Genomic DNA, 57671 nt, shown 5'->3' on the forward strand with positions numbered 1-57671 from the left:
GGGTTGATAGGCCAGAAGTGGAAGCACGGCAACGTGTGTAGCTGACTGGTACTAATAGGCCGAGGGCTTGTCACACACCACCACAGGTGGACAACGAATCCAAGCTGCGCTTACGAAGTAACTCGCGTTCACTGTACGGTTCCCGAAATACGGTCAACCCCAGCAACCAACACCCGAGGGTGTTGTGACACCGCAAGAGTGGTTGGTTGATATTTTCATAGAGTTTCGGTGGCCATAGCGTCGGGGAAACACCCAGTCTCCATTCCGAACCTGGAAGTTAAGCCCGACAGCGCCGATGGTACTGCGACCGGGAGGTCGTGGGAGAGTAGGACGCCGCCGGACATTCACACTGTTAAGGGCCACCCCAATGGGGTGGCCCTTAACAATTCCCCCCAAACCCCCGACACGGTGCTGGCACCGTAACCCCGCAGCGCTGACGGGGACCGCCACTGCGCCGCGCGGGGACCTGCCAGGACAGCCGCGGCTGTTCCCGCCGCCGGCCGTCGTCCACGCTCCCTGTGCACGGTCTGTTGAGGCGCCTGAGGCCCCGCTCGCAGCCCGACGGGCATTGCCCGGGTCGTGTCTACGGCCGGGACGCCCGGCCCGCTGGCGACGGCGGGGTCGCCCGGTCGTCGCCGCTTGCGCTGGCTGTTGTCCGATGCCGCTTGCACAGTCCAGCCGATGTCCGTCGGCCACGGTCGCCGTGCACGCTCTGGCGCCCCACTCCCAATCCCCTGGCATGTCCAGGGCGTGTCTACGGTGCGGCGCCCGCCCGCTGGCCGCGACGGGGTCGCCCGGGCGCTGTGTACCGTCGCTGCCGCCGGCGCCGGCCAAGCCATCGTCCACGGATGCTCGCCGGTACCGCCGCCGCGCTGGCGCTGGCAACCACCACGACAGCCGCGGCTGTTCCCGCCGCTGGCCGTCGTCCACAGTCGCTGTGCACGGCCTGTTGGGGCGCCTGGGCCCCCGCACGCAGCCAGACGGGCATTCTCCGGGCCATGTTTACGCCCGGGACGCACGCTCGCTGGCCACGAAGGGATCGCCCGATCGCTGGTGTGCGGTCGCTGCCGCTTACGCAGTCCAAGCCATCGTCCACGGTCGCCGTGCACGCTCTGGCTGGGGCGCCTGAGGCCCCGCACCCAGCCCGACGGGCATTTGTCCGGGTCCGTGTCTACGCCCGGGGCGCAAGCTCGCTCGCCACGACGGGGTCGCCCGGTCGTTTACGGTCGCTGCGTCTTGCCTTAGCTGTTGTCCGCTGACACTGCCCCTGTCCAGGGGTGCTGCCGCTTGCGCAGTCCGGCCGATGGCCACGCGTCGCCGTGCGCGGTGTGTGTAGGGCGCCTAGGCCCCGCACGCAGCCCGACGGGCGTTGTCCGAGTCGTGTCTCTGGCCGGGGCGGCCGTCCGCCCGCTGCGCACGGCGGCTGTGCACGGCTGGGTCGCTCCCTGGTGAGCAGTGGCGCTGCGTGCTTCGCCACCGACTGTTTGGCCCTCATGACCGACTGTGTTGCGGTGACCCGTGTCCACAAACGGTCTGCACCGCTCGACTGCGGGCCGGGTGAGCTCCTGCGGGCCTACGCGCAGGAGCGGATGTCTGGGTCGGGGGCTGGCGGCGGTACCTTTGTTCTTTGTCCGTGTGCTGCAGACGACTGCGGCGCAGCCGCTCGATCGAGCTACAGCATCTTAGGAGTCAACGTGGCTACGCCACCTCGCAATCCTCGCTCCGGTTCCGGGGACCGTCGCGGTTCCTCCGGAGGTAGCGGCCGTTCCGGTCGTGACGGTGGGGGGCGCTCGGGCTCCGGGCGTTCAGGCTTCGGGGGAGAGCGGTCCGGTTCCGGCGGGCGTCCGGGTTTCAGCGGCGGACGGTCCGGCTCGAGTGCTGGTGGCTCGGGTGGTGGCCGCGCTGGTGGCTCGGGCGGCGGGCGTTCCGGAGGCCCTGGCAGCCGGGCGGGTTCGAGCGGCGGTCAGGCTTCCGGTGGGTATCGAGGGGCTTCCAGCCGGGGTGACAGTCCGCGGACAGGTGCGCCGCGTGGTGGCTCGCGTACGGGTGGGTCGTACGGCGACCGGGACCGCGACGACAACCGCACGGAAAACAGGCGTGGGTTTGCCGGTTCTCGACGCGATGACAAGACCGAGCGGGACCCGTTCGGCGGTCAACTGCCCGGGCGTGGAGAGCGTGACGACCGCGGTGGACGTGGAGCCGGCCGTGACGACCGCTCTGGCGGCTACCGACGTACCGACAGCCGCGACGATCGCGCAGGTGGCGGCTTCCGTCGCGACGACCGCGCCGAGCGCGGCGGACGTGAGGGCGCTCGCCGGGACGACCGCGCCGGCGCCGGCGGTTACCGACGCGACGACCGCGGCAGCCGCGATGACCGAGGTGGCCGTGACGAGCGGGGCGGCCGTGACGGCTTCGGGCGGGACGACCGCGCTGGTGCAGGCGGTGGCTACCGGCGCGATGATCGCGGCGGGGCAGGCGGCGGCTACCGGCGTGATGATCGCGGCGGGGCAGGCGGCGGATACCGGCGTGATGACCGTGGCCAGCAGGGCGGCCGTGATGAGCGCGGTGGGCGCGAAGGCTTTGGGCGGGACGAGCGCGCCGGTGCAGGTGGCGGGTACCGACGGGATGACCGCGGCGCGGGCGGCGGTTACCGAGGGGACGACCGCGGCGGCGCAGGTGGCGGTTACCGGCGTGATGACCGCGGCCAGCAGAGTGGCCGTGACGAGCGGGGCGGGCGTGACGGTGCTCGGCGCGATGAGCGGCGGGATGGGGTTCGGACGGACCGGGGTGCGGCGCCGGGCCGGGGAGAGCGCGGGCCGGGTCGGCGTGATGAGCGGGGTGGTGACTCGCGGGGTGGCGGTCGTTCCGGGTTCCGGCGGGATGAGCGGGGCGGACGGGACGAGCGTGGTGGGCGCGGTGGGTTCCGCCGCGACGAGGGCGGTCGCCGGGTAGAGCGGAACGTCGAGGAGAAGGCTGGGCCGCGGAAGGATGATCCTTCGATTCCCGAGGGGATCACCGGCGCTGAGCTGGACCGTTCGGTGAAGGCCGAGCTGCGATCGCTGCCGCGCGGTCTCGCCGACCTGGTCGCACAGCACCTGGTCGCCTCGGGGCGCTTCCTCGACGACGATCCGGAGCGCGCGTATCTGCATGCCCGGACGGCGCGACGGCTGGCTGCCCGGCTTGGCGGCGTACGGGAGGCTGTGGCGATCACGGCGTACCTGGCTGAGCATTACGACGAGGCGCTGACGGAGTTCCGGGCGGTACGGCGGATGACCGGGAACCACGAGGTGCTCGCGATGATGGCGGACTGCGAGCGGGCACTCGGGCGGCCGGAGAAGGCGCTGACGCTGACGCGGGACAAGCACGCGCGGGACCTGTCGGAGGCGACGCAGATCGAGCTGCTGATCGTCGCGGCCGGCGCGCGGCGCGATCTGGGCCAGACGGCGGCGGCGATCCAGACGCTCGAGGTGCCGGAGCTGACCAAGCGCACCCGGGCCGAATGGCTGCCGCGGCTGCGTTACGCGTACGCCGACGCGCTCGAGGAAGCCGGCCGTACCGACGACGCGCTGATCTGGTTCCACCGCGCCGCCGGCGTCGACGCGGAAGGCACCACCGGAGCCGCCGAACGCGCCGCCCAACTGGAAGGCCTCGAATTCACCGACCTCGACGAAGCCGACGACTACGAGGACGAGACGTACGACGAGCAGGCCAACGTCTCCGACGAGAAGGCCGAGGCCCTAGCGGACGTCTCCGACGAGCCGGATGACGAGCAGGCCGACGTCTCCGACCAGGTGGATGACGAGCAGGCCGACGTCTCCGACGAGCTGGACGACGTCTCCGACCAGGCGGACGACCAGCACCAGGACGCCTCCGGCGAGCAGGCCGGCGCCTCCGACGAGGTGGACAACCAGCAGGACGATGAGTCCGACGACGTCGAGCTCGAAGGCGTTGTCGACGACGCCCTCGACGGTGAGGTCGAGCCTCCCACCGAGAAGCCCGAGGACTGACCGCGATCGTGCCCCGCGCTGCGCGCGGGGCACGATGCGTGAGGTGGGGCGAGGATTCCCGCTGCCGGGTTGCTGGTCGGGGCGGTCCGTGGCGTGGTGAGGTTCGAGTCTCCTGCCGGGAAGCCCGCGGACTGACCGCGCCTCCGCGCTGCGCGCTGGTCGCGGGTCGCGGGTCGGGTGCGGGCGGGGACGCCGGCTGGCGGTACCTGTTCGCCCAGGACACCAAGGCGGTCGACATAGCCGTCCGCAGCGATCCGGCACCACGCGGTCTGGTCGTGGGTGGAGCCGGTGGTGACTCCGATTCTCAGCCGGCCGTGATCCGCGGCCCCGGCAAGGTGCTGGTCGGGAGCTGGAGGCTTGCCGACGACGTGTGGCGCGTATCCGCGGCTGACTGCGGTTGGGGACGCGGCGCGCGGGTGGGGTGCTGGGGTTCGGGGTGGCGGGGAGAATGGCGCGATGGTGGAGAGCTTGGATGGTTGGGGTGGGGCCTTGTCGGCGGAAGCTCCGGTGGGGGTGTTGGTGGTCAGCGCGCTCACGAAGGGGACGAGTCGGCTGCAGCGGGCTGTGCTGATGGTGGAGAAGGCGGAGGATGACGCGATCCACCAGGTGCGCGTGGCTTGCCGGCGGTTGCGGAGTGATCTGAAGCTGTTCCGGAAGTTGCTGGCCGGGGAGTGGGCTCCGGCGCTTCGCGGCGAGCTGGCCGCGCTGGCGAACGCGTGTGGTGAGGCGCGGGATCTCGAGGTGATCGCGGCCCTCGTACGCGAGACCGCGACCAGCGAGGACGACCAGGAGCACGTCGACACGATCCTGACCACGCTCACCGTCGGACTGGACCGGGCGGCTGCGCGGTCGACGGAGGTCGTGACAGGCGAGAGTACGGCGCTCCTGCTGCAGACCCTGGACGCGGTCGCCGCATCCCCGCTGCTCAAGCCAAGCGCCAACAAGCCGTGCAGCGAAGTCCTGCCGCAGCTGCTGAACGCCGCCAACCGCACCTTCACGCAGGAGGCCGACAAGCTGAAGCCATGGACTGCGGACCACGACTGGCACGAGGTACGGCTGCTGGCCAAGCGAGTCCGGTACGCCGCCGACACCAGTGCCGCCGTACTCGGGGACGAGGCCAGGGAGACGGCCAGCCATGCCGCGAAGTACCAGGAGCTACTCGGCCTGCACCAGGACCACTGTGCCGCCGCGGACGCGCTGACCGCGATGGCCAGGGATGCAGCCGCGCAGGACGACCCAGAGCTGTCGTTCAGCCTTGGCCGGCTCACAGAGCGCCATCGTGCGGCCCGCAAGCCCCTGCGCGAGGAGTTCCTCAGTCTGTACCACCGACCGTAGTCAGAGTGTCCGGAACAGCAGCCCCACTCGCGGCTTAGGCCCGAACGACGTCGCCTTCTGCGGCAGCACGACGCCCTGCAGCGCTGACCGTAGTACCTGGTCCATCCGGGGCGCCGTGAGCTCCACGACGGCTTGCTGAGGCCCAGCCAGGGCCAGTGCGTCCGCCAGCGTGTGGTGGAAGGTGATGTCCTCCTCCACCACGCCCCAAGCCGGCAACAGTACGTCGTGCAGCAGTGCGACTGTCGGAGCCCCCTGCCCCGCCGTAGAGCGCAGCGTCACCCAGTCCGACCCGTCAGTGACTGCGATCCGGTCCGGCACGCGGTCTACTCGACCAGGCAGCACTTGCCAGCCTTCCGGCGTACGAGAGGTGATGGTGGCGAGGTCGAGACCCGGTATGACGCGGTGGATCGGGTCCAGCGTGAGTGGATGGCGGTTGTAGTCGACCAGCATCGCCAGACCCGTGTCAGTGCCTGGTCGACCTGCTTCGCGCCGACGCCGTTCCAGGTAGGCGGCGTACCGGTGGTGGCCGTCCGCGATCAGCGCCTCGTGTCCGGCGAGCTCGGCCGCGATCATCTCCAGCGTCGACGGGTCGTCGATCCGCCAGATCCGGTGGTGCGCGCCATTGTCCGTGTCCGCCACGACCCACGGCTCGCCCGAGCGTGCGTCGTCGACTGCGTCGCTGGCCGCGCCGCCATCGCCGTACGCGAGCAGGATGGGCTCCAGATCGGCGTCGGTCGCCTTCATCAGCTCGAGCCGGTCGTCGACCCAGTGCCGCATCACATTCTCGTGCGGCAGCACCACTTTCCGGGTCGGGTCCAGGCCGAGTGAACCGACCAGGCCGCACAGTAGAGCGTCGCCCAGTCGCTGCTCGTAGACGTACAGCGCGGGCCGCTGGTCCTGGATCACCACACCGGCGCGTTGCCACTCGGCCAGTCGTCGCGCGGGCTCGTCGTACCGGCCGGGACCGAGCTCCGGATCGCGTGGAAGGATGAGCCTCACCATGTTGTGCAGATCAGAATCAGTCAGCCGCCGGACGATGGCGGGTTCCAGTACGTCGTACGGCGGGGACGTGACGGCGCCGAGCGCGCTCACCTTGCCGGCTACGAACCGCCAGGCGCGCAACGGTTCGAGCCGCAACACGCTCCCGCTCGACTCCGGCCCGCTTGCTGGCATGGGCGGAATCGTACGGGGGGAAGCATGAGCACGGAACGAACTGCGCCCGCGCCGCTGTCGGCGTGTGACGAACCGCTCGCCAGCCGGTACGACGTCGCGCTGCTCGACCTCGACGGTGTCGTGTACGTCGGGCCGGACCCGGTGCCGGACGCGCCGGAGAACCTGCGCAAAGCGGCCAAGGAGGGCCTGCGGATCGGCTACATCACCAACAACGCGAGCCGGCCGGCGCGGGTCGTCGCCGAGCATCTCGCGTCTTTCGGGCTGGATGTGATCGCCGAAGACGTGGTGACGTCCGCGCAGGCGGCGGCGAAGCTGATCGCGGGCGAGTTCCCGAAGGGATCGCCGGTGCTCGTGGTCGGTGGCGAGGGGCTGACCTCGGCGCTGGAGGAGTACGGGCTGAACCCGGTACGGACCAGCGACGCGCACCCGGTGGCCGTCGTACAAGGGTTTCACCCGGATGTGAACTGGGTGATGCTCGCGGATGGCGCGCATGCGATCAACGAGGGCGCGAAGTGGTACGCGACCAACCTGGACCTGACGATCCCGACGGCCGCGGGGATGGCGCCGGGGAACGGGACGCTGGTGCAGGCGATCCGGGCCGCCGTCGAGGTGGATCCGATCGTGGCCGGGAAGCCGGAGCGGCCGTTGCTGGAGACGAGTATCGAGCGGCTCAACGCCGAGCGGCCGTTGATGATCGGCGACCGGCTCGACTCCGACATCGAGGGCGCGAACGCGGTCGGGATCGCGAGTCTGTGGGTGGCGACCGGCGTCCACGACGCGCATGACCTCGCCCGGGCACCGAAGAACCAGCGGCCGACGTACGTCGCGGCCGGCCTGGCAGCCCTGGCGGAGAAGCAGCCGGGCGTGACGGTCGAGGGCCCGCGGCACACGTGCGAAGGCTGGACGGCTGAGGTCGTGAACGGCGCGGTCAGCGTGAAGGGCGAGGGGGAGCCGTACGACGGTCTGCGCGCGATCCTGTCCGCGGTGTGGGCCGCGGTCGACGCCCCAGCCAAGCCGACCGCCAAGACGGCCAAGAGCGCCGGCCGCGGCCGCCGCCCCCTCCCCAAGCCCACTCCCACCCCCGGCTCGATCGCCATCGACGCCGCCCTCCACCGCATCGGCCTCGACAAGTAGGCCGCCCGCCCGTCCACATTTGGCTGGTTGACCCATCAAATGGGGGGCTTGCCACCCGGAATACGGGTGCCAAACCCACAACCTTGTGGGTCAGCCAGCCAAATGGGCACGGCAGGTCGGCGGGGCGCGGAGGGGTGGGTGGCGGGGGTGGGTGGTATGGCGGTGGTTAAGCGATACCGTTGCTGGAACGAAGCGAGGAGGCAGTCATGGTGATGGACGCACTGCGCGGCTACGTACAACTGGCGAGCGGGTTGACCGAGGTGACCAAGCAGCGGGCCGAGGCGGCGGCGAAGGCGTTGCTGCAGCAGACCGGTGCCGACAAGCTGACGTCCGGGCTGACCACCAAGGTGAGCGACCTGGCCGACGAGATCGTTGCCACGAGCAAGAGCAACCGGCAGCTGCTGCAGGCGATCGTGACGAACGAGGTCGAGGGCGCGGTGGCGCGGCTCGGGTTCGCCCGTTCCGAGGAGGTCGCCGCGCTGACGCGCCGGATCCAGACGCTGGAGAGCGAGCTGGCCGAGGCGCGAGCCGCGGCGACCGCGACGGCGGCTTCGGCCGCATCGACCACACCGGCTGCATCGACCACACCGGCTGCATCGGCTGCATCGACTACACCGGCGGCTTCGGCTGCCACGGCGTCGCCGGTCGAGCCGGCCGGGGACGCGCTCGCCGAGGCGGTGCCATCGGGGCCGGGTCCGGTGCCGGCGAAGAACGCCGCTGCGAAGAGCGCGGCGGCCAAGACCGCGGTTGCGAAGAAGGCGGCGAAGAAGGCTGCGGTCAAGCAGGCGGCCGCGAAGACGCCCGCGGCCAAGAAGACGGCGGTCAAGAAGACGGCGAAGAAGGCTTGATGTGACCGAGCACCCGGGCGAGCAGTTCCCGCCCGACGTCGACCCCGACGTCGAGCCGGGCTTCGACCCCTACCCGTCCGAAGACACCCCCGAGACCCCTGACTACGACGCCGAACCCGGTCCGCAGGACTTCTCCGCCGGCCAGCCGCGGGAGCAGTCGTTCGCCGGGGAGCCGGCGGAGTCCCAGGAGCCGCAGTACGGCGGGGAGATGGCCCAGTACGGCGAGGACGCGGACGAGGGCGAGGTGGACACCGAGGCGGCGTTCGCGGCGTCTGTGGATGAGCCGGTCGCGCATGTGGATCCGGCTGAGGTGGAGTTCGGTCCGGAGTTCGCCCGGGCGCCGGGGGCGGAGCACGAGCATCCGTTCGCGGCGGACTCCGCCGTCGCCGAGCACGAGCCCGCCGAAGAACCCGCACCCGAGGACCCGGCGGAGCACGTCGCACCGGAATACCCGGCGGAGCACGTCGCACGGGAGTACCCGGCGGACGACGTCGCACCAGGTCATTCCGCGGAGGACGTCGTACCCGAGGATCCCGCGGAGAACGGCGCACCGGAGTACCCGGCGGGGGACGACGGGCTTGAGGAGGAGCGGGCTCATCCGTTGGTTGAGGAGACGATGGGGCGGCTGGATGAGTTGCGGGAGCGGCCTGTCGGGGAGCATGCGGAGGTCTACGCCGACCTGCATGAGCGCCTGCAGAGTGCGTTGGTGGAGGCCGACGCCGAGCCCGGTGACCGGCGTTAGACGGACATTCTGAGTGGCCAAGGGAGTCAAGCGGTCGCGGCTTGATGCGGAGCTGGTCCGGCGGGGTCTCGCGCGGTCCCGTGAGCACGCGAGCGACCTGATCGCCGCCGGCAGGGTGAAGGTCTCCGGGACCGTCGCCACCAAGGCCGCGACCGGAGTCGGGGCGGATGCGCCGATCGTCGTCGACACCTCCGAGACCGACGACCCCGGCTACGCGAGCCGCGGTGCGCACAAACTGATCGGCGCGCTCGAAGCCTTCACCGGCGTCCAGGTGAAGGGACGCAGGGCTCTGGACGCGGGCGCTTCGACCGGCGGCTTCACCGACGTACTGCTGCGCAACGAAGCCGCGCACGTGATCGCGGTCGACGTCGGCTACGGCCAACTGGTGTGGTCGCTACAGACCGACGAACGCGTCACGGTGATGGATCGGACCAACGTTCGCACGCTGACCCTCGACGACATCGGCGGTGAACCGGTTGATCTCGTCGTCTCCGACCTCAGCTTCATCTCGCTCACCCTCGTCCTGCCCGCGCTGATCGGCGTGGTGAAACCGGATGGCGATCTGGTGCTGATGGTGAAGCCACAGTTCGAGGTCGGCAAGGAGCGGCTCGGCAAGGGTGGCGTGGTTCGCGACCCCGAACTGCGCGCCGACGCCGTACGTGCAGTGGCCGCCAAGGCGCAAGAACTGGGCTGGGGTGTGGAGGGGGTCGCGGCCAGTCCGTTGCCTGGGCCGTCAGGAAATGTCGAATACTTCCTGTGGATACGCCGATCCGCACCGCCTCTCGATGAGACGATGCTCCAGACCGCGATCGAGAGCGGTCCCCGCTGACCGGGCGGTGGGGCGGGGAAGGTATCGGCACCGTAAGGAGGCAGGATCCAGGTGGTTGAGCACGAGCCGCGGCGCGTGCTGCTGGTGACGCATACCGGGCGGGAGCAGGCGGTCGAGGTGGCGCGGGACGCGCACCGGCTGCTGACCGGCGCCGGCCTGCTGGTCCGGCTGCTCGCGGACGAGGCCGAGGCGCTGAAGCTCGACCCCGTGGAGCTCGTCGACGACCACGAGAAGGCGGCGCTGGACGTCGAGCTGATCATGGTGCTCGGCGGCGACGGTTCGATCCTGCGCGGCGCCGAGCTGGCCCGCCCGCACGGTACGCCGGTGCTCGGGGTGAATCTCGGCCATGTCGGCTTCCTGGCCGAGGCCGAGGTGGACGACCTGGAGCGGATCGTCCAGGTCGTGATCGACCGCAGCTACACGGTCGAGGAGCGGATGACGCTGGCGGTCGACGTACGGCTGGACGGCGAGCTGATCTTCGACACCTGGGCGCTGAACGAGGCGAGCGTGGAGAAGGCGGCCCGCGAGCGGATGCTCGAGGTGATGGTCGAGGTGGACGACCGGCCGCTGTCGCGATGGGGCTGTGACGGCGTGGTGGTGGCCACGCCGACGGGTAGTACGGCGTACTCCTTCTCGGCCGGCGGTCCGATCGTCTGGCCGGAGGTCGAGGCGATCCTGATGGTGCCGCTGAGTGCGCACGCGCTGTTCTCCCGGCCGATCGTGGTGGCGCCGACGTCGCAGCTGTCGATCGAGCTGGTGCCGTCGTGGCACGGTCGCGGGGTGCTGTGGTGTGACGGCCGGCGGATGGTCGAGGTGCCGCCGGGGGCCGAGATCCAGGTCCGGCGGGGGAAGCGGCCGGTCCGGCTGGCGCGGGCGCACGAGGCGCCGTTCACCGACCGGCTGGTGGCGAAGTTCGACCTTCCTGTGCTCGGCTGGCGCGGCGCTGCCGAGCGCAAACGCAACGGCGAAGCCAACGGCAACAGCAATAGCAGCGGTCAACGCGACGGCGACGGCACAACCAACGGTCAGCGCGACAGCGACGGACAACAGGAGACCTAAGTGCCCCATCAACGATGCTGGTCACACGCTATCGGCGCCCAGGCACGTACCTCGCTGCGTTGGAGGAGCACCCACGATGAAACCCGCGTCGAGGGCGCCCCTCCGCCTTGCGATGCACGCACCTGGACACCGCTATCGAGCAACCATCACCGCTGACGGGACACTGACATGCTCTCGGAGATTCGCATTACCGGGCTGGGCGTGATCGAGGACGCCACGCTGGACCTCGATCCCGGGTTCACCGCGGTCACCGGCGAGACCGGCGCCGGTAAGACGATGGTCGTGACCGGTGTGAACATGCTGCTCGGCGGGCGCGCGGACAGTGGCCTGGTCCGCCACGGCACCCGTCGCGCCCGGGTCGAGGGCCGTGCCAGCGCCGTACCGAAGGCGATCGTGCAGCAGGCCGAGGACCGCGGCGGTGAGCTGGACGACGACGAGCTGCTGATCGCGCGGGAGCTCTCCTCCGAGGGACGCTCCCGTGCGTTCCTCGGTGGCGCGTCCGTTCCGGTGTCCGTGCTGGCCGAGGTGTCCGGCGACCTGGTCGCGATCCACGGCCAGGCGGAGCAGTGGCGGCTGCTCCAGCCGTCCCGACAGCGCGAGACCCTCGACACCTTCGCCGGGAAGCCGGTGCTCGTACCGCTGCAGGAGTACGCCGCCGCCTACAAGCGGCATCGTGAGGTCGAGGCCGAGCTGACCGAGCTGACTACCCGTCAGCGGGATCGCCTCGCCGAGGCCGACCTTCTTCGGTTCGGGCTCGACGAGGTCGCGAAGGCCGAGCCGCAGCCGGGCGAGGACATCGAGCTCGCCGCCGAGGAGGACCGTCTCGCGTACGCCGACGGCCTGCGGACCGCGGCCACCACGGCAGCCGGCGCCCTGGCCGCGGAGGATCTGGATTCCAGCCGGCCGAGCGACGTACTCGGGCTGCTCGCGCTCGCCAAGCAGGTCCTGGACGCGGAGCGGCAGCACGACCCCAAACTGGCGGAGCTCGCGGATCGGGCCGGCGAGCTCGGGTACCTCGCCGCCGACCTGGCACAAGAGCTTTCGTCGTACGCCGCTGACGTCGAAACCGACCCGGCCCGGCTGGCGGTGGTGAGTGAGCGGCGGTCGTTGCTGACCAGCCTGGTCCGCAAGTACGGCGCCGAGCAGGGGACCGTGGACGAGGTGCTCGACTGGGCGAAGCGATCCGCGTCCCGCCTGGCCGAGCTGGACGGCAGTGACGAGCGGGTCGAGCACCTGACCGCCGAGCTTGCCGAGCTGGACGCGAAGCTCGCCGACCTCGGGCAGCAGGTCCGGCAAGCGCGCCGGGAGGCGGCCGAGCGGCTGGGTGTGGCGGTGTCCGAGGAGCTGACCGGCCTGGCGATGCCACACGCGACGTTGTCGATCGAGGTGCACGAGACGACGCCGGGGCCGTTCGGGATCGACGAGATCGAGTTCTGTTTCGCGGCGAATCCGGGCAGCCCGACGCGGCCGCTGCAGAAGGCGGCCTCCGGCGGTGAGCTGTCCCGGGTGATGCTCGCGCTCGAGGTGATCCTGAGTGACACGCACCCGGTGCCGACGCTGGTGTTCGACGAGATCGACGCCGGGATCGGTGGACGCGCCGCGGTCGAGGTGGGCAAACGGCTGGCGCGGCTGGCCGAGAAGGCGCAGGTGATCGTGGTGACGCATCTGCCGCAGGTGGCCGCGTTCGCGGATCGTCACGCGGTGGTGCTGAAGAGTGACGACGGTTCGGTCACCACGAGCGGTCTGGTCGCACTCGACGACGACGCGCGGCTGAAGGAGCTGTCCCGGATGATGGCGGGCCTGGAGAACTCCGACGCCGCCCAGGCCCACGCCGAGGAATTGCTCGCCCTCGCGGCCGAACGCCGTACCAAACCCAAACGCAAGAAGCGCTGAGTCCGAGCCGGACCTCGGCAGGCCGTGAGGGTGGTGTGCAGGCCATCGCTGTCCGTTCGCTGGACTCCGGCTGGACCCTGGCGTGGACGGGGGCCAGCCGTCCCGTGACGCCGTCATACGTCATTCAAAAGGATGATTTGACGCACAGTCACCGTAATTTCTGTGCGTGATTGTCTGGTCCGAGGGGTAAATGAACCGGGAGGGGGCTCTTGACATGGCAGGATGAGAGCGCGATGAAACTGCCCAGCCTGCGGAGAGCACGACTCACTGAACTGCCCGGGATCGCCGGAGTGGTCCGGCTCGATCGCCGTACCAAGAATCTCACCAAACGTTTGAAACCGGGCGAGATCGCGGTCATCGACCATGTCGACCTGGACCGGGTCAGCGCCGAGGCGCTGGTCGACTGCCGGGTCGCCGCGGTGGTGAACGTGGCCGACTCGATCAGCGGCCGCTACCCGAACCTCGGCCCGGAGATCCTCGTCGAAGCCGGGATCCCGCTGGTCGACGGGGTCGGCCGCGAGGTGTTCTCGATCCTGCACGAGGGCGAGCGGGTCCGGCTGAACGAAGGCTCGCTCTACCGCGGCGAGGAGGTCGTCGCCAAGGGCATCACGCAGGACAGCACCACCGTCGCGGAGCTGATGGACGACGCCCGGGCCGGACTGTCCACCCAGTTGGAGGCGTTCACCGCCAATACGCTGGAGTACCTGCGCCGTGAACGCGACCTGCTCCTCGACGGTGTCGGCGTACCGGACATCCACACGCCGATGGACGGCAAGCACGTGCTGATCGTGGTCCGCGGGTACGACTACCGCGACGACCTGGTCGCGTTGAAGTCGTACATCCGCGAGTACCGCCCGGTGCTGATCGGGGTCGACGGCGGAGCCGACGCACTGGTCGAGAACGGCTACGTCCCGGACCTGATCGTCGGTGACATGGACTCGGTCAAGGACGAGACGCTGAAGAGCGGCGCCGAGGTGGTCGTGCACGCGTACCGGGACGGCCGCGCGCCCGGCTCGGAGCGGCTGGAGCGGCTCGGGGTGGACGCGATCGAGTTCCCGGCCGCCGGCACCAGCGAGGACGTGGCGATGCTGCTGGCCGATTCCAAGGGTGCCTCGCTGATCGTCGCGGTCGGCACCCACAACTCGCTGGTGGAGTTCCTGGACAAGGGGCGCGCCGGAATGGCGAGTACTTTCATCACCCGCTTGCGCGTCGGTGCCAAGCTGGTGGACGCCAAGGGCGTCGGCCGGCTGTACCGCAGCCGGGTGTCCACCTTCCAGGTGGTCGCGCTCGCCGCGGCCGGCCTGTTCGCACTCGGCATGGCGCTGGTCGCCATCGGCGCCGACGACGTGCTCTGGTCGATCCTGCGGGCGCGCTGGAGCGACTTCGTCTACTGGATCCGGGAGCTGTTCACGTGATCGACTTTCGCTACCACATCGTCTCGATCGTGGCGATCTTCTTCGCCCTGGGCGCCGGTGTGGTGCTGGGCGCCGGCCCGCTGAAGGGCACCACCAGCGAGCTCGTCGCGAGCCAGGCCGAACGGGACCGCCAGCAGTTGGCCGACACGCGGGCCGAGCTGGTCGAGGCGAAGGCGCTGGACAAGTTCCGCGACGACTACGTCGCCAACGTGACCGCCGGGCTGATCGACGGCAAGTTGACCGGCAAGAAGATCGCCGTCGTCACCATGCCGAACGCCGACGGCGACCTGACCAACGCGCTGACTGAACAGCTGGAGAAGGCCGGCGGCCAGATCACCACCCGGGTCACGCTGGACAGCAAGCTGTTCGACGCCGGTCAGCGCCAGCTGGTCGAGCAGATCGTCACCGAGCTCGTCACCGCGGACATCGAGTTCCCGGCGGACAGTACGGCGTACCAGCGGGCCGGGCTGATCCTGAGCCGGGGCATCGCGGCCAAGGGGGAGGGCCAGGCCGCCGACGCCGAGTCGACCAAGATCATCAGCGGCCTGACCGGTTCGAAGCTGCTGTCGCTGAAGCCGGCCCAGATCAAGGACCGGGCCAGCCTGATCGTGGTGGTGGCCGGCAAGCCGCCGACGCCGGCGCCGGACAACTCCTCGTACAACGACCCGGTGGACTTCATCGAGGGCCTGGACCAGGGCAGCGGCGGTGTGGTGGTGGCCGGTACGCCGGCGACCGCGGACGACGGCGGTCTGCTCAAGGCATTGCGGAGTGACTCCGACGCGACCAAGATCGTTTCCTCGGTGGACGTGGCCGACATCCCCGCCGGACAGGCGACGGTCGTGTTCTCGCTGGCCGAGCAGGCCAGCGGCAAGGCGGGTCAGTACGGCGCGATCAACGCGAAGAACGGTGTCGCGCCGTCGGACGTACAGACGAAGGACAACTGACTGTGGGAATTCTGAGCGCTGCCGTCGCGGCAGCCGCCACCGCCGCGCTCGAACGCGCCGCGGCGAACCTGCCCAAGGAGAACCGCGAGCCGTTCGAACGGACCAACCACCGCGGCGAACCGGTCACCTTGCTGGAGGGCCCGGTGGCGGTGCTGGGTGCGCTGGCCGGCGTGGCGGCGTCGAGGTCCGACGGCAAGGTGAAGGCGGCCGCGCTGCTCGCGGGCTCGATATCTGGCGCGGTCGGTGCGTACGACGACCTGCGCGGAACCACGCAGGCCAAGGGATTCCGGGGACACCTCAGCGCGTTGAAGCGGGGTGAGGTGACCAGCGGTGCGGTGAAGATCCTCGGCGTCGGCGCCGCCGGTCTCGCCGCCGCCGCGCTGTTGCCGCGGAAGTCGTCCGGGGTGAAGGCGGTGGCCGGGATCGTTGCCGACGGCGCCTTGATCGCCGGTACGGCGAACCTCACCAACCTGCTCGACCTGCGGCCGGGCCGGGCGCTGAAGGCGGTCACGGCGGTGAACGCGCCGCTGGCGGTGGTGAACGGTCCGGCCGGCGCGGTCGTCGGTGCGGCCGCCGCCTCGGCTCCTGCCGACCTGGGTGAGCGGTCGATGCTGGGCGACTGCGGTGCCAACGGTCTGGGCGCGATCACCGGTACGGCGCTCGCCGCCGCGCTGCCGCGTCCGTTGAAGGCGCTGGCTCTCAGCGCCGTGGTCGTGTTGAACCTGGCCAGCGAGAAGGTCAGCTTCACCAAGGTCATCGCCGAGACCCCGGTCCTGGACAGGATCGACCAGTGGGGCCGTAGGCCCAGGTGAGCACGGACGGCTCGGGCGCGGAGCGCCCGGCCGGCGCCGGGGGAGGTGGCGGCTCAGGCACCGGCGCGCGCATCGCGCAAGCCGCGTTACTCGTTGCCGCGGTCACCGTTCTCGCGCGGGTGGTGGGGTTCGGCCGGTGGCTCGTCTTCTCCAAGACAGTCGGCGCCGGTTGTTTGGCCGAGGCCTACGCGACGGCGAACCAACTGCCGAACATCCTCTTCGAGGTGGTCGCCGGTGGGGCACTGGCCGGTGCGGTCATTCCGGTGCTGGCCGCCCCGGTGGCTCGTGGGGACCGCGGCGCACAGGGACGCATCATCGGTGCACTGCTGAGCTGGTCCTTCCTGTTGCTGGCGCCGTTCGCCTTGCTGGCTTGGGTTCTTGCGTCTACCTACGCCGATGCGATGCTCGATCCGGGTGCCGACTGCAGTGGGTCGGCCGCGACGGCAGCCAGGATGCTGGTGATTTTCGTGCCACAGGTCTTCGGGTATGCGATCGCCGTGATCGCCACCGCCGTACTGCAGTCACACAAGCGGTTCGCGGCCGGCGCGCTGGCTCCACTCATCTCCAGCCTTGTTGTGGTGGCCACCTATCTGCTGTTCGCGTCCGCCGCTCCCAACGCGGACTCGGCTTCGCGTGGTGCGGCCGATCTGCTCGCCTGGGGTACTACTGCCGGCGTCGCCGCGCTGGCGCTTACTGTGCTCGTGCCCATGCTGTTGCTGCGACTCCCGATCAGGCCGACGCTGCGACTCGACCCGGGTGTCGGTCCGGTTTTGCGAAGGCTCGCCTGGGCCGGTCTCGCCGTACTGATTGCACAACAGCTCACCTTTGTCGTCACCACCTATCTGGCCAACCACCGGGGTGTTGCGGGCAGCATTGCCGTCTACACCTGGGCCAACGCGGTCTACTTGCTGCCGTACGCCGTACTCGCCGTGCCGATCACCACAGCCGTGTTCCCGCGACTCGCAGCGGCTTATGAGGCAGGGGAGCGTTTCGACTTCTACGCGGCCACGTCGACGCGGGCAGTGATGCTGGCAGGTGGCGCCGGAGCGGCGTTGCTGGTCGGCACAGCCATCCCGGTCGCGAGAGTCTTCGCGTACGACGACGGCGCGGTGCAGGAGGCCAAGGCAACCTCACTGGGCAACGCCCTGATCGCGTTTGCTCCGGCCGCGATCGGCTTTGCAGTCTTGATGCATGTTGGCCGGGTGCTCTACGCGCGACATGCGGGTCGGCAGGTCGCTGTGGTGACCTCTGCAGCCTGGGTAGTAGTGGCTCTTGCCGGTGTGGTGCTGACCGCTGAGTGGGACGCGGTGCCGGCGCTGGCGGCTGCTATGTCGATCGGAATGGTTCTAGGCGCACTAGCTCTGCTAGCGGTGCTCAGCCGGGAAGCTGGACCCGGTGTGCTCGCCGGACTGGGGCGTGCCACGCTAGCTGCGCTGACCGGCGCCGTACTGGCTGGGGCGGCGGGCTGGGCGGTGTCCTTGCCTGCTGACGACGCCGGAGTGGGGAGTGCATTGGTGTTCTCGGTGCTGTCCGGTCTGGCAGTAGTCGTCGTGTACGCCGCGGTCGCCGTGGCACTGGATCGCGCAGACGTCCGCGCGCTACGACGTCGTGGACTCGTGGAGGAGACGCAATGAGGATCGGCCTGCTGCTCGCGGAGTCGAGGGGCGGGATCGGGCAGCACGTCGCCTCCCTCGTGCCGCGCTTCCTGAACGCCGGCCACGAGGTGGTGGTGTGTGCACCACCCGGAACCGCCGAGCACTTCGACTTCGGTGCTGCGGAGGTCGTGACGCAGACACCTGCGTTGCGTGGAGCCGACGTCGTCCACGCCCACGGCTACCGGGCCGGCATGGCGGCACTACGGGACAGGTCCCGGTTACGGCCACTGGTGGTCACCTGGCACAACGCGGTGATCGCACCAGGGCCTCGCGGACTCGTGATGCGGCTGGGGCAGCGGCTGGTGGCCAGGGGAGCCGACCTGACGCTAGGAGCCTCCAGCGACCTCGTGGAGCTGGCCAAGAGCCTGGGAGCGGGGCAGGCCCGTCTGGCTCCGGTGGCGGCCCCGGCCATGCCTCAGGCCCGCACACCCGCCGCAGAGGTCCGCCGAGCACTGGGCCTCGACGACCAACCTCTCGTGTTGACCATTGGCCGGCTGGCTCCGCAAAAGGACTACCCGACGCTACTGTCCGTGGCCGCGCTGGTGCAGGAGTCCAACCCGGACGTGGTCTTCGCGATCGTCGGAGACGGTCCGCTGCGTGACAACCTGCAAGCGCGGATCGACGCGGAGAACCTTCCGGTACGCCTCCTCGGTCACCGAAACGACGTCGCGGACCTCCTGGGCGCGGCTGATGTGTTCCTGCTGACCTCGCACTGGGAGGCCCGGGCTCTGGTCATCCAGGAGGCGCTGCAGGTCGGCGTACCCGTGGTGGCTACCGCGGTCGGCGGCGTACCCGAACTGGTCGACGACAGCGCCGTACTGGCGTTTCCCGGAGACGCCGACGGGCTCGCGGACGGCGTCCGGGCGGTACTCGCGGAACCGGAAACCGCGAACGCTATGCGGACGCGCGGCCGGGAGCTGGCCGCCCGCTGGCCGGACGAGGACGCGGTGGCGAAGAATCTGCTGGACATCTACGCGGGTCTCGTCGCGACCGGTGCTTGACAAGAGGTAGGCTGGAGGCCCGTGGACAGGGCTTCGAATTCCCAGCAGACCAAGCACGTATTCGTCACCGGTGGCGTGGCCTCCAGTCTCGGCAAGGGGCTGACGGCGTCCAGCCTCGGCAGTCTGCTGACGGCACGGGGCATCCGGGTCACCATGCAGAAGCTGGATCCGTATCTCAACGTGGATCCCGGCACCATGAACCCGTTCCAGCACGGCGAGGTGTTCGTCACCAACGACGGCGCCGAGACCGACCTGGACATCGGCCACTACGAGCGCTTCCTGGACCGCGATCTGTCCGCGGTCGCCAACGTGACCACCGGCCAGATCTACTCCAGCGTGATCGCCAAGGAGCGCCGCGGTGAGTACCTGGGCGACACCGTCCAGGTGATCCCGCACATCACCAACGAGATCAAGGAACGGATGCTGGCGATGGCCGGCCCGGATGTCGACGTCGTGCTGCACGAGATCGGCGGCACCGTCGGTGACATCGAGTCACTGCCGTTCCTGGAGGCGGCCCGTCAGGTCCGGCACGACGTCGGCCGGGACAACGTCTTCTTCCTGCACATCTCGCTGGTTCCCTACCTCGCCCCGAGCGGCGAGCTGAAGACCAAGCCGACCCAGCACTCGGTCGCCGCGCTGCGCTCGATCGGTATCGCCCCGGACGCGGTCGTCTGCCGCTCCGACCGGCCGATCCCGGACGGCGTGAAGCGGAAGATCTCGCTGATGTGCGACGTCGACGTGGAAGCCGTGGTCGCGGCCGTCGACTCGCCGAGCATCTACGACATCCCCAAGGTGCTGCACACCGAGGGCCTCGACGCGTACGTCGTACGCCGGCTGAACCTGCCGTTCCGCGACGTCGACTGGACCCGCTGGGACGAGTTGCTCCGGGTCGTGCACCACCCGAAGGACCAGGTCACCGTGGCGCTCGTCGGCAAGTACATCGACCTGCCGGACGCGTACCTGTCGGTCGCGGAGGCGCTGCGGGCCGGTGGCTTCGACAACGACGCGAAGGTCAACCTGCGCTGGATCGCCTCCGACGAGTGCGCCACGCCCGAGGCGGCCGCGCGGCTGCTCGGCGACGTCGACGCGGTCTGCATCCCGGGTGGGTTCGGCGTCCGCGGGATCGAGGGGAAGATCGGCGCGATCCGGTTCGCCCGCGAGCAGGGCATCCCGATCCTCGGGCTGTGCCTCGGCCTGCAGTGCATGGTGATCGAGGTCGCCCGCGACCTGGCCGGGCTGGTCGACGCCAACTCCAGCGAGTTCGACCCGGACGCCGAGCAGCCGGTGATCGCGACGATGGAGGAGCAGAAGCACATCGTCTCCGGTTCCGGTGATCTCGGCGGCACCATGCGCCTCGGTCTGTACCCGGCCAACCTGGCCGATGGCTCGATCGTGCGGGAGCTGTACGGCGCTCCGTCGGTGCAGGAGCGGCACCGGCACCGCTACGAGGTGAACAACGCGTACCGCGACAAGCTGGAGACGGCCGGCCTGGTCTTCAGCGGGCTGTCGCCGGACAACGAGCTGGTCGAGTTCATCGAGCTCGACAAGGCGCAGCACCCGTACTTCGTCGCCACCCAGGCGCACCCGGAGCTGAGGTCCCGGCCGACCAAGCCGCACCCGCTGTTCTCCGGCCTGATCGCGGCCGCTCTGGTGCGCCAGCGGGAGTCGCGGCTGCCGGTCGAGGAGCCGGCGCTGACCAAGAAGGCGTCAGCCGGCAAGACCGCGGTCAAGGCTCGATGAAGGACCACCCCGAACTGCGGTTCGGCGCCGGCCTGGCCGACGTACCGGAGAAGTGGCCGGTCGCCTCGTCCGAGGTGGTGCACGAGACCGGCCGGGTGATCTCGGTACGGCGGGATCACATCGAGCCGGCCGGTCACGACCCGTTCGTCCGGGACGTGGTCGTCCACCCCGGTGCGGTCGGCGTGGTCGCGCTGGACGAGAACAACCGGATGCTGCTGGTCCGGCAGTACCGGCACCCGGTCGGCTACCGCCTGCTCGAGCCGCCGGCCGGGCTGCTCGACGTACAGGGCGAGCAGTACCGGCTGGGCGCCGAGCGGGAGCTCTGGGAGGAAGCCGCCACCAAGGCCGCCGACTGGCGCCTGCTGGTCGACGCGTTCACGTCGCCCGGCCTGACCGACGAGGCGGTCCGGATCTTCCTGGCGCGGGACCTCTCCGAGTCCACCGAGGTGTACGACCGCCTGCACGAGGAGGCGGACATGGAGACCGTCTGGGCACCGCTGGTCGATGTCGTCGGCGCCGTGCTGGCCGGCCACCTGCACAACCCCGTGCTGGTGATGGGCTCACTCGCCGCCTGGACCGCCCTGAACGGCCCCGGCTTCGACTCCCTCCGCCCAGCCGATTCCCCCTGGCCCGCCAAGGACCGCTGAACATGAGGCAACTCGCGCGGTAGGAAGGTGCCCGTGCCTCCGGGTTTGTTGAAACATCGTTACTCGTCGCGCACCAGGATCGGCCCGCGTCCTCGATAGTGTCCCCGCGAGGGTCCGAACATTGGCCAGCGGAAGGAACTCTGTCCTATGAGCACGCAGCAGCCCATGCCTCCCGGCGCACTGACGGTGATCAATCGGCTTGTCGGAAACGTGCTCGACTGGCAGGAAAAGCTTCCGATGCGGGGTGCCAACACCACGGAGACCTTCATGGTGACCGGCGGTGTCGAGCCGGGGGCGGTGGATGCTGAAGGCAATCTCTACTTCGACCAAGGCCTTGTCGCCGATCCGCTCGAACGGGCGATGCGGGAGGGCTACGTGAGTGACGAGAATCGACGGGCGTTCCAAGGAGCGCTTCACATCGTCACCACCACGGCGTTGATCAGGCGTCTCGAGGGTCCGGAGGCGGTGCACGACACGCCGTTCGAGGACCGCGCCGTGCGGGAGGCCTACTCACGCTTGAACGGGGCCCGTCTCGTCGCGATGACAACCCACGGCGTCGTGGGGCCGTATCCTGGCGGCCCCGCGAGTGCCGCGATCGACGACGCCGCCCTCGGCGTCGACGCACCAACCCAGGATCCGGCCGCCCGGGCAGCAGGGCTGGCCCTGGTCGGCAACTACGCGAATTCGACCAGCCAGCGTGTCCCCGACGCTGCTCACGAGTTGCTCAAGATGCCGAGAGCAGAGATTTTCGACCGAGTGGCCGAGGCTGCGCTGGCAAAGGGTTTGAACTCCGACCACCCGGTGCCGGAGGAGCTGCGGGACAGGGTGGCCCGGGACCTGCGCGAGGGGTTCCACCAGGTGTCTCAACTGCCGACGGGCGGAAACGGGGCGCGTCTCGAGATCCTCAAGGGCGTGGACGCGACGTTCGCCAAGGTCCAGGAGACTGTCGTGATCGCCAAGGACATCATGCGGCACCTCTCGATGCGGACGGCGACTACCGAATCGGCAATCACCCAGGACCAAGGCGCGGCTCCCGCACATCGCGGTACAGCAAGCAAGTCAACCGGCAAGTCGGGCCCCGGCCCCGCGTCGGGCAGGTAGCCTCAGCCGCTGAAGAGCAGCATCAGCTCCTGCCGGCGCCTCAGGACTGTCGGTGGATCGTCCTACGGTGAAACAGGTGGACGGTCGACGGTCGTTGGTGCCGATGGTGGCAGTGGTGGTGCTGCTCGGCTGTGCCGACTCGATGACCGGGACCTATCTGGTCCTGTTCGCGTCCGAGGAAGCCGGGTTGTCGCCGTTGCGGACGGGCGTGTTCATGTCCGCGGTCGCGCTGGGCGGGCTCGTGTTCAGCGCGCTCTTCGGCCGGGCGTTCGACCGCTCACCGGGGCGGCGCTGGACCGCGATCGCCGCCGGCGCCGGCGCGATCGGGTTCGGGCTGCTGCCGGGTGTCAGCGACTTCGCGGTACTGATTCTGCTCGCGCTCAGCCTGCTGGGTGTTTCCGGAGCCGGGTATCCGCAGGTGTTCGCGCTGGCCGATGTCAGGTTCATCGGCCGGTTCAAGCAACGAGCGGCTCCCCTGCTGCGATCCGGCTGGTCGCTGGCATGGGCGATCGGTCCGTTGCTCGGCGCCTGGGTCTTGGCGACGAGCGGGTACGACGGACTGTTCCGTGCGTCCGCGGTCGCACTGCTCCTGACCGTCGCTGCGGTTTTCGTCGTCCCCCGGCCAGGCCCCCGTCCCGACGTACCGCCTGGCGGGAAGCCGGCCGCGGATGGCTCCGTCGGCCGATCGGCCATTGTGTTGCTCGCGGCAAGCATGATGCTCGTGCACACAGCGATGTTCGCCGGGTCCGTCGCCCTGCCGCTGTTCGTCACCGATGAGCTGCACCGGAGCGGCAGCGCGGTCGGCGTACTGTTCAGCGCCTGCGCCGTGGTGGAGATCGTCGCGGCACTTGCGCTGGTCTGGTTGCTGCCCCGCCTGCATCGTCGGCTGCTGATCCTGATCGGCATCGGACTGTTCGTCGTCTACTTCCTCCTGATCGTGCCGGCCCAGGGCCTGGTCCTTCTCTTGATCGGTCAGCTCGCCCGGGGGACGGCGATCGCGGTGATCGGCACAGCCGGGATCCAGCACTTCCAGGCGGTGCTCGCCCCGGCGAGTGGTGCCGGTGCGGCGTTGTTCTCGAACTCCGCGACCGCTGGATCGCTGGTGTCCGGAGTACTCGCCGGCGGCCTGATCGAGCTGGCCGGCACGCGGGTGACGCTGGCCGTCTGCGGCGGCCTCGCCCTGTTGGCGGCCGTAGCGTTTTGCGGCGCCGTACGTCTTCCCGGCGGGCGGGACACCGGTTAGCGTGACGCTGCCGAAGAACCGCGACCTGCGGGTCTTCACGCTGGCCACCGGCTGATCCCGCCCGCCCCTGAAGGAGATCTCAACGATGAGAGCCACCCGCGTCCTTGCTCTAGCCAGCTTGACCGTTGCCGGCCTGCTGACCGCCCCCGGCACGGCGTCAGCCGCGCCGGTGACCACCAACGGTCCGTGCGGATACACCGCGACACCCGAGGACCCGTCCCCGCGACCGGTCTCGCTGCCGCCGGACCCCGACCCCACGCCGTCCAAGGGCATCGTGCGGGTCGTGGTCGCCACCAACCAAGGGCCGATGCTGCTGTCGCTGGACCGGGCCAAGGCGCCGTGCACCGTGCAGAGCTTCCTGCACCTCGCCAAGAGCCGCTTCTACGACTTCACCACGTGTCATCGGCTCACGCTGTACCCGACCCTCAAGGTCCTGCAGTGCGGCGACCCGACCGGCACCGGCGAACGCGGCCCCGGCTACTCCTACAAGGACGAGCTCCCGACCGACCTGCCCAACTGGCCTGGCGACACGACCGGCACCCGGAAGGTCTACGCCCGCGGCACCCTGGCGATGGCCAACGCCGGACCGAACACCAACGGCAGCCAGTTCTTCCTGGTCTTCGCCGACTCCCGGCTGCGCCCCGACTACACCGTCTTCGGCACTGTGGACCGCCTCGGTCTGAAGGTCCTGGACAAGGTCGCCGCCGGCGGCGTCACCCCCACCCCTGAAAACCCTGCCCCAGTAGACGGCCCACCCCACCTCAAGACCGACATCCTGATCGCCCGCTCCCTGGGCTCCCGGTAATCAGCCGACCGCCTCGCCGCCGCCTTCGCTGAGGGCGGCGGCGACCGTCCGGGCGTTGGCGTTGAACTCGGCCTCGGGGACCTGGGGGAGTAGTTCGTCCCAGGCGGCGATCATGGCGCCGCGGAGTTGCATCATGCCCAGGGGGCGGGCGAGGAACCACACATGGAAGTGTTCGGAGCCGTCGCCCCAGCGGTTGAAGTGGGTGCGGCCGACGCCGTCGATCGTGCGGATCGCGCTGGCCACCCGCTGGATGATCGGGCCGAGGGTCGCGGTCAGCTCCGGCGGCAGGTTGTCGAGCCGGTAGTGCTCCCGCGGCTCGAGCACCGCGACGAACGGCAATCCATTCGGCTCGAACCCCGCCTTCAGCTGCCACTGCTCGTCTCGCCAGATCACGAACTTGTCCAGATCGGAGCAGGTGACACACGGCGAACCACCCGGTGCGCCACCGCGAGGCGGTTCAGGCAACACCGGCTCGTCCAGCGGCACCACCCGCACGTCCCCCTCGAACGGGAAGAACCGCTGCCCCATGAGCCCTTCAGCCGACATCCGCTCGCCGTACGGCAACCGACGGTGGTACTCAGACGGCAGTTCACTCATGCCGCGCAGTCTGCCGAACCCACCCGCATCCGACAATGCATTTCATGGAGAAGCCTGAGTTGGCGGGGTTGCTGGGGTTGGAGCCGCATCCTGAGGGTGGGTGGTACCGGGAGACGTGGCGGTCGGAGGTCGAGATCGCGCCTGAGGGGTACGACGGAACGCGGGCCAGTGCGACGGCGATCTACTTCTTGCTGGCGCCGGGAGAGGAGTCGCGGTCGCATCGGGTGCGTTCGGCTGAGGTCTGGTTGTGGCACTCGGGTGGTCCGTTGACCCTCGAGTACGGCGAGGAGGCGGTGACGCTCGGCCCGGATGTCGCCGCGGGGGAGCGGCCGCAGGTCGTCGTACCGGCCGGGGCTTGGCAGGCGGCGCGCCCGGCCGGAGATCAGCCGGTGCTGGTGTCGTGCATTGTGTCGCCGGGCTTCGACTTCGCGGACTTCACGATGCGCTGAGAGGCCCGCCGGGACGGGGCAGAGACATGCCGTCCCGGCGGAATATCCATAGCTCAGGTCTGCGGAACGATCGACTCGCCCGCTGTCACCTCCGGTAGGTGCTCGCGGACCATGTAACCGCTCGCGCAGACGATCCACACCGCCGACACCAGCAACGGGATGCCGGTCATCAGGAAGCCACCGGCCACCCAGTTGCCGGAGGTGGCGAACACGCCGAACGCGCCGGCGAACGACACCACCGCGGCCAGCAGCGCCAGGTATCCGAGCCAGTTCGGCATCAGGCGAGTGCGCAGTACGCCGATCCCGGCCGCGGCCAGCGGCAACGCGGCCGCGAAGCCGATCATCGTGGTCATCACCGCGGTCACCTCGTACATCATCATGGTCAAGCCCGCGTCCCGGCCGTCGATGCCGAACGCGGTCGCGGCGGTGAGGGCCGCGTTCACGAAGATCGCACCACCCACCAGCACCGAGCCGGCCAGCAGTGCCAGGTGAACGTCGCTGCGCTCGTCCCGCTCCCGCATCGCTTCGGCGAACGCGGACGCGAACCAGATCACCAGCCCGGCCGCCGCGGCCCACATCAGCGCGCTGGTCAGGATCATCCCGCGGTTGTCGGTGAGCCAGGTCGTGATGGCACTGTCCGACTCGGCGACGGTCGGCGGGTTGCCGGGCAGGAACCTGCCCAGGAGTGCCAGGACGACGAAGGCCAGCCCGGCCAGGCCGCCCCACCGCAACTCGTGTCGCTCAGTCATGGGGAACACCTCCAGTGCACGCACCCCGAATGAGGTGCGTCTACTGCTGATGTTCCACGGCTTCGGGCGGTCGTCAAGAGCGAACAGGCGCCCCGCCGGACGGTCCCGTCAGCCCTACTGGAGAACGGTTGCCAACGCCTCGTACCCGGGCAGCAGGTCGATCCCCTCCCGCCCGAGTTGCTGGACCGCGACATGGTCCGCACCGGCCTCGAGGTGGGCCTTCAGGCCTTCCGCGATCTCCACCGCCGTGCCGTGCAGGACGAGCGCGTCGATCAGCCGGTCGCTGCCGCCGTCGTCCAGGTCGGCGTCGGTGAACCCGAGACGCTTCAGATTCGACCGGTAGTTGCTCAACTGCAGGTACGACGCCAGGTAGTCGCGGGCCGTCGTGCGCGCGATCTCGTCGTCGGTCTCGAGCACCACCTTCTGCTCCGGCGCGAGCAGGACCCCGCCGCCGAGGGTCCGTCTGGCCTCACGGGTGTGCTCGGGCGTGGTCAGGTAGGGGAGCGCTCCGGCAGTGCGTCTGCCGGCGACCTGCAGCACCTTCGGGCCGAGCGCCGCCAGCGCCCGCCGATCGACCGGCACCTTGGCGTCGTCCAGCTCGTCCAGATAGCTGACGATCGTCTCGTACGGCGACTTGTACTCGCCGGTGCGCTCCGGGTGGCCGATGCCGACGCCGAGCAGGAACCGGCCCGGGTGCTCGTCCTCCAGCCGGTGGTACGACGCGGCCACGTCGGCCGCGGGGGATTTCCACATGTTCACAATGCTGGTGCCGACGGCAACAGAATTCGTTGACGCCAGCAACACTTCCACAGCGCGCAGGCCGGCATCCGGTGAGGCGCCCAGCCAGAGCGCGCCGTACCCGGCCTGCTCCAGTCCCGCCGCCAGTTCCGGACCCCAGTGCTGCGGCCCGTGCCAGACCCCGAAGCGTCCGATGTCCATCGCCACGCGTACTCCCTTCGTCGAACCGTTCTCAGGCTGCAACCCGGAGCGGGCGGGCTCCATTCCTCTCCGAGAAGCATCCCTGACGTGGTGGAGGGGCAGTCAATGATGGCTGTCACGTCAAAGGTGGCGCGCGATCTCCGGGATGCGGCGTTGCAGGTCCGTCAACCGTCGTTCGGTGCGCTCAGGCTCACCGACCGTGGCCAGGTTGAGCATGCCGGCGTCTCCGGCTTCCTGTCCCGCCCGGATCACTCGCGCGCTTCGCTGGGCGCGGATGGGTGCGCCCTCGAGGATCTGCAGTGCGGTGACGGTCCCGCCGTACGCCGAAGCCATCAGCCGGAGCCGGGCGGCCTGGTACGCCGGATCCATCGGCACCGCGAGGGGAGCGGTGTTCCAGGCGGCGAACGCGATGTCGTCGAGCGGGAGGCCAGGCCCGGCCATGTCCCAGTCGATCACGCCGCTGAACCCGGCCTCGGTGCCGATCCAGTTGTAGTACCCATAGTCGTGCATGCAGATGATCTGGTCGGCAGTGAGTTCGCCGCGACTGGTCCGCCACACGATCTCACCGGCGGGCCGGTACGTCGCCACGACGCGGTGGTACTCGGCCAGCCAGCGCATCGCGTCCGCGAGTACGTCGTCGGGTACGTCGGGGCCGTACGCCGTACCAGGGAGGTAGTCGAGGATCTCGCGGCCCTGGTCGTCGAAACCGAGCACCCGCGGAATGCCGGGCAGTCCGGCGGCGGCGAGGTAGTTGAGCAGTCCATGAACGGCCGGCGTCCACGGGCCGGTGGCACGGCGGACCGTGTCGCCGACCCGGACCGCGCCGCCGACGTTACCGCCGTGGAGAGCGATCTCATCGTCCATGTCAGAACCTTCCGTAAGCGTTTTGATGACGGGTACCGAAGAGAACACCTGTCTGCTCTTCTGGGGAGTGCAGAACTGGCGTGAAGGGGAGGGATTGAGATTGCGTCAAGATTGCGCAAAGCCTGCCGGGCAAGGGATTTCCGGTGTGAACGTCACGGGGCGCCACGGCGTCATATAGGAGTGTAACCGAACCGCCGGGCAACGGTTCCGCGAGTCGCATGCGAATAGGACCATCCGATCAGGTGGTATGAACCTTGCGGGCTTACACTCGGCAGCGACCTGGCAGCACAACCCCTCACCGCCGGGCCGCGGACACAACGACGTGGGCCGCACACCCTGGAATGTGAAAGAAGGGCAAGTTGTGAAGGTCGGAGTACCTAAGGAAGTCAAGAACCACGAGTACCGGGTGGCGATCACCCCCTCCGGTGTGCACGAGTTCGTGCGCTACGGGCACGAGGTTCTGATCGAGCAGGGCGCGGGGACCGGATCACTGATCCCCGATGACGAGTTCGTCGCGGCGGGGGCACGGATCGTGCCGGCCGCGGACGACGTCTGGGCGGACGCGGAGCTGGTGCTCAAGGTGAAGGAGCCGGTGGCCGAGGAGTACCACCGGATGCGGCGGGACCAGGTCCTGTTCACCTACCTGCACCTGGCCGCGAGCAGCGAGTGCACCGACGCGCTGCTGAAGTCCGGTATCACCGGTATCGCCTACGAAACGGTTCAGCTTTCGGATGGTTCGCTACCGCTGCTGGCTCCGATGAGCGAGGTGGCCGGCCGGCTCGCACCGCAGGCGGGTGCCTATCACCTGATGCGCAGCGGCGGCGGCCGCGGCGTGCTGATGGGCGGCGTCTCCGGCGTGCACCCGGCCCGGGTCGTGATCATCGGCGCGGGCGTCGCCGGGATGAACGCAGCCGCGATCGCGCTCGGCATGCAGTCCCAGGTGCAGCTGTTCGACCGCAACATCCAGCGCCTCCGCGAGGCCGACCGGATCTATCAGGGCCACCTGCTGACGATCGCCGCGAACTCGTACGAGATCGAGCGCGCGGTGCTCGAGGCGGACCTGGTGATCGGCGCGATCCTGGTGCCTGGGGCAAAGGCCCCGAAGGTGGTCACCAACGACATGGTCCGGCGGATGAAGCCGGGCAGTGTGCTCTGCGACATCGCCATCGACCAGGGCGGCTGCTTCGAGGACTCGTACCCGACCACCCACGCCGACCCGGTGTACCAGGTCCACAACTCGTTGTTCTACTGCGTCGCGAACATGCCCGGCGCGGTGCCGAACACGTCGACGTACGCACTCACCAACGTGACGTTGCCGTACGCAATCGAGCTGGCGAACCTCGGCTGGCGAGAGGCGATGAAGCAGGACCACAGCCTCGCCCTCGGCCTCAACACCCACGAAGGTCACGTCACCTACGGACCCATTGCCGAGGCCCATGACCTGGGTCAGCTGAAGCTCGACGAGGTGCTGGTCTGAGCATCGCCCGAGCGGTTGGCGCGTACCTGGACCACCTCACGGTGGAGCGCGGCCTGGCCCCGAACACCCTGGCGTCGTACCGGCGTGACCTGCGCCGGTACGACGGCTATTTGGTGGCCGCCGGCATCGACGACCTCGGCCGGATCACCGAGGCCGTCGTGAGCGACTTCCTGATGCGGTTGCGTGAGGGCGACGCGGACCACCCGCCACTCACCGCGTCGTCGGCCGGCCGGACTGTGGTCGCCGTACGAGGGTTTCATCGCTTCTGCCTGCGAGAAGGCCTGACCGCGGTGGACCCGGCGGCCGCGGTCAAGCCGCCGGCGCCGCCGCAACGGTTGCCCAAGGCACTCTCCGTCGACGAGGTCACCCGCATCCTCACCGCGGCCGCGGGTGCCGAGGCCGAACCCGCGGTCCTCGCCACGCGCGATGCCGCCCTGCTCGAATTCCTCTACGGAACCGGTGCCCGGATCTCCGAGGCTGTCGGGCTGGACGTCGACGACATCGATCTCGACGCGGGTGCGGTCCTGCTGCGAGGCAAGGGCAGCAAAGAGCGGGTCGTCCCTGTCGGGTCCTACGCCCGCGAGGCTCTGTCGGCGTACCAAGTCCGTGGGCGGCCGGATCTGGTCCGGCGAGGGCGTGGCACGCCGGCGTTGTTCCTGAACGCGCGGGGAGGCCGGTTGTCGCGGCAGAGCGCCTGGACCGTACTGCGACGGGCTGCCCAGCGAGCCGGGATCGCCAAGGAGATCTCGCCGCACACACTCCGGCACTCCTTCGCCACTCACCTCCTGGACGGCGGCGCCGACGTACGCGTAGTGCAGGAGCTTCTGGGGCACGCCTCGGTGACCACGACGCAGGTCTACACCTTGGTCACTGTCGACAAGCTCCGCGAGGTCTACGCGACCTCACATCCCAGAGCGCTCTCCTCCTGACTCGACGGCGCTGCGCAGGTACGCCGTAGCCTCCTCGAGTACCTGTGGAGCCTGGCGGCCGGACAGGATGCCCTCGATCCCGCGCAGGCCGGCTCGGTCGACCAGGCGCTTCTCGTTGGTCACCCACTCGCCCCGCCCGGCCAAGATCGCGTGAGCCGCCATACAGGTCGCAGTGGCGACTGCGCCGAGGGTCTCGGTCAGCAGTCCGGGTTCGGCGTACGCCGTGCGCGCATAGCCGAGTGTGAGCTCCGCTTCACCCCACCAGCGTGCCCGTGCGGACTCCTTCAGCTTCTCGGGGAACACAGGGCGCGGCAGCGTCCCGTGCAGGACCCGATTGCCGGCCAGTTCCGCCACCACGATGTAGCTCGGGATCCCGGCCAGGTGGAACAACAGCCGCTCGATGTGGAAACGCCCCTCCTGAGCCTCGGCCAGGTGGTGCTCCACGTCGTCCAGGTCGCGGTAGTGCACGTCGACCCGGCGGCCCTCGACCTCGAGCCAGCCACCGCCGTTGAACACGCCCCCGCCCCAGCCGCCGAGCTCGGACACCTCACCGGGCCAGCCGAGAGCCCGCAGGCTGTCCGGGGAGAAGGCCCCGCGGTAATAGATCGCGAAGTCCCAGTCGCTGTCCGGCCGGTGCGTTCCGGCGGCGCGGGAGCCACCGAGTGCTACCGCGTCCACCCTCGGCAGGGCGGCCAGCTGGTCGGTGATCAGGTTCAGGAAACGATCGTCTGCCGGCTGCATGGTGAGCAGAGTATTGAGTCGGTTCCATCCATCGCTCACGCGGGCGGGCGCGGATGGAGGCGGCGGCTGATCGGCGTGGCTTGTTGGCGTCGGGTGACAGGCTCGTGAAACGGTAGGGCCTGATGCGCGGACTTCAGGGACGGTGTGCGATCATCTGGTTACGGTCGGTTACTCGGAGACGGTGATCGGCCGGGTTCGGAGCTTTGTCGACAAACCACCCCACCCCGGTGCGGAGTGGCTGGTTGAGAGTGCTTGAATGCACGCTTACAGTCGCTGGGATCGCCCGTATCGGTTGAAAGGTTTGACGAGTCATGAACGAGTCGACATTCCCGGGCACCGAGCAGTTCCCGTCGCCGGCCCAACCGATCGCGCCGACGGTCACCCAGCCTGCTGCGCCACCGCAGTCCCAGCCGCAGCGGAGCCTGATCCCACCCGAGAACTATGCGGAGATGCCCCGGCCGACGGCCAAGCTGACCGCGGAGGACATCGCACCTGTGAATGATGCGCACGGCCCGCGGAACAAGATCGGGCCGACCGGTCGTCCGGTCCCCGACCTGCCGGAGCCGCAGCCGCCGACCAAGACGGGTCCGGCGCAGGTGATCGCGATGTGCAACCAGAAGGGTGGCGTCGGCAAGACCACCACCACGATCAACCTCGGCGCGGCGATCGCCGAGACCGGCCGCAAGGTGCTGCTGATCGACTTCGACCCGCAGGGATCGGCCTCGATCGGGCTCGGCGTGCAGCCCCACGACCTCGAGCTCTCGGTCTACAACCTGCTGATGCAGCGCGACATCACCCCGGACGAGGTGATCCAGCCGACCAGGGTGCCCAATCTCGACCTGCTGCCGGCCAACATCGACCTGTCCGCGGCCGAGGTGCAACTGGTCCAGGAGGTCGCCCGCGAGTACACCCTGCAGCGCGTGCTCGAGCCGATCATCCCGAACTACGACGTCATCCTGATCGACTGCGCGCCGTCGCTCGGCCTGCTCACCGTGAACGCGCTGACCGCGTCCCACGGCATCGTCGTACCCCTGGAGTGCGAGTTCTTCGCGCTGCGCGGGCTGGCGATGCTGACCGACACGATCGGCAAGGTGCAGGACCGGCTGAACCCCAAGCTCGAGATCGTCGGCATCCTCGGCACCATGTTCGACGGGCGTACGACGCACGCCCGCGAAGTGCTCGACCGCGTCGTCCAGGCCTTCGACGAACGCGTTTTCCACACCGTCATCCGGCGTACCGTCAAGTTCCCCGAGACCACGGTCGTCGGCGAACCGATCACGACGTACGCCCCCTCGTCCCAAGCGGCTACCCAGTACCGCGACCTTGCCAAGGAGGTGCTGGCGCGTTGTCCCGCCGGGTGAGCCTGCCAGGTGCCAGTGAACTCTTCGGGGGTGCGGCACCGAAGCAGACCAGACCCGAGAAGCGCACCACCACTGACGGACCGCCGGCCGCCTCTGTGCGGTCGCGCACGGCCGTCGTCGACGACCGCAAGTCCAGCGGTCGGATCCGGCACGACACGAAGATCACCGTGTACGTGACGGAGGAGGAGCTACTCGGTTTGGAACAGACCAGACTCGCGCTGCGAGCCGAGCACGGCCTGACCGCCGACCGTGGCCGGATCGTCCGCGAGGCGATCGACGTCCTGCTGGCCGACTTCGTCGACCACGGGCCGGACTCGGTGCTGGTACGGCGGCTCAAGGCGTCGGAGTGACGGTGTCCGATTCGCTGCCCTTGGGCATCTCGTCGGCTGACGCCGTACCGACTGTTGCCGAGGGCAAGGGCTTCAGTGTTCACCTGGTGAACTTCGAGGGCCCGTTCGACCTGCTGCTGCAGCTGATCAGCAAGCACAAGCTGGACATCACCGAGATCGCGCTGTCGGTGATCACCGACGACTTCATCGCCCACATCAAGGCCCTCGGGTCGGAGTGGGATCTGGACCAGACATCGGAGTTCCTGCTGATCGCGGCGACCCTGCTGGACCTGAAGGCGGCCCGGTTGCTGCCGAAGGGTGAGGTCGAGGACTCCGAGGACCTGGCCCTGCTGGAGGCGCGGGACCTGCTGTTCGCGCGGCTGCTGCAGTACCGCGCGTTCAAGCAGATCGCGGCGCTGATGCAGGAGCGGATGGCGCTGGAGGGCCGGCGCTTCCCGCGGGCCGTGGGGATGGAGCCGCGGTTCGCGGAGTTGCTGCCCGAGGTGCTGCTGGGGATCGATCCGGCCGGGCTGGCCGCGTTGGCGGCGCGGGCGCTGGCGCCGAAGACCGACGTACCCGAAGGTGTGTCGCTGACCCACCTGCACGGTTCCCAGGTGACGGTGCGGGAACAGGCCGTGGTGATCGTGGACCGGTTGCGACGGCAGCGCAGTACGACGTTCCGCGCGCTGGTGGCGGACTCGCCGGACACGGTGACGACGGTGTGCCGGTTCCTGGCCCTGCTGGAGCTGTTCCGGGAGGGGGCGGTAGCGTTCGATCAGGTGACGCCGCTGGGCGAGCTCACGATCCGGTGGACCGGCTCGGACGAGGGCGAGATCGACGTCAGCGACGAGTTCGACGAGGTGAGTGGGCCCGGATCCGAGGAGGGTGAGGCGCCGGAGGTCTCCGACGACATCGACTTCCTCGAACCCGGCGAGAGCTTGACCGAAGACGACACCCCCGAGGCCGCCCACCCCTCCGAAGCACCCGACGAGACGGTGAACCAGTGACCGACCACCCCACCCCGGACCCCACGTCTGAGCTGAGCGCGGACGCGGCCGACACCCCGGAGCCCGAGGTAGCTAGCTTCGTCGACTCCGGTGCCGAAGAACCAGCCCCCGCCGCCGACGAGCTCGTCGGGTCAGGCGAGGGCGACTCGACGGCCGACGACTCCGCCGATTCCGGCTTGGACTCGGAGCGCGACGACGTACCCGGGGATGAGGACCACCTGCCGCCGGGGCAGACCGCGGTGCCGGTGGGGGACGAGGTCGTCATCGACGACGACACGATGCGGCGCGCGCTCGAGGCGATTCTGATGGTGACGGACGAGCCGTTGCCGGTACTGACGCTGGCCCGCGCGGTCGGTCGGCCGACCGGAGACGTGTCGGCGGCGCTGGAGACGCTGGCCGCGGAGTACGCCGAGCAGGGGCGTGGGTTCGACCTGCGTGAGGTGGGCGGGGGCTGGCGTTACTACACGCGCCCGGAGGCAGCGCCGTACGTGGAGAGGTTCGTGCTCGACGGGCAGCAGGCGCGGCTCACGCAGGCGGCGCTGGAGACGCTCGCGGTGGTCGCGTACAAGCAGCCGGTCAGCCGGGCCCGGGTCTCCGCGATCCGTGGCGTGAACGTCGACGGCGTGATGCGCACGCTCGTCGCCCGCGGTCTCGTCGAAGAGGCCGGTGCCGACACGGAGTCCCAGGCGACGCTGTACCGCACCACGTCGTACTTTCTCGAACGCATGGGCATGCAGTCCCTCGACGACCTCCCCGAACTCGCGCCGTACCTCCCCGACATGGACGACATCGAGGATGAACTAGCCGCCCAAACCCTTCCACCCGCCACCCCCGAGGCAGCCGAGGGTTCCGAGCAGGCTCCGGCAGCCGAGGCCGAGACCCCTGAGCAAGAACCGGCCGCCGACAGCGAGCCCACCGAGGAGCCGTCCGAGCAACCGGCCAGGGCGGCCGAGGACGGACCCGGCATCGACGGTGACCTGGCCACGGACGAGCCGGTCGAGCTCGACGTCGAGCACGAACCAGGCGACCTCGACCCGTCCCAGGAGATCGAGCCCGCCGACGAGGTGAGCGCCGACGAAGCAATCGCCGACGAGGTGAGCGGCTTCGAGGGCGAGGCCGACGAATCTGAGCTGCAGGGCTCTCAGGTGGGGGATCGTGGACGGGATGGGTGAGCAGGAAGGGATTCGGCTGCAGAAGGTACTGGCCCAGGCGGGGGTGGCCAGCCGGCGGACTGCCGAGATCCTGATCGAGCAGGGCCGGGTCGAGGTGGACGGCACGGTGGTGACCGAGTTCGGGATGCGGGTGGACCCGGCGGTGTCGGTGATCCGGGTCGACGGTGAGCGCATCCCGCCGACCAGCGCGCACGTGTACCTGGTCCTCAACAAACCCCGCGGCGTCGTCACCACGATGGCCGACCCGCAGGGCCGCCCGTGCATCGCGGACTACGTCCAGGACCGCCCCGAGCGCCTCTTCCACATCGGCCGCCTCGACACCGACACGGAGGGCCTGCTGCTGCTCACCAACCACGGTGAGTTCGCGCACCGGCTCACGCACCCGTCGTACGAGGTCTCCAAGACGTACGTCGCCGAAGTCGACGGCAACGTGAAACCGGCGGTCCTGCGCAGCCTCCTCGACGGCATTGAGCTGGACGACGGCCCGGCCCAGGCGGACACGGTCAAGGTCATCTCCAGCATCCGCGGCCGCACCTTGATCCAGATCAGCCTGCACGAGGGCCGCAACCGCATCGTCCGCCGCATGTTCGACGCGGTCGGCCACCCGGTCAAACGCCTCACCCGCACCGCCATCGGCCCGGTCCGCCGCGGCAACCTCCACACCGGCGACCTCCGCGAGCTCGACCACAAAGAACTGGGCCAACTCCTCGACCTCGTCGACCTCTGACCACCCTTCCGGAAGATCACTGTCACCGGCTGACGGTTATCTTCCGGAAAGCGCACCTGCCGCAGAGCCCAGGGCTACTTCGCGGTGGTGAGGCCTTGGACGATGAGTTCGTTGCGGGCGTCTTGGCCGGCTGGGACGGAGGTGTGGACGCCGTCGCGCAGGTACCACGTGAGCCGGCCTGGTTTGGCGGCGAGGTATTCGGCCCAGCGGACGATGCGCAGGTTCGGGTGGCGCCTTTGTGCGTCGGATAGCTGGAGGTTGATCCAGGCGCTGTTGCGTTGGTCGGCCAGTTGAACAGCGGCCGGTCGGGTGGTTCGAGCGACCTGGATGTTGACCCAGATGACGGTCCGGTTCGGGCCGACGATGTCCATGGTGCGGTCGGCCTGTGCGGCGAACACGGGTGGCGTGAAGATGTCGTTGCTGCCGATCGCCATCAGGATCCGGCGTGGCAGGCCGTACAGGGTGGCCCATTGGGCGAGTGCGTCGACGGTCGGCTGGGTTGGCCGGCCGGACCAGTTGTTCACGGCCAGGGGGTCGCCGGTGCGGCCCGCGAGCCGGGTGGCCAGGGCTCTGCCGTCCTGGATGGAGATGCTGTCGCCGAACATGAACACGCCGTCACGCGCCAGCACGTACTTGATGGTCGACTCGGAGGCGATTGCCTTGCTGGAGATTTGCCAGTTGCCCAAGTCGCCGGAGCCGTAGCCGTAGCCGGCGGCGTACGCGACCTGGGTTCCCCCCACCGTAGCCGCGGCCATGGTGGCGGCGCCGGCGACCATGATCTGCCGCCGGCTGGGCCGGGCAGGCTGCTGTGCCATTTCGATCTCCCCCGTGAACTTTCGGTGCCGGCGGCCGATCAACCCCGCCAGCATTCCACTCTCCGTCATCAGGGCAGCTTGGGGCAAGGGCATCGTTCCCCGGTTCTGCGGGACTTTCGGCCTGTCTGTGCCGGGCCGAAAGTCCCGGCAGCCGTTGCCGGCCGTTTGTGTCAATGGGGGTCTGGGGTGATCCCAGTCGAGCGAGTCGCCTCCGCAGTTGCCGACGAAGACTTTCATTGCCCGGGGCACCTTTTCGTACCCGCCTTTGACCGCTAGGCCGAATTGCTCGCGCTGGTGGATCGGAGCGGCTCCAAACTTTATTCCGATTGGTAGACGCAATGTGGCGACTTGGGTGCATCATGTCCTGTGGGGGGATTGTTACGGGGGTGGCAGACTTGGTGACGGAACGTCAGCATTCGCGCTCGGCTTGAGCCTCAGGTCGAGACGTTCTTCGACGGTGAGCGGTCCGCCCCCGCGGAAGCACGCGTGCTTGCCGACGGCAACAGGCACATGGCAGGCCCAGCGGCACTGTCCGAGCACGGGGTCGGCACAGCCGACCGCCCGGCCGGGCCATTGCGTCCTGTCCAGAGCTGACCAGGGGCGGGGACACCCTGTCCTGGTCGCGGACCGTCGGCTCGGGTGAGTGATCGCGTCCCGAGCCTCGATGGCGTCGCCGCGGTTCGGCGACCTGGGGGAAGGACAACTCATGCGATTGAAGCGCACGGCCGGTGTGGCCGTCGGAATCGCCGTACTGGTGCTGGGCGCCGGTGTGGCGAAAGGAGAAACTCGAACGCTGGCGGCCCTGCCGGGCATCCTGATCGTGCCGGCGCCGGAGGGGCCGGACGAGGCACAGTTCGTGCCTGGCGCCAGCAACGTCGTACCCGCGACTGCGCCGCCGGCCACCGATGTCGGGACGAACCAGGTCCAAACGCTGGCGGCACCCTTCTATGCGTGTCCGGGCTTCAGCGGGATCGAGCGGACGAACCCATTGGCGAACCTGTACAAGGACACCTTCACGTGGGGGCCGTACGCGCCGTACAAGGTCGGCAACGGCGGTGGAAACATCAACTGGTTGGCGAATCCGTACAAGAACGCCAGCTGGTACATGTGGTTGCACTCGCTGCGCTGGCTCGGCCAGGGCATCGTTGCCGCGGGCAAGGGCGACCTGACCGCGCTGACGCGAGTCAACACGATCGCCTATGACTGGAACCGCGACAACCCGTACTCATGGAAGGGCAACGTCGGTGCCTGGGAGTCGACGATGCACCGGACGAACGTGCTGATCTGCCTGCGGCAGGCCATTCTTTCGGGGCTCCAGACAACGACCTTGCCGACGCGGTATGCCTGGGTGGATGCCGCGCTGCTGAGTCACGCGAGATTCCTCACGTACAACTGGAGCGGCGCCTGGAACCACGGCACCGACGAGAGTATCGCCCTGTTCGGAGTCGGCGTCACGCTGAACCGGACCGACTACAAGAACCTCGCCCAGCAGCGACTGGCGGCCGCGATCACCACATCGATCGATGCGCAGGGCTCGACCAACGAACAGTCGACCGGGTACGCGGCATTCAACTACTCGCTCTGGGGCCGTGCCATCGCCGTACTGAAGAACGGCGGTGTCGACCCCGGTACGACGATGGCGACCCGCCGAGCGTTGCTGGGCAAGTGGCTGGCCCTGGCGACGAACTCGCTCGGCAAGTTGCATCAACTCGGTGACACCGAGCTCCAGTCGACGTACCCGTGGCCCGGAACGCCGATGGAGTACGCCGGCTCCCTTGGTACGAAGGGTACGGCGCCGCCGTGGCGGGTCGGGATCTACTCGGCCGGCTACGCGTTCGGCCGCACTGGCTGGGGTACCGATCCCACCAGAGGTTTCGCGGGCGAGTCGACGTACAGCATCAGGTTCGGACCCGCGCGGGCGTTCCATGGGCACTTCGACCACACCAGCATCACCTACACGGCCCGCGGCCGGGACATCGTCATCGACGGCGGGTACGCGGCGTACTCGGCCGGTGTATGGCGCACCTGGGTCGTCAGTCCTTCGGCCCACAGCGGGATGACGACGCCGCTGGCGAAGGCCCTGAACCCGGTGACAAGGCTGACCGCCTGGTCGGTGAAGGCGAACGCCGAGTCGTATCAGTTCACCGATGCGCCGGGGAGTGGAATCAGCCGCGTCCGCTCGGTCCTGGTGCTGAAGGACCCGGACCTGATCGTCACCTGGGACCGCGCGTCGGCGACGACCGCACAGGCGTTCCAGACACTGTGGCATCTGCCGCCGGATCAGCGGGCGACCGTCTACTCCCGAACCACCGCGGTGGCGATGGCGCCGGGTGACTCGACCAAGACGGTCTTGTTCCAGGTCCCGTTCAAGCAGGTGTTGCCCGCCGGTGCGACTCTGGTCAAGCAGGCCCAGACGAACCCGATCCAGGGCTGGTACTACCCCAGCAGCTACGTCCGCAGGTCCGCCCCGACCGTGATGCTGGCTCGGTCCGGCAAGACGGCGTCGATCCTGTCGTTCGTCGTTCCCGTGCGCGCCACCGGGTCGGTCACCTACTCCACCCGGCAGTCCGGCACCACGTTCATCGTCAACCTCAACGTCGGCGGCCGGGCGGCGACGATCGCCATCTCGGGCGGCGGCTCCCTCTACCGAGCCGGATAGCCGTCGAAGCCTTGCACGAAGAACCAAAGTTGCGCGGAGCAACTATCAGCCTCATCGGCCGGAGGCGGTGCACCAAGTGCGCCGCCCCCTGGCCGGTCAGTCTGCTGTTCGAGGCGAGTACCGGCCTGGTTGGCGGTGCAGCGCGAAGATCGTGGCCCGGAGGTCGCGAACGGTCGCGTCGATGTCCTCGACCTCGTTGACCTCTGACCACCTTTCCGGAAGACAACTGTCACCGGCTGACGGTTATCTTCCGGAAAGCGCACCTGCCGCAGAGCCCAGGGCTTGGGCGAAGAACGTGCGGACCAGTTTGCGTACGGCGTGGATCCCGTACGGCGTGCTGCCGATCAGGCGGGCCCGTGCCTCCGGGGTGACCAGGCCGGCTGACTGCAGTTGCGGTGTGAGGGCCGCGTAGTCGGTGAAGACCCAGTGGTTGGCGTCGTGGAGTTCGACGCGCCGGACCGGCCCACCGTGGGACATCACGGCCGCCCACGTGCGGTCGAAGCGGGCGTCGCGGAAACCGTCCGTCCCGGCCAGGAGCAGCGGCTTGTCGGTCCCGTGCTGGGCGATCGGGTAGAGCTCGCCGTCCAGCGTGTCCAGGTATCCCTCGAGATTGGCCGCCGCCCGGATCCGGCGGTCGTCGAGTGACACGGCCGCGGTGGCGCCGCCCGCCGAGTGCCCGTAGATCCCGATCCGCCGTAGATCGAGGGGAGGTCCGTCCAACGACCTCAGTTGGTCGAGCACGAACCGCACGTCCGCGAACCGGGTCGTCATCATCTTCCGGGACAGCACCGGATCGGTCCGCACCTCCGGCGGCACCTCGATCGTCCGCAGCCGGCCGCCGGGGAACTCGACCTCACTTGTCTCGCCCGGATGGTCGATGGTGATCACCACATAACCGTGGCTGGCCAGGTCCTCGGCGACCGACGTACCGATCGTCCGCGGGTCCGCTCCACCCGGGCTGTAGAGCAGGACGGGACGGCGGGCGGGAGGTGCGGGTGCGTCGACGTGCGAATGGGTCATCGTGGCCGCCCAGTCGACGCCGTCGGCCGGTAGTTCCGAATGCAAGATCCCGGCGTCGAGGCCCTTGAACACTTCGGCCGCGGCGGGCGTGAGCTGGGCAGCGAGGGGATACCCGCGGACGACGGTCGCCGGGTAGAACAGCGTGGTCATGATGTCGCGGGTCGACGCGTTGTTCCACGGATCGGACCGGTCCCGATCGATCAGGTGACGCGTCGTCGTACCGACTCTCCATCGGCCGGTGGGTGCGGGCAGCCTCAGCCTCAGGTCGCCGTGCGCGGCGTACGCGGGAAGCGGTCCGGCAAGGACCGACGATGCGAGGGCGGCGGTGAACGTTCTTCTTCTCATGACCCGACGCTGGCAGTTGCAACCGGTGTCGTCACTACTGTCGAACCGAGCTCCACCCGAAGATCCACCACTGGTCCGACCAGCCTCGACCCAGGGCTCGATCGGGGGACCGTTGACATCAAAGGGATAACGCTGGGAAACGGCGCGCCTGAGACATGGCCCGGTTGTCGGAGCTGCCACGTAGTGTGGGTGTGTGAACCGGCGAATCTTCGGTCTGGAGAACGAGTACGGCGTCACGTGTACCTTTCGCGGTCAGCGCCGACTGACCCCCGACGAGGTGGCGCGGTACCTGTTTCGGCGCGTTGTGTCCTGGGGGCGGAGCAGCAACGTCTTCCTCCGCAACGGGGCACGGCTCTATCTCGACGTGGGCTCTCACCCGGAGTACGCGACCGGTGAGTGCGACTCGGTCACCGACCTGATCGCGCACGACAAGGCCGGTGAGCGGATCCTCGAGGGTCTGCTGGTGGATGCGCAGAAGCGGCTGCACGACGAGGGCATCTTCGGCGACGTCTACCTGTTCAAGAACAACACCGACTCGGCCGGCAACAGCTACGGCTGCCACGAGAACTACCTGGTCAGCCGGCACGGCGACTTCGCCAAGCTGGCCGACGTACTGATCCCGTTCCTGGTCACCCGGCAGCTGATCTGCGGCGCCGGGAAGGTGCTGCAGACGCCACGCGGCGCGGTCTACTCGGTGTCGCAGCGGGCCGAGCACATCTGGGAAGGCGTCTCCAGCGCGACCACCCGGTCCCGGCCGATCATCAACACCCGCGACGAGCCGCACGCGGACGCCGAGCGGTTCCGCCGGCTGCATGTGATCGTCGGCGACTCGAACATGTCCGAGACCACCATGCTGCTCAAGGTGGCCAGCACCGACCTGGTGCTGCGGATGATCGAGGCCGGCATCGTGATGCGCGACCTGACCCTGGACAACCCGATCCGGGCCATCCGTGAGATCAGCCACGACATGACCGGCCGCCGCGAGGTCCGGCTGGCCAACGGCCGCGAGGCCAGCGCCCTCGACATCCAGGGTGAGTACCTCTCCAAGGCGCGGGACTTCGTCGACCGCCGCGAGCTCGGTACGCCGGCCGTCGAGCGGGCGCTGTCGCTGTGGGAGCGGACCCTGAAGGCGATCGAGTCCGGCGACCTGAGCGGGATCGAGCGCGAGATCGACTGGGTGATCAAGTACCGCCTGATCGAGCGCTACCGGCAGCAGAACAACCTCGGCCTGGCCAGCCCGCGGGTCGCCCAGCTCGACCTGGCGTACCACGACATCCACCGGCCGCGCGGGCTCTACTACCTGCTCGAGCGCAGGGGCGCGGTCACCCGGGTGGTCGACGATCTGCGCATCTTCGAGGCGAAGTCGGTGCCGCCGCAGACGACGCGGGCCCGGCTGCGCGGTGAGTTCATCAAGCGGGCGCAGGAGCGCCGTCGCGACTTCACCGTCGACTGGGTCCACCTCAAGCTGAACGACCAGGCCCAGCGCACTGTGCTCTGCAAAGACCCGTTCAAATCCCACGACGAACGAGTGGAAAAGCTCATCGCCAGTATGTGAGCACGCCGCCTGCTGCCCGTCGGCGTACGACGGAGTTTGTCACGCTACGTGGTGTGACCTAATGGTGACGCAGGCGGCGAGTGGTGTGGTTGCGCGCGCAGGCTAGGGTGGTCGGCGTTGTTGCCCGGAGAGGGCCTCTGCCCTCCGAGTCGATCGGCGCGGACCGCGCCGGGATGTATCGAGGTGCTCGTTCGTGCGCAAGTTGTTGAGTCTGGTTGCCGTGGCGGCGCTCGGGACCGGGCTGGTCGCCTGTGGCTCCGAGAAGCCGGAGTTCGGGGCCGGCGGGATCAAGGTGACGTCGGACTTCGGGCAGAAGCCGACCATCACCCACCGCGAGGGGGAGCCCGAGAAGTCGCTGGTGACCGAGGTCCTCAAGGAGGGCGACGGTCCGGTGGTGAAGAAGGGTGAGCTGCTCACCGCGAACTACCTCGGCCAGATCTGGCGCGACGGCAAGGTCTTCGACAACTCCTACGACCGGGGTGCGCCGTCGTCGTTCCCGATCGGGGTCGGCGGCGTCATCGACGGCTGGGACGAGGGCCTGGTCGGGAAGAAGATCGGCAGCCGGGTGCTGCTGTCCATCCCGTCCGACAAGGGCTACAAGCAGGCCGGGAACGAGCAGGCCGGGATCAAGGGTGACGACACGCTGATCTTCGTCGTCGACCTGGTCGGCGCGGCCGCCAACGACACCCCGCTGGACGCCACCCTGGCGACCTCCGCGGCGAGCGCCATCAAGGTCACCGGCGCGCTGAACGCGGAGCCGAAGGTGACGGTCCCGGCCGGCACCAAGGCGCCGGCGAAGCCGGGTAAGCCGGTCGTGTTCGCGCTCGGCAAGGGCAAGCCGATCGAGAAGTCCAGCCAGCTGATCGGGCGGTATGTCGTCTACGACTACACCGGGAAGAAGCAGGCCAGCACCTGGGACGGCCAGCCCGCCGCCAACGGCCAGCCCGCGCAGCCCGGCGCCCCGACCGACCAGCTCCAGGTGGGTCCCGGCCCCAACGGCCAAGCCGGCGCCCTCGACGGCCTGGCCGGCATCCCCGTCGGCAGCCGGGTCCTCGTCGAGCTCCCCCCGTCCAAGGACGCCAAGGGCAAGGCCATCAACGCCTTCGCCGTCATCGACATCCTCAACGCCTTCCCCGCCCCCAAGCAGCAAGGCCAGTAACCGGCCTCCGGCCGGGCGGCGGGGGTTGCTTCCCGCCCCAAGCAGCAGGGCCAGTAGCGAGCATGTTCTGAGGGCCGGTCTCCTGGGTGGGAGGCCGGCTCTCGGGCTGTTCAGGGGTGGAACCAGCGGTTGGTTTCTGGGTGGAAGGTCAGGGTCAGGGCGGCGAGCAGCGTGCTGAGGTGGATGGTGCGGAGGACGGCTGAGATGAGGAACGGCGCGGACCAGTCGAGGCTGCTCAGGTCGTGCTGCGCCAGCCAGGTGACCGGCTCGTAGACGAGGGACGCCAGCCCGACAGTGCCCAGCAGGCCCGCCAGGAGGTAGCGCGACCACGGGACGCCCCGGCGGAAGTAGCGGTCGATGGTGACGAACAGGCCGCCGTACACGAGTGTGCGTACGGCGAGCTGCGCCGCGAGAGCCGGCAGGGAGATGTCCTCGCGGACAGCCTGGATCGCACCGAGGACCGACTCCGCGACCCTGCACCAACGGCGAGCAACCACATCAAGGTCGCCCAACGGGCCGTCAGCGGGGCTTCAACAGCAGTAATGGTTGCCATAGCTCCAGCGTCGCCGCCAGAGGTCTCCACATCAGGAGTACTGCGACCACACTCGAGGTGGAGGTACACCCACCGGTCACCCGCGCTCCTGCCCCGCCGAGCGGTGGTGCCTCCGCGCTGACGGCTGCTGACTCAGACCCGGCCGCGGGGACGAGCCGGTCGTCGGCGACAGCACCGCCTGAGTACGGTTCACGTGGCTGTGGAACGCTTCCTGCCCAGCGACGTATGCCATCAGGTCGATGTCCTGCGGAAGCTGCGGCGCCGCACCGAAGATACGAGTGTGCGCGACCGCCACCAGGGACCGGATCGTGGCGTCACTGCCGCGCTGGTACTCGGGGCCTTGGTACAGGAAGTATTCGGCGTCGACGAAGGCCCGCCGCGCGTCCACATCGTCGAGCAGATCGGTGCGACCGCTGGCCCGCGCGGTCTCGAGCTCGGCGAACGTCGCGAAGGCCTCGCGTTGCAGCGCTCGACGGTCCTGCAGTTCGCCGGTCACCGCGCAGTACAGGCCGTCGACGGGCTGGTCGCGGCCGAGCTCCTCCGCGAGGGCCGTGCCGCGCAGGAGCCGGTTGCCGTCGATCGTCTCGCCACTCGGCAGCCGGACCTGGTTCTGCAAGACATCGCGGTCGGGCGCCTCAGCCTCGAATCGAGCCTCAGCCAGCTCGCCGAGTCGCAGGCCGAGCCTGCTTGCCGGCGAGCCGGGTTCAGGCCCGTCACCCTGTCCCACCGCGGACCCGCGGGGCTGTGCTGAACCCTGGTCGTCGCCCCGGCCGAAGGCGTCCCGCACCCGGCCGATCCCGATCGGCGCGCGGTACTGCTCGGGCAGCGCCCCGGGTCTGCGGCCCTCGGCCCGGCCAGCGAGCCGGAACCGCCACTCAGCCAGGTCACGGTAGGTCTGGATGAACACCATCTGCCGTTCCAGCTCCGACGACACACGGTCCAGCCTCGAGCTCAGCTGCTGCAGCGCCTCGTTGGCTCCGGCTGCCTGCAGCGTTGCGAACCTGGCCTGCTGGTCCCAGATCGCAGGGTTGTTCGTGGTCTTGACGACGTCAGGCGTCGGAAAGCTGGCAGCCGTGATGGTCACTGCCAAGGTACGTCCACCAGACCCGCGGCGTGACGACCCGCGGCGGCCGCGGCCTCGAAGTAGGCGCGGTCCGCGTCCAGGTCACGTCCCATCGTCGACAACTTCACCGGCGCCGCGCGCAGAGCGTCGTACAGCCCGTCAACACCGACCCGCACGACCCGATGCCGCGCCTTCAGCGGCTCAGCGGCATCTCGCACCGCATCACCGAACTCACCCGGCAGATCCGGTACGACGACGTCCGCTGGCTGCAACGCCACCCGGCCGTAAGCGGTAAGGCTGTGGTGAGAGATGCCCCGATGCCGTGGTCGCGGGTCGGCTTCTGAGATCCGCAGCGACGCCACCGCCCGCCCACCCAGCGTGCCGACCGCATTGACCGCCTCACCCGACTGCACCCCGGAGAACCCCCACCGCGTCCCAGTGCCGAGGTTGCCCGGCCCCTGCGTCAGTACGACGACCTCTGCCGCCAGCACATGCACAGCAGTGAGCAACCCGGTGTGAACCGTCACCGCCTCGCGATCCCCGCCGTACGCCTGCCCAACCGTCACAGTCCCGCTCAGCCAGCCACTGTCCCGCAGCGCCGCCACAGTCCGCGAGAACGCCAGCGGCAGCGCCCCACCGTCCGTCATCACGTACACGACCCGAGTGGTCGGCCGAGCCTCATACACACCGGCCAGTACGGCGGGCAGCGCCGAGTGCAGGTCCGCCACGACGACCGGCGTACCGAACAGGTCGTCCGCATCACGCAGTTCGTCGTGGTCCGGGGAGTCCTGCTCGTCGGCGCCCAGCACCATTGTCTGCAGCGGCGTGTAGCGCGCCTTGACCAAGTGCCCATGCTCAGGCGGGTCAGCAGGCAGCCGATCCGGTACGGCGACCACCAGTGCGTACCCGCCCGTCCCCAGGCCCTTGTCGAGCGCACCGACGTTCAGCAACACCCGGTCGCCGGCTACCGGCGTACCGACCAGGTCTGGGTAGGCGAGCGCACGCACGGTCTGCTCCCCGACTGTCACTGTCAGTTCAACAGCGCCGGCCCAGCTCCGGCCGACCTCACGAACCACACCGTCCCGCCAGCGAATCACAGCCTGACTGTAGTGTGTCGAACCGGTGTTCGAAGATATCGGTGCGGGAGGGCGGGATTTGACGCCCTGAGGCCGTAAGGTGGTCAGGTGTCGGCGCGGAAGAGTGAGCGACTGCTCAACGTGGTCATCTGCCTGCTGGTCGCGCGCACCTATGTGACCAAGGAACGCATCCGCGAGGTGGTCGAGGGGTACGCGGGCCAGACCGACGACGCGTTCGAGAAGATGTTCGAGCGGGACAAGGACGAGTTGCGCGATCTCGGCATCCCGATCGAGATGGGCACGATCGACAAGTTCTTCTCCGACGACGTCGGTTACCGGATCCGCCGGGACGTGTTCGAACTGCCCGAGGTCCACCTCGAGCCGGACGAGGCCGCCGTGCTGGGCGTCGCCGCCCGGGTCTGGCAGCATGCCAGCCTGGCCGAGGCCACCACGTCGGCCGTGCTCAAGCTGAAGGCGGCCGGGATTCAGACCGACCAGTCCGCGCTGAGCGCGATCGAGCCGCACGTCGGCGCGTCGGAGCCGGCCTTCGACCCGCTCTGGTCGGCCGTGGTGAGCCGGACAGCCGTCCGGTTCCAGCACCTCCGCAGTGGTGCCTCCGAGCCGACCACGCGGACTCTCGAGCCGTGGGGCATCGTCTCCTGGCACGGCCGCTGGTATGTCGTCGGCCGGGATCGCGACCGCCAGGCCACTCGGATGTTCCGGCTGTCCCGGATCGGCGGGGACGTGAAGACGATCGGCGAGCCCGGCGCGTTCACCGTCCCGGAGGGCACCGACCTGCGCTCGCTCGTCTCCGAGCTGGCACCGCCGAGGCCGACGTCGGAGGCGAAGGTCCGGGCCCGCACCGGGTCGTGTGTCAGCCTGCGCCGCCGCGCGAACGCGATCGAGCCGTACGAGGAGGGCTGGGACCTCCTGCACGTCCCGTACGCCGACTCCGGCGTCCTGGCCGAGGAGATCGCGTCGTACGGCCCGGATGCGGTGGTCGAAGGCCCAGGCGACGTACTGGACGGCGTCTTGTCGCGGCTGCGGTCTGTTGCCGGGGTATCCATATGAGCAATGCGCGTGACCAGGTGCAGCGGCTGCTGGCTCTGGTGCCGTACCTGCGGGAGAACGACGGCGCCCGGGTCGACGACGTCGCCAAGGAGTTCGGCGTACGGCCGAAGCAGATCATCGCGGACCTGAAGGTGCTGTGGTTCTGCGGGCTGCCGGGTGCGCAGATGGGCGATCTGATCGAGATCGACATCGAGGCGGCCGAGGGCGAAGGCATCATCCACATCAACAACGCCGACTACCTGGCCCGCCCGCTGCGGCTGGCCGCGGACGAGGCGCTCGCACTGCTGACCGCGCTCCGGACCCTGCGTGAGGTCACGGCCGGGCCTGACCGGGACGCGGTCGACCGGGCGATCGCGAAGCTCGAGCGCGCCGCGGGGGAGGCCGCTGCCGCGAGCGAGGGCGCGGCGGCCCACGTCCACGTCGAGCCGGCCGCGCCGGAGATCGCCGAGACCGTCAACCGGGCCCTGGCGGCGAAACGACGCCTGCATCTCACGTACGACGTGCCGTCGCGTGACGAGACCACCGAGCGCGACGTGGACCCGATGCGCCTGGTCGTCTCGGAGGGGCGCACGTATCTGGAGGCGTGGTGCCGGCTGGCCGAGGACGTCCGGCTGTTCCGCCTGGACCGCATCGCGGACGTGAAGCTGCTCGACCTGCCCAGCGAGCCGCCGCCGGAGGCAACCCCGCGCGACCTGTCCAACGGCATGTTCCAGCCGTCCGAGCGCGACCTGCTCGCCACCATCCGGCTCGCTCCGCCGGCCCGCTGGGTCGCGGAGTACTACCCCAACGAGTCCGTCGAGGAAGGCCCGGAGAACTCGCTCATCGTCAAGCTCCGCGTCGCCGACACCGGCTGGCTCCAACGCCTGGTCCTCCGACTGGGCGGCGCCGCCACGGTCCTCGACCCACCCGACCTCAGCACCCAGATCGCAGCCACCGCCCGCGAGGCACTGTCGGCGTACGACGACTGACCCCCCAGCAGTTGGAAATCCGCTGGAAGTGCGCCAGGCGGCGTTCAGCCTTGGCTGAGGTGCTTCTCGAGAGGGGAGCGGAAGCGGGGAGTGACGCGGACGCCGGCGAGCCAGGCCGTCCAGCGGGCGGCTTCGGCTTCGACCAGCTCCGTGGTCTCGCGTCCGACCTCCTCGAGCAGCTCGAAGCGGACCTCACCGGATTCCGGCTGACCCCAGCCGCCGATGATGCGGCCGTCGGCCCAGATGGTCGGGCCGACGTTGCCGGTGTTGTCGAAGAGCCTCGACTTGTGCTCGCCGAGGTACCAGTCGCGCTCCTTCCAGCCCATCGGAGTCGGATCCAGCGCCGGCAGGAAAGCCACCCACGGCTCCATCGGAACCTCCGGCGTCTCGTCACCCGGCAGCACGTACCCCACTTGACCGTCCAGGTCCACCGCGACCGCCTCGACCGCGGTCAGAGCCTTCTTGGTCTGGCCAGCCGTCCACCCGGCCCACCACTGCAGGTCCGCCGCCGTACCCGGGCCGAAGGACGACAGCCATGCCCGAGCCAGCTTCACACGTGCCTCGTCGGCCGTGAGCTTGTCGCCCAGTCCGCCCGGCACCCAGTCCTCCGCGGGCGACCACTGGTGCTGGCTGCTGAGCCACGTCCCCAGCGGGCGGCCGCGCACGATCCGGCCCTCGGCCGACAGTTGAAACAGGACACGACTCGTCACATACGGCTGAGCGGCGTACGCCTTCCCCTCCGCCATGCTGAGCCGCGAACGCAGTCGCGGCTCGTCGGCGGACAGCTCCTGAGCGGTCGCCGACCCGCGCAGCGCCAGCGCCGTGGCCGTCGACTCCTCGACCGCCCGCAGCCACTTCCCGGCGGCGTCCGCGTCCGGTGCGATGCCCGCCTCGGCCAGGTGCTTGACCAGCAACTTCCGCTGTTTGACCGCGATGTCGTCCGTGCACGCCGCCTGGACGACGGGCGCGAACTGAGTCGGCACGACGAACACAGTCCGCCGCATGCCGAGCATCCGGATCAGCGTGCGGTCGTCGTACAGCGCACGCTCCGTGCTGGCCACCTCACTGCCAGGCACCCGAGCCGCGACGGACAGGTGGACCGTGGCCGGGTCGGTGGCGTGCAGGGCCACCACGGACGCGGCCGCCTCGACTGGGTCCGCCGCCTGGACGTCCGGCCCGAGCCGGTGCCGCCGGCCGATCCGTGTCCGCCGCTCATCGACCCCGATCCGCAACATCCTGCCCCCTCGCCGTAGTTCTTTTCCCACGCTCGCGGGAGAGTCTGCCCGCTGACCGGCCGACCGGGCGGGGTCGCGCGGGCGACACCCGGTTTTACCATCACGTTCCGACACCGTTGTCCACCGAGACGCTCCGCAGGCAGTGGGCGATCACCGGGAACCGGCTAGGCTCCTGGGTATGTACTGGTTCCTGCTCTTCCTCGGCGTGGTGGCGGTGTGGCTGCTGGTCCTCGCCCTGCTCGCGAAGAAGCTGTGGGGCCAGGGCAAGGCGCTGACGCGTGAGTTGGTCGCCGCCCAGTCCAAGCTGGACGTCGCCCTGTCCACGTCCGGGTCTGGACAGACCCGCGAGGATGGGCGAGCTCCGGCGTAGTATTCGGCCAACGTTCTCACGCTCGGGCCACGACCAAGAAGTTTGTGAAAGGGAGATCGACATGGCACCACTCATCCAGATGCCCCAGGGCGCGGAGTGGCTCATCATTCTCGCCATCGTCGTGCTGCTGTTCGGATCGGCCAAGCTGCCGGCTCTGGTGAAGCAGCTCGGCAAGTCGAAGAAGATCTGGGAGGAAGAGGTCGGTTCGAAGAAGAAGGACCCGGAGCTGACCGAGGGCACCACCCAGCCCGCCCAGGCCCCGACCCAGCAGGCGGCCCCCCAGGCGCAGCCGCAGGCCGCCCAGCAGCCGAACCAGGTGAACGGCCAGGGTCCGGGCGACGGTCTGCCGCCGACCCACACCGCCAACTGAGACAAGCACCCCGCCGGTGTCATTGGTGAAGATCGGATGGCGTAAGACCCCCAAGGAGCGCCGTCCGGAGGACGACGAGGGTCGGATGACCCTGCGCGAGCACATCATCGAGCTGCGCAACCGCTTGGTGATCAGCGTGCTCGCGATCGTGATCGGGACCATCGTCGGCTGGATCTTCTACAACCAGGCCTTCGACTTCCTGACCAAGCCGTTCATGACCAGCGTCGCCGAGATGGCCAAGGACGCCGGTAACGCGAAGACCCCGCAGCTGACCTTCCCGGGCGTCGGGAACGCGCTGACCTTCCGGATCAAGATCTCGGCGCTGTTCGGGCTGATCCTGGCCGCACCGGTCTGGCTGTACCAGCTGTGGGCGTTCATCGCGCCCGGTCTGCACCGCAACGAGCGCAGGTGGGCCTATCTCTTCTCCGCGCTCGCCACTCCGCTGTTCGCCAGCGGAATCTGGGTGGCCTACTGGACGCTGCCGAAGGGCATCGAGATCCTGCTCGGCTTCACCCCGCTGGACATCCAGAACCTGGTCGAGCTGCCCGACTACCTCGACTTCGTGCTGCGCACGATGCTGGTCTTCGGGGTCGCGTTCCTGATCCCGCTGGTCGTCGTCCTGCTGAACATCCTGGGGATCGTCCCGGGCGCCGCGCTGGGCAAATTCCGGCCGTACATCATCTTGGTGATCTTCGTGTTCGCCGCGGTCGCGACGCCGTCCGGTGACCCTTTCACGATGTGCCTGCTGGCGATCCCGATGTGCGTGCTGTTCTTCATCGCCGAGATCATCTCGCGGCTCAACGACCGGCGGCGGGCGCGCAAGGCCGAGGAACTGCTGGCCGACTGATGACTGTGCACATTGCCGCGCTGCCGCGCGGCGGGTCATGGGGCTTTGGGTCCCGGCCTTCCCTCGTCGCTCCAGTCGCTTCGCTCCCTGCGCTCCTCAGTCCAGGCCGGGACGCCCCATGACCAGGCGGATCGCGCTGGTGGTGAATCCGACCTCCGGCAAGGGCCTCGGTGCCCGGGTGGCGCCGATCGTCCGCGGCCGGCTGGAGGCTGCCGGTCTCACCGTCGACGAGTACACGACCACCTGTGCGGAGGACGTCGGCCGGATCGCCGCGGACGTGATCGCCTCCGGCGCCGACGCGGTCGCGCTGATCGGCGGCGACGGCACCGTCCACCTCGGCGCCCAGGTGCTGGCCAAGTCCGGGATGCCGTTCGGCGTGATCCCGGCCGGCACCGGCAACGACTTCGCTCGCGGCGTCGGCGTACCGCTGAAGGACCCGGCCAAGGCGGCCGACCTGATCGTGGCCGGCCACACCCGGACGGTCGACCTCGCGGTGGCCAAGGACGAGTACATCACCACCGTGGTGGCCGGTGGCTTCGACTCCTTGGTGAACAAGCGCGCCAACGCGATGAGCTGGCCCAAGGGCAACTCCCGCTACACGGTCGCCACCCTGGCCGAGCTGCGCACCTTCCAACCACTCGAGTACGTCGTGACCGTCGACGACGAGGTGATCGAGACCCAGGCGATGCTGGTCGCGGTCGGCACCGGTCCGACCTACGGCGGGGGGCTGCAGATCTGCGCCGGCGCCGAGATCGACGACGGCCTGCTCGACGTCACGATCATCCAGCCGGTGTCGCGGTTCACCCTGCTGCAGATGTTCCCGAAGCTGTCCAAGGGCACCCACGTCGGCCACCCGATGCTGCGGACTCTGCGCGGCACGTCGGTCCGGATCGACTCGCCCGGCATCACCGCGTACGCCGACGGCGAGCCGCTGGGCGCCCTCCCGGTCGACATCACCATCGCGCCCGGCGCCCTCACCGTTTTCGCCTGACGCGGACCGCCAGGCCATCACAATCGCTGGGTGACGTCCCGGCTCAGCGTCAGCCGGTGACGCAGGCCGCAGATGTGATGGCCTGGGCGTCCGCCGTCACGTCCGGGTCTCCGCGCGATCCGTCCGACTGTCCGCCTCGGCGCGCTGGCGGAGCATCGAGAGGCTGACCCCTAGCTTGTCCAGGACCTCAGGAGGGAGCACCGAGCCGATCCAGGTCTGGAGCTCGGCCTCGACCGTCGGACTGGCCTTGGCGAGGATTCGCTCGCCTGCCGGGGTGAGCGTCACCAGCGAAGAGCGACGGTCGTTTGGATTCGCCGTACGACGGCAGCGGCCGGAGGCCTCGAGGCGGTCCACGGCCTTGCTGGTCGCGCCGACGGTGATGGCCATCTCGTGGGCCAGGTCGTAGACCCGGGCGGTCCCGCGGGACGCGATGAACCGCAGGAACTCGAACTGGCCCAGTGGCAGGTCGTGCTCCGCCTTCAGCCGGGCGTCGAGCACGTTGTAGAGCCGCGTCTCCAGCCGCACCAGATCGCTGAACAACGATGTGAGATCAGTCACAGCAGGGCTCCAGCTTCCCAGGAATTAGATTCCGTGGAATGTAGTTATCAGGAAGTACATTCCTTGGAATCTATCAGCCATCGGAGGACAACCATGAGCAAGGAACAACGCGCGGCGGCCCGGGCCATGATCGCCAAGGGCGAGCTGGGCCGGACGCCGCAGGTGCAGCGCGACGAGTTCAACGTGATCTTCGATCTCCCCCTGGGCGACGACGTCACGCTCACACCGCGCACACTGGGCGGCGTCCCGGCCCTGGACGTCCACGTCGACGGCGCGGACGGCGACGCGGTGATCTTCTACCTGCACGGCGGCGGTTACGTGATCGGCTCGGCGCGGACGGGGGCCAACCTGGCGGCGCCGCTCGCACGCCGGACCGGTCTGCCTGCGGTGTCGCTGGACTACCGGCTGGCACCGGAGAATCCCTTCCCTGCCGCGGTCGATGACGCGCTGGCGGCGTACAAGGACCTGCTCGGGAGCCACGACAAGATCGTGATCGCCGGCGACTCGGCTGGCGGTGGGCTGGCGCTTGCCACCATGCTGGCCGCGCGACGCGACGGCCTACCGCTGCCCGCCGCGGCCGTCCTCTTCTCGCCCTGGACCGACCTGACCCTGTCCGGCGCGAGCCTCGACACCCGCGGCGACTACGACCCCCTGTTCAGCCGCGGGCACATCCAGGAGTACGCCGACCTGTACCTCGCCGGCCACGACCCGAAGGACGAGCTGGCGAGCCCCCTCCTGGCAGACCTGACCGGCCTCCCACCCCTCCTGATCCAGGTGGGCTCGGCCGAAGTCCTCCTCGACGACGCCCTCCAGTTGGCAGTCCGCGCGGCGGAACACGAGGTCGACGTGAGCCTGGACGTCGTAGCCGGCGCCCCGCATGTCTACCCACTGAACGTCGGCATCATGGACGAGGCGGATGAGGCTCTGGACCACGCCGCCAGATTTCTTGGGGGTGCCGTCGCATAGCCTTGGGGCTGTGAGCGAGCGGAGCGAGGTCACCATCAAGCACAGCGCATGTCGTGTCTCATCCGCGCCCGGAGCGAAGCGAGGACGTGGATGAGCACCCCGTCCGAGAAGTACGCCTCGTTTCGCTCGGACCAGGAGCATCCTGCGGTCAAGGAGTTCCGGGGGCTCTACGACTTCGAGCTGGACGAGTTCCAGTTGCGTGCCTGTGCGGCGCTCGAGGACGGGCATCAGGTGCTGGTGGCGGCGCCGACCGGGTCCGGGAAGACGCTGGTCGGCGAGTTCGCTGTCCATCTCGCGCTGCAGCGCGGGCAGAAGTGCTTCTACACGACCCCGATCAAGGCGCTGAGCAACCAGAAGTACGCCGACCTCGTCAGCCGGTACGGCACCGACAAGGTCGGCCTGCTCACCGGTGACAACTCGGTCAACTCCGAGGCCCCGATCGTCGTGATGACGACCGAGGTGCTGCGGAACATGCTGTACGCCGGTTCGAACACCCTGCTCGGCCTGTCGTACGTCGTGATGGACGAAGTGCACTACCTGGCCGACCGGGCCCGGGGCGCGGTATGGGAAGAGGTGCTGATCCACCTGCCGGACTCGGTCTCGGTGGTGTCGTTGTCGGCGACCGTGAGCAACGCCGAGGAGTTCGGCGACTGGCTGGCGACGGTCCGTGGCAACACTGTCGTCGTCCTGGAGGAGAAGCGGCCGGTGCCGCTGTTCCAGCACGTGATGGTGGGGAAGCGGCTGCACGACCTGTTCGCCGGAGAAGCGCCGACCGCCCGGGTCGGCGCACCTGCGAAGAGCAGGTCCGGCAACCCGGCCAAGGCAGCACAGCCCGAGGCGCAGCCCGATCTGAAGGATCTGGTCAACCCACAGCTGGTCCGGATCGCGCGCGACGACAACCGGATCTTCCGCGACGACTCGCGCAAACCACGCCGGCGCCGCGACCTGCCGAAGACCAGGCCGTCGCGATCCCACTTCACGCCGTACCGCTCGGACGTGGTCGAGGAGCTGGACGCCGGGGCGTTGCTGCCGGCGATCTACTTCATCTTCTCCCGCAAGGGCTGCGAGGACGCGATGGTGCAGTGCCTGCGGTCCGGCCTGCGGCTGACCAAGCCGCACGAGCGGGACGAGATCAAGCGGGTGCTGGCCGAGCGGACCGCCGACCTGCCGGACGAGGATCTCGGCGTCCTCGGGTACCACGACTTCGCCGAGGCGCTCAGCCGCGGCATCGCGGCTCACCACGCGGGCCTGCTGTCGGCGTTCAAGGAGGTCGTCGAGGAGCTGTTCGCGCGCGGCCTGATCAAGGTCGTGTTCGCCACCGAGACGCTTGCCCTGGGCATCAACATGCCGGCCCGGACCGTCGTCCTCGAGAAGCTGAGCAAGTGGAACGGCGAGGCGCACGTCGACATCACGCCGGGGGAGTACACCCAGCTCACCGGCCGGGCCGGCCGGCGCGGTATCGACGTCGAGGGCCACGCGGTGGTGCTGTGGCAGCCCGGGTTCGATCCGCGGGCGGTGGCCGGGCTGGCGTCGACCCGTACGTATCCGCTCCGCTCGTCGTTCTCCCCGTCGTACAACATGGCTGTGAACCTGGTCCGCCAGGTCGGCCGGAGCCGGGCCCGCGACATGCTGGAGCTGTCGTTCGCGCAGTTCCAGTCCGACCAGGCGGTGGTCGGGCTGGCCCGGCAGGTGCAGCGCAACACCGAGGCGCTCGAGGGCTACAAGGAGTCGATCGACTGCCACCTCGGCGACTTCCTCGAGTACGCCGACCTGCGCCGGCGGATCGGTGAGCGGGAGGCGTCCGGCTCCAAGCGGCGCAAGCTGGACCGCCGGGTCGAGGCACAGGAGTCGATCGAGAAGCTGCGGATCGGCGACATCATCCGGATCCCGGCCGGCCGCAGCGCGGGCTGGGCGCTGGTGCTCGACCCCGGGATGCGCTCGGAGCGCGAGGGTCCGCGGCCGACCGTGCTGACGCTGGACCGTCAGGTGCGCAAGTTGTCGATGGTCGACTTCCCGACCCCGGTCGAGGCGATCGGGACGCTCCGGGTGCCGAAGAAGTTCAACCCGCGCAACCCGCAGCAGCGGCGCGAGCTGGCGCAGGTACTGCGCACTCGCACCGACATGCTGGGTGAGGACGGGCCCCCGTCGCGCACTCGTGGCCGGGACACGCTCAGCCACGCGGACGACCCGGAGTTGCAGGAGATGCGGGCGCAGTTGCGCGCGCACCCGTGCCACGGCTGCTCCGACCGCGAGGACCATGCCCGCTGGGCCGAGCGGTACTTCCGGCTCGACCGGGAGAACCGTGAGGTGCAGCGGAAGATCGAGCAGCGGACGAACACCATCGCCCGCCAGTTCGACCGGGTCTGCCAGGTGCTGGACGCGCTGCACTACCTGGACGGCGACAAGACGACCGAGGCCGGCGACCGGCTGGCGCGGATCTACACCGAGCTCGACCTGGTCGCCGCGGAGTGCCTGCGGCAGGGTGTGTTCGACGACCTGACCGTTCCGGAGTTGGCCGCCTGCCTGGCCGCATTGGTCTACGAGGCGCGGTCGAAGGACGAGCCGACGTCACCACGGCTGCCGCGCGGCGACGTACGGCACGCACTGGAGCGGATGGGGTCGATCTGGCGGGATCTGTCCGCGCTGGAACGCGACATGCGGGTCGACTTCCTGCGCTCGATGGACCTCGGCTTCTGCTGGCCCGCGTTCCGCTGGGCGTCGGGCGCCTCGCTGGCCGAGGTGCTGTACGAGTCCGACCTCGCCGCCGGCGACTTCGTCCGCTGGGTCAAGCAGCTCATCGACCTCACCGAGCAGGTCGCCGACGCCGCGGGTGACACGCCGCTGCGCAGCACAGCGCGCTCCGTCGTCGACGAGATCCGCCGCGGAGTGATCTCCTACGCGTCGATGATCGACTAGGTCAGGCGCGACCTAAACCTCTGCGGTGAGAGACTCCGTCCCGCAGTACCTCCCCCTGCCCTGAACACCTGAAGGAGAACACGTCTGTGGAGCTGACGCGCCGCAACCTCGGTAAGCTTGCGCTCGCAACCGGGGCGGTCGCCGCCGTCGGCACCGGAGCAGGGACGGCCCTGAGCCGTTCCGCCGATGCCGCCGCGACCTGGAAGACCACCGGCACCACGGTCTCGGCCCTGGCCGGCTTCGACAATCAGATGAAGGCCTTCATGCAGGCCCGCGGCATCACCGCCGGCCAGCTCGCCGTCACCTACAAGGGCCGGTTGGTGCTTGCCCGCGGCTACAGCACGTCGACCGCGCTGACCGTCCAGCCGACCTCGCTGTTCCGCGTTGCCAGCGTGTCGAAGACGATCACTGCCGCCGCGATCATGAAGCTGGTCCAGGACGGCAAGCTGAGCCTGTCCACACCGGTCGGCAACATCATCTCCATCACGCCGCCGGCCGGCCAGACCAAGGACACGCGCTGGTCCGCCGTCACGATCAGGCGGCTGCTGCAGCACCTCGGCGGCTTCGACCGCGACGTGTCCGGTGATCCGAACTTCAAGGACGCGATCATCTCGAAGGCGCTCGGCGTACCGATGGAGCTCCGGCACGCCGACGAGATCAAGTACATGGCCGGGCAGAAGCTCGACTTCGCCCCGGGCAGTAGATACGCCTACTCCAACTTCGGGTACTTGCTGGCCGGCCGGGTGATCGAGAAGGTCAGCGGTCTGAGCTACGCGACGTACGTGCAACAGAAGCTGCTCACCCCGCTGCAGATCAAGCGGATGGCGCTCGGCTGGAGCATCGCGAAGCACACCGGTGAGATGCCGTACGACTCGCAGTACACCGGGCGCACCGTGCTGGACAACTCTGGCACTGTCGTGAAGGCGCCGTACGGGTCGTTCAGCATGCGCATTCAGGACGCCAACGGCGGCTGGATCGCGAGCGCGCCGGACCTGGTCAAGTGGGCGAAGATGTTCGACGCGGGGTCCAGCGTGCTGAACACCACCTCGCTGAACGCGATCTGGGCAAAGCCCGAGATCGGCATCACCAACGGCTCGTACTACGGCCTCGGCTGGCAGATCCGCCCGACCACGGGTGGCACGGGCCGCAACACCTGGCACACCGGCAGCCTGCCGGGGACCTATTCCATCCTGGTCCGGACGTACTCCGGGATGAGCTGGGCCGCGTTGTTCAACCGGCGGGACGACGCCAGCGGCAAGTCGTACGCCGATATCGACGCAGCCCTGTGGACCGCTGCCAACGGCGTGAAAACCTGGCCGACCCACAATTACTTCTCCAAGTACTTCAGCTAATACATCAACGCCCGGAAGTGCGGCGTGCTGATCTGGGCCTCACCGGCCATCGCGGTCA

General features: G+C 69.2%; 53 protein-coding genes and 2 rRNA genes (1 of these 55 running past the window's edge). 41 read left to right on the forward strand and 14 right to left on the reverse strand.

The window, feature by feature from the left end; all coding sequences use genetic code 11:
- From AB0F43_RS28255 to AB0F43_RS28275, 5 genes are all read left to right on the forward strand, one after another.
- Positions 1 to 75 (forward strand): 23S ribosomal RNA (locus tag AB0F43_RS28255); the annotation flags it as partial.
- 149 nt (positions 76 to 224) lie between these two features.
- Positions 225 to 342 (forward strand): 5S ribosomal RNA (rrf, locus tag AB0F43_RS28260).
- Between the two features lie 1755 nt (positions 343 to 2097).
- A complete protein-coding gene (locus AB0F43_RS28265; protein WP_360483228.1) occupies positions 2098 to 2952 on the forward strand; it encodes a hypothetical protein in 855 nt (284 codons plus the stop codon).
- An 86-nt stretch (positions 2953 to 3038) separates the two neighbouring features.
- Positions 3039 to 4007 carry a hypothetical protein gene (locus AB0F43_RS28270; protein ID WP_360483231.1) on the forward strand — a complete coding sequence of 323 codons (969 nt, stop codon included), beginning with the start codon at positions 3039 to 3041 and terminating at the stop codon, positions 4005 to 4007.
- Positions 4008 to 4463: 456 nt separating this feature from the next.
- Positions 4464 to 5342 (forward strand): CHAD domain-containing protein, encoded by an 879-nt coding sequence (locus AB0F43_RS28275; protein WP_360483233.1) that lies wholly within the window; start codon positions 4464 to 4466, stop codon positions 5340 to 5342.
- On the opposite strand, the gene AB0F43_RS28280 is transcribed toward AB0F43_RS28275, so the two are convergent.
- Entirely contained in the window at positions 5343 to 6515 is a 1173-nt protein-coding gene (locus AB0F43_RS28280; protein ID WP_360483235.1) for a DUF1015 domain-containing protein, read from the reverse strand.
- 24 nt (positions 6516 to 6539) lie between these two features.
- On the opposite strand from AB0F43_RS28280, the gene AB0F43_RS28285 reads away from it, so the two are divergent.
- From AB0F43_RS28285 to AB0F43_RS28360, 16 genes are all read left to right on the forward strand, one after another.
- Positions 6540 to 7649 carry an HAD-IIA family hydrolase gene (locus tag AB0F43_RS28285; protein ID WP_360483238.1) on the forward strand — a complete coding sequence of 370 codons (1110 nt, stop codon included), beginning with the start codon at positions 6540 to 6542 and terminating at the stop codon, positions 7647 to 7649.
- 206 nt (positions 7650 to 7855) lie between these two features.
- Entirely contained in the window at positions 7856 to 8497 is a 642-nt protein-coding gene (locus tag AB0F43_RS28290; protein ID WP_360483241.1) for a polyhydroxyalkanoate synthesis protein PhaF, read from the forward strand.
- 1 nt (position 8498) lies between these two features.
- Complete coding sequence (locus AB0F43_RS28295) at positions 8499 to 9239, forward strand: hypothetical protein (RefSeq protein WP_360483244.1); 741 nt, start codon at positions 8499 to 8501, stop codon at positions 9237 to 9239.
- Between the two features lie 13 nt (positions 9240 to 9252).
- Positions 9253 to 10068 carry a TlyA family RNA methyltransferase gene (locus AB0F43_RS28300; protein WP_360483247.1) on the forward strand — a complete coding sequence of 272 codons (816 nt, stop codon included), beginning with the start codon at positions 9253 to 9255 and terminating at the stop codon, positions 10066 to 10068.
- Between the two features lie 51 nt (positions 10069 to 10119).
- On the forward strand, positions 10120 to 11127 hold the full coding sequence (locus AB0F43_RS28305) for an NAD kinase (protein WP_360483250.1): 1008 nt from the start codon (positions 10120 to 10122) through the stop codon (positions 11125 to 11127).
- A gap of 168 nt (positions 11128 to 11295) precedes the next feature.
- Positions 11296 to 13020 carry a DNA repair protein RecN gene (recN, locus tag AB0F43_RS28310; RefSeq protein WP_360483253.1) on the forward strand — a complete coding sequence of 575 codons (1725 nt, stop codon included), beginning with the start codon at positions 11296 to 11298 and terminating at the stop codon, positions 13018 to 13020.
- A 233-nt stretch (positions 13021 to 13253) separates the two neighbouring features.
- Positions 13254 to 14435, forward strand: coding sequence for a putative cytokinetic ring protein SteA (steA, locus tag AB0F43_RS28315; RefSeq protein WP_360483255.1), 1182 nt, complete (start codon positions 13254 to 13256; stop codon positions 14433 to 14435).
- Positions 14432 to 15379 (forward strand): copper transporter, encoded by a 948-nt coding sequence (locus AB0F43_RS28320; protein ID WP_360483258.1) that lies wholly within the window; start codon positions 14432 to 14434, stop codon positions 15377 to 15379. Before steA ends, AB0F43_RS28320 begins: the two co-directional genes overlap by 4 nt.
- Before the next feature lie 2 nt (positions 15380 to 15381).
- Positions 15382 to 16191 (forward strand): hypothetical protein, encoded by an 810-nt coding sequence (locus AB0F43_RS28325; protein ID WP_360483261.1) that lies wholly within the window; start codon positions 15382 to 15384, stop codon positions 16189 to 16191.
- Positions 16188 to 17825 (forward strand): lipid II flippase MurJ, encoded by a 1638-nt coding sequence (locus tag AB0F43_RS28330; protein WP_360483263.1) that lies wholly within the window; start codon positions 16188 to 16190, stop codon positions 17823 to 17825. The genes AB0F43_RS28325 and AB0F43_RS28330 overlap by 4 nt, the downstream gene beginning before the upstream one ends.
- The gene (locus AB0F43_RS28335) at positions 17822 to 18847 is read left to right on the forward strand and encodes a glycosyltransferase family 4 protein (RefSeq protein WP_360483266.1); all 1026 of its coding nucleotides are present in this window, start codon (positions 17822 to 17824) and stop codon (positions 18845 to 18847) included. Before AB0F43_RS28330 ends, AB0F43_RS28335 begins: the two co-directional genes overlap by 4 nt.
- A 21-nt stretch (positions 18848 to 18868) precedes the next feature.
- A complete protein-coding gene (locus AB0F43_RS28340; RefSeq protein ID WP_360483269.1) occupies positions 18869 to 20587 on the forward strand; it encodes a CTP synthase in 1719 nt (572 codons plus the stop codon).
- Positions 20584 to 21234, forward strand: coding sequence for an NUDIX hydrolase (locus tag AB0F43_RS28345; RefSeq protein WP_360483272.1), 651 nt, complete (start codon positions 20584 to 20586; stop codon positions 21232 to 21234). The genes AB0F43_RS28340 and AB0F43_RS28345 overlap by 4 nt, the downstream gene beginning before the upstream one ends.
- Positions 21235 to 21381: 147 nt before the next feature.
- Positions 21382 to 22335, forward strand: a complete 954-nt coding sequence (locus AB0F43_RS28350) for a hypothetical protein (protein ID WP_360483275.1) — start codon at positions 21382 to 21384, stop codon at positions 22333 to 22335.
- Positions 22336 to 22411: 76 nt separating this feature from the next.
- Positions 22412 to 23578 (forward strand): MFS transporter, encoded by a 1167-nt coding sequence (locus AB0F43_RS28355; RefSeq protein WP_360483278.1) that lies wholly within the window; start codon positions 22412 to 22414, stop codon positions 23576 to 23578.
- Between the two features lie 85 nt (positions 23579 to 23663).
- Positions 23664 to 24383: a peptidylprolyl isomerase gene (locus AB0F43_RS28360; protein WP_360483281.1), complete on the forward strand. Its 720-nt coding sequence runs from the start codon at positions 23664 to 23666 to the stop codon at positions 24381 to 24383.
- Here the strand turns inward: AB0F43_RS28360 and AB0F43_RS28365 are convergent, their stop codons facing one another.
- Positions 24384 to 24980 carry a hypothetical protein gene (locus tag AB0F43_RS28365; RefSeq protein ID WP_360483284.1) on the reverse strand — a complete coding sequence of 199 codons (597 nt, stop codon included), beginning with the start codon at positions 24978 to 24980 and terminating at the stop codon, positions 24384 to 24386.
- Positions 24981 to 25024: 44 nt separating this feature from the next.
- Between AB0F43_RS28365 and AB0F43_RS28370 the strand changes: the two genes are divergently transcribed.
- Entirely contained in the window at positions 25025 to 25429 is a 405-nt protein-coding gene (locus tag AB0F43_RS28370) for a cupin domain-containing protein (RefSeq protein WP_360483287.1), read from the forward strand.
- Positions 25430 to 25482: 53 nt separating this feature from the next.
- On the opposite strand, the gene AB0F43_RS28375 is transcribed toward AB0F43_RS28370, so the two are convergent.
- The 3 genes from AB0F43_RS28375 to AB0F43_RS28385 form a co-directional block, all read right to left on the reverse strand.
- Positions 25483 to 26178, reverse strand: a complete 696-nt coding sequence (locus AB0F43_RS28375; RefSeq protein ID WP_360483290.1) for a DUF4386 family protein — start codon at positions 26176 to 26178, stop codon at positions 25483 to 25485.
- Positions 26179 to 26292: 114 nt separating this feature from the next.
- Positions 26293 to 27117, reverse strand: a complete 825-nt coding sequence (locus tag AB0F43_RS28380; protein ID WP_360483939.1) for an LLM class F420-dependent oxidoreductase — start codon at positions 27115 to 27117, stop codon at positions 26293 to 26295.
- Positions 27118 to 27237: 120 nt separating this feature from the next.
- Positions 27238 to 27981, reverse strand: a complete 744-nt coding sequence (locus tag AB0F43_RS28385) for a phosphotransferase (RefSeq protein WP_360483293.1) — start codon at positions 27979 to 27981, stop codon at positions 27238 to 27240.
- A 361-nt stretch (positions 27982 to 28342) separates the two neighbouring features.
- Here AB0F43_RS28385 and ald point away from each other — a divergent pair, with 361 nt between their 5' ends.
- Positions 28343 to 29458 (forward strand): alanine dehydrogenase, encoded by a 1116-nt coding sequence (ald, locus tag AB0F43_RS28390; protein WP_360483296.1) that lies wholly within the window; start codon positions 28343 to 28345, stop codon positions 29456 to 29458.
- A complete protein-coding gene (xerD, locus tag AB0F43_RS28395) occupies positions 29455 to 30387 on the forward strand; it encodes a site-specific tyrosine recombinase XerD (RefSeq protein ID WP_360483942.1) in 933 nt (310 codons plus the stop codon). The genes ald and xerD overlap by 4 nt, the downstream gene beginning before the upstream one ends.
- Here the strand turns inward: xerD and AB0F43_RS28400 are convergent.
- On the reverse strand, positions 30361 to 31128 hold the full coding sequence (locus AB0F43_RS28400) for a nucleotidyltransferase domain-containing protein (protein ID WP_360483299.1): 768 nt from the start codon (positions 31126 to 31128) through the stop codon (positions 30361 to 30363). The two genes, xerD and AB0F43_RS28400, sit on opposite strands and share 27 nt — an antisense overlap.
- 449 nt (positions 31129 to 31577) lie before the next feature.
- Between AB0F43_RS28400 and AB0F43_RS28405 the strand changes: the two genes are divergently transcribed.
- The 5 genes from AB0F43_RS28405 to AB0F43_RS28425 are packed head-to-tail and all read left to right on the forward strand — an operon-like array spanning position 31578 to position 35724.
- On the forward strand, positions 31578 to 32489 hold the full coding sequence (locus AB0F43_RS28405; RefSeq protein ID WP_360483944.1) for a ParA family protein: 912 nt from the start codon (positions 31578 to 31580) through the stop codon (positions 32487 to 32489).
- Entirely contained in the window at positions 32474 to 32839 is a 366-nt protein-coding gene (locus AB0F43_RS28410; RefSeq protein WP_360483302.1) for a hypothetical protein, read from the forward strand. The genes AB0F43_RS28405 and AB0F43_RS28410 overlap by 16 nt, the downstream gene beginning before the upstream one ends.
- 26 nt (positions 32840 to 32865) lie before the next feature.
- Positions 32866 to 33825 (forward strand): segregation/condensation protein A, encoded by a 960-nt coding sequence (locus AB0F43_RS28415; protein ID WP_360483947.1) that lies wholly within the window; start codon positions 32866 to 32868, stop codon positions 33823 to 33825.
- A complete protein-coding gene (gene scpB / locus AB0F43_RS28420; RefSeq protein WP_360483306.1) occupies positions 33822 to 34997 on the forward strand; it encodes an SMC-Scp complex subunit ScpB in 1176 nt (391 codons plus the stop codon). Before AB0F43_RS28415 ends, scpB begins: the two co-directional genes overlap by 4 nt.
- Complete coding sequence (locus AB0F43_RS28425) at positions 34990 to 35724, forward strand: pseudouridine synthase (RefSeq protein WP_360483309.1); 735 nt, start codon at positions 34990 to 34992, stop codon at positions 35722 to 35724. Before scpB ends, AB0F43_RS28425 begins: the two co-directional genes overlap by 8 nt.
- A gap of 74 nt (positions 35725 to 35798) precedes the next feature.
- Here the strand turns inward: AB0F43_RS28425 and AB0F43_RS28430 are convergent, their stop codons facing one another.
- Positions 35799 to 36539 carry a hypothetical protein gene (locus tag AB0F43_RS28430; protein ID WP_360483312.1) on the reverse strand — a complete coding sequence of 247 codons (741 nt, stop codon included), beginning with the start codon at positions 36537 to 36539 and terminating at the stop codon, positions 35799 to 35801.
- 706 nt (positions 36540 to 37245) lie between these two features.
- On the opposite strand from AB0F43_RS28430, the gene AB0F43_RS28435 reads away from it, so the two are divergent.
- Positions 37246 to 39198, forward strand: coding sequence for a heparinase II/III family protein (locus AB0F43_RS28435; RefSeq protein ID WP_360483314.1), 1953 nt, complete (start codon positions 37246 to 37248; stop codon positions 39196 to 39198).
- A 243-nt stretch (positions 39199 to 39441) separates the two neighbouring features.
- Here AB0F43_RS28435 and AB0F43_RS28440 read toward each other — a convergent pair whose 3' ends face one another.
- Positions 39442 to 40563: an alpha/beta hydrolase gene (locus tag AB0F43_RS28440; protein WP_360483317.1), complete on the reverse strand. Its 1122-nt coding sequence runs from the start codon at positions 40561 to 40563 to the stop codon at positions 39442 to 39444.
- A gap of 193 nt (positions 40564 to 40756) precedes the next feature.
- Between AB0F43_RS28440 and pafA the strand changes: the two genes are divergently transcribed.
- Positions 40757 to 42118: a Pup--protein ligase gene (gene pafA, locus AB0F43_RS28445; RefSeq protein ID WP_360483320.1), complete on the forward strand. Its 1362-nt coding sequence runs from the start codon at positions 40757 to 40759 to the stop codon at positions 42116 to 42118.
- A gap of 193 nt (positions 42119 to 42311) precedes the next feature.
- On the forward strand, positions 42312 to 43277 hold the full coding sequence (locus AB0F43_RS28450; protein ID WP_360483323.1) for an FKBP-type peptidyl-prolyl cis-trans isomerase: 966 nt from the start codon (positions 42312 to 42314) through the stop codon (positions 43275 to 43277).
- A 110-nt stretch (positions 43278 to 43387) separates the two neighbouring features.
- Here the strand turns inward: AB0F43_RS28450 and AB0F43_RS28455 are convergent, their stop codons facing one another.
- The 3 genes from AB0F43_RS28455 to AB0F43_RS28465 form a co-directional block, all read right to left on the reverse strand.
- Entirely contained in the window at positions 43388 to 43774 is a 387-nt protein-coding gene (locus AB0F43_RS28455) for a hypothetical protein (protein WP_360483326.1), read from the reverse strand.
- A gap of 132 nt (positions 43775 to 43906) precedes the next feature.
- Positions 43907 to 44914 (reverse strand): hypothetical protein, encoded by a 1008-nt coding sequence (locus AB0F43_RS28460; RefSeq protein ID WP_360483328.1) that lies wholly within the window; start codon positions 44912 to 44914, stop codon positions 43907 to 43909.
- On the reverse strand, positions 44911 to 45990 hold the full coding sequence (locus tag AB0F43_RS28465; protein ID WP_360483331.1) for a DUF3866 family protein: 1080 nt from the start codon (positions 45988 to 45990) through the stop codon (positions 44911 to 44913). Before AB0F43_RS28465 ends, AB0F43_RS28460 begins: the two co-directional genes overlap by 4 nt.
- Positions 45991 to 46077: 87 nt before the next feature.
- Here AB0F43_RS28465 and AB0F43_RS28470 point away from each other — a divergent pair, with 87 nt between their 5' ends.
- Together AB0F43_RS28470 and AB0F43_RS28475 are read left to right on the forward strand one after the other, a co-directional pair.
- On the forward strand, positions 46078 to 47040 hold the full coding sequence (locus AB0F43_RS28470) for a WYL domain-containing protein (protein ID WP_360483334.1): 963 nt from the start codon (positions 46078 to 46080) through the stop codon (positions 47038 to 47040).
- Entirely contained in the window at positions 47037 to 48008 is a 972-nt protein-coding gene (locus AB0F43_RS28475; protein WP_360483337.1) for a WYL domain-containing protein, read from the forward strand. Before AB0F43_RS28470 ends, AB0F43_RS28475 begins: the two co-directional genes overlap by 4 nt.
- A gap of 44 nt (positions 48009 to 48052) precedes the next feature.
- Here AB0F43_RS28475 and AB0F43_RS28480 read toward each other — a convergent pair whose 3' ends face one another.
- Complete coding sequence (locus AB0F43_RS28480; RefSeq protein WP_360483340.1) at positions 48053 to 49243, reverse strand: winged helix DNA-binding domain-containing protein; 1191 nt, start codon at positions 49241 to 49243, stop codon at positions 48053 to 48055.
- Positions 49244 to 49421: 178 nt separating this feature from the next.
- On the opposite strand from AB0F43_RS28480, the gene AB0F43_RS28485 reads away from it, so the two are divergent.
- From AB0F43_RS28485 to AB0F43_RS28500, 4 genes are all read left to right on the forward strand, one after another.
- A complete protein-coding gene (locus AB0F43_RS28485; RefSeq protein ID WP_360483342.1) occupies positions 49422 to 49613 on the forward strand; it encodes a hypothetical protein in 192 nt (63 codons plus the stop codon).
- Between the two features lie 61 nt (positions 49614 to 49674).
- Positions 49675 to 49983 carry a twin-arginine translocase TatA/TatE family subunit gene (locus tag AB0F43_RS28490; protein ID WP_360483345.1) on the forward strand — a complete coding sequence of 103 codons (309 nt, stop codon included), beginning with the start codon at positions 49675 to 49677 and terminating at the stop codon, positions 49981 to 49983.
- Positions 49984 to 50008: 25 nt separating this feature from the next.
- The gene (gene tatC, locus AB0F43_RS28495) at positions 50009 to 50830 is read left to right on the forward strand and encodes a twin-arginine translocase subunit TatC (protein ID WP_360483348.1); all 822 of its coding nucleotides are present in this window, start codon (positions 50009 to 50011) and stop codon (positions 50828 to 50830) included.
- Positions 50831 to 50948: 118 nt separating this feature from the next.
- Positions 50949 to 51821: a YegS/Rv2252/BmrU family lipid kinase gene (locus AB0F43_RS28500; RefSeq protein WP_360483351.1), complete on the forward strand. Its 873-nt coding sequence runs from the start codon at positions 50949 to 50951 to the stop codon at positions 51819 to 51821.
- 96 nt (positions 51822 to 51917) lie between these two features.
- On the opposite strand, the gene AB0F43_RS28505 is transcribed toward AB0F43_RS28500, so the two are convergent.
- Positions 51918 to 52379, reverse strand: coding sequence for a MarR family transcriptional regulator (locus tag AB0F43_RS28505; RefSeq protein ID WP_360483354.1), 462 nt, complete (start codon positions 52377 to 52379; stop codon positions 51918 to 51920).
- A gap of 93 nt (positions 52380 to 52472) precedes the next feature.
- Here AB0F43_RS28505 and AB0F43_RS28510 point away from each other — a divergent pair, with 93 nt between their 5' ends.
- From AB0F43_RS28510 to AB0F43_RS28520, 3 genes are all read left to right on the forward strand, one after another.
- Positions 52473 to 53345, forward strand: a complete 873-nt coding sequence (locus AB0F43_RS28510) for an alpha/beta hydrolase (RefSeq protein WP_360483357.1) — start codon at positions 52473 to 52475, stop codon at positions 53343 to 53345.
- A gap of 90 nt (positions 53346 to 53435) precedes the next feature.
- Complete coding sequence (locus AB0F43_RS28515; protein WP_360483360.1) at positions 53436 to 56261, forward strand: DEAD/DEAH box helicase; 2826 nt, start codon at positions 53436 to 53438, stop codon at positions 56259 to 56261.
- An 86-nt stretch (positions 56262 to 56347) separates the two neighbouring features.
- Entirely contained in the window at positions 56348 to 57613 is a 1266-nt protein-coding gene (locus AB0F43_RS28520; RefSeq protein WP_360483363.1) for a serine hydrolase domain-containing protein, read from the forward strand.
- On the opposite strand, the gene AB0F43_RS28525 is transcribed toward AB0F43_RS28520, so the two are convergent.
- On the reverse strand, positions 57610 to 57671 hold the 3' portion of the coding sequence (locus AB0F43_RS28525; RefSeq protein ID WP_360483365.1) for a MarR family transcriptional regulator. The gene runs 403 nt beyond the window's last position; the window shows 62 of its 465 coding nt (coding positions 404-465); the start codon falls outside the window, past its right edge — the gene reads right to left on this strand; it ends in the stop codon at positions 57610 to 57612. The genes AB0F43_RS28520 and AB0F43_RS28525 overlap by 4 nt on opposite strands.

Origin of the sequence: Kribbella sp. NPDC023972 (assembly GCF_040639075.1) — a bacterium.
Taxonomy (GTDB): Bacteria; Actinomycetota; Actinomycetes; order Propionibacteriales; family Kribbellaceae; genus Kribbella.

What these genes read in the sequence shown, in the direction of transcription:
- recN (WP_360483253.1), top strand. Translation starts at nt 11,296, where the DNA reads ATGCTCTCGGAGATTCGCATTACCGGGCTGGGCGTGATCGAGGACGCC.
- AB0F43_RS28510 (WP_360483357.1), top strand. Translation starts at nt 52,473, where the DNA reads ATGAGCAAGGAACAACGCGCGGCGGCCCGGGCCATGATCGCCAAGGGC.
- AB0F43_RS28335 (WP_360483266.1), top strand. Translation starts at nt 17,822, where the DNA reads ATGAGGATCGGCCTGCTGCTCGCGGAGTCGAGGGGCGGGATCGGGCAG.
- AB0F43_RS28365 (WP_360483284.1), bottom strand. Translation starts at nt 24,980, where the DNA reads ATGAGTGAACTGCCGTCTGAGTACCACCGTCGGTTGCCGTACGGCGAG.
- AB0F43_RS28475 (WP_360483337.1), top strand. Translation starts at nt 47,037, where the DNA reads ATGAGCAATGCGCGTGACCAGGTGCAGCGGCTGCTGGCTCTGGTGCCG.
- AB0F43_RS28480 (WP_360483340.1), bottom strand. Translation starts at nt 49,243, where the DNA reads ATGTTGCGGATCGGGGTCGATGAGCGGCGGACACGGATCGGCCGGCGG.
- AB0F43_RS28290 (WP_360483241.1), top strand. Translation starts at nt 7,856, where the DNA reads ATGGTGATGGACGCACTGCGCGGCTACGTACAACTGGCGAGCGGGTTG.
- AB0F43_RS28350 (WP_360483275.1), top strand. Translation starts at nt 21,382, where the DNA reads ATGAGCACGCAGCAGCCCATGCCTCCCGGCGCACTGACGGTGATCAAT.
- AB0F43_RS28490 (WP_360483345.1), top strand. Translation starts at nt 49,675, where the DNA reads ATGGCACCACTCATCCAGATGCCCCAGGGCGCGGAGTGGCTCATCATT.
- AB0F43_RS28400 (WP_360483299.1), bottom strand. Translation starts at nt 31,128, where the DNA reads ATGCAGCCGGCAGACGATCGTTTCCTGAACCTGATCACCGACCAGCTG.
- AB0F43_RS28285 (WP_360483238.1), top strand. Translation starts at nt 6,540, where the DNA reads ATGAGCACGGAACGAACTGCGCCCGCGCCGCTGTCGGCGTGTGACGAA.
- AB0F43_RS28440 (WP_360483317.1), bottom strand. Translation starts at nt 40,563, where the DNA reads ATGAGAAGAAGAACGTTCACCGCCGCCCTCGCATCGTCGGTCCTTGCC.
- AB0F43_RS28500 (WP_360483351.1), top strand. Translation starts at nt 50,949, where the DNA reads ATGACCAGGCGGATCGCGCTGGTGGTGAATCCGACCTCCGGCAAGGGC.
- AB0F43_RS28280 (WP_360483235.1), bottom strand. Translation starts at nt 6,515, where the DNA reads ATGCCAGCAAGCGGGCCGGAGTCGAGCGGGAGCGTGTTGCGGCTCGAA.
- AB0F43_RS28435 (WP_360483314.1), top strand. Translation starts at nt 37,246, where the DNA reads ATGCGATTGAAGCGCACGGCCGGTGTGGCCGTCGGAATCGCCGTACTG.
- AB0F43_RS28405 (WP_360483944.1), top strand. Translation starts at nt 31,578, where the DNA reads ATGCCCCGGCCGACGGCCAAGCTGACCGCGGAGGACATCGCACCTGTG.
- AB0F43_RS28385 (WP_360483293.1), bottom strand. Translation starts at nt 27,981, where the DNA reads ATGGACGATGAGATCGCTCTCCACGGCGGTAACGTCGGCGGCGCGGTC.
- AB0F43_RS28345 (WP_360483272.1), top strand. Translation starts at nt 20,584, where the DNA reads ATGAAGGACCACCCCGAACTGCGGTTCGGCGCCGGCCTGGCCGACGTA.
- AB0F43_RS28375 (WP_360483290.1), bottom strand. Translation starts at nt 26,178, where the DNA reads ATGACTGAGCGACACGAGTTGCGGTGGGGCGGCCTGGCCGGGCTGGCC.
- AB0F43_RS28515 (WP_360483360.1), top strand. Translation starts at nt 53,436, where the DNA reads ATGAGCACCCCGTCCGAGAAGTACGCCTCGTTTCGCTCGGACCAGGAG.
- AB0F43_RS28275 (WP_360483233.1), top strand. Translation starts at nt 4,464, where the DNA reads ATGGTGGAGAGCTTGGATGGTTGGGGTGGGGCCTTGTCGGCGGAAGCT.
- AB0F43_RS28425 (WP_360483309.1), top strand. Translation starts at nt 34,990, where the DNA reads ATGGGTGAGCAGGAAGGGATTCGGCTGCAGAAGGTACTGGCCCAGGCG.
- AB0F43_RS28380 (WP_360483939.1), bottom strand. Translation starts at nt 27,117, where the DNA reads ATGGACATCGGACGCTTCGGGGTCTGGCACGGGCCGCAGCACTGGGGT.
- AB0F43_RS28370 (WP_360483287.1), top strand. Translation starts at nt 25,025, where the DNA reads ATGGAGAAGCCTGAGTTGGCGGGGTTGCTGGGGTTGGAGCCGCATCCT.
- AB0F43_RS28360 (WP_360483281.1), top strand. Translation starts at nt 23,664, where the DNA reads ATGAGAGCCACCCGCGTCCTTGCTCTAGCCAGCTTGACCGTTGCCGGC.
- steA (WP_360483255.1), top strand. Translation starts at nt 13,254, where the DNA reads ATGAAACTGCCCAGCCTGCGGAGAGCACGACTCACTGAACTGCCCGGG.
- AB0F43_RS28485 (WP_360483342.1), top strand. Translation starts at nt 49,422, where the DNA reads ATGTACTGGTTCCTGCTCTTCCTCGGCGTGGTGGCGGTGTGGCTGCTG.
- AB0F43_RS28430 (WP_360483312.1), bottom strand. Translation starts at nt 36,539, where the DNA reads ATGGCACAGCAGCCTGCCCGGCCCAGCCGGCGGCAGATCATGGTCGCC.